General features: G+C 43.7%; 62 protein-coding genes (2 of these 62 cut by a window edge). 44 read left to right on the top strand and 18 right to left on the bottom strand.

Translation table 11 applies throughout. From position 1 onward, the window contains the following. The 8 genes from ilvD to A5878_RS11365 all read left to right on the top strand — a co-directional run. On the top strand, nt 1-1039 hold the 3' portion of the coding sequence (gene ilvD / locus A5878_RS11400; RefSeq protein ID WP_010749291.1) for a dihydroxy-acid dehydratase. The gene continues 650 nt to the left of window position 1, outside the view; only the last 1039 of its 1689 coding nucleotides appear in the window; its start codon lies beyond the left edge, outside the window; it ends in the stop codon at nt 1037-1039. A 2-nt stretch (nt 1040-1041) separates the two neighbouring features. Continuing rightward, complete coding sequence (gene ilvB, locus A5878_RS11395) at nt 1042-2742, top strand: biosynthetic-type acetolactate synthase large subunit (protein WP_010749292.1); 1701 nt, start codon at nt 1042-1044, stop codon at nt 2740-2742. A 4-nt stretch (nt 2743-2746) separates the two neighbouring features. Further along, nucleotides 2747-3223 carry an acetolactate synthase small subunit gene (gene ilvN / locus A5878_RS11390; RefSeq protein WP_005229349.1) on the top strand — a complete coding sequence of 159 codons (477 nt, stop codon included), beginning with the start codon at nt 2747-2749 and terminating at the stop codon, nt 3221-3223. Between the two features lie 50 nt (nt 3224-3273). After that, nucleotides 3274-4263: a ketol-acid reductoisomerase gene (gene ilvC, locus A5878_RS11385; protein WP_005229350.1), complete on the top strand. Its 990-nt coding sequence runs from the start codon at nt 3274-3276 to the stop codon at nt 4261-4263. A gap of 11 nt (nt 4264-4274) precedes the next feature. After that, entirely contained in the window at nt 4275-5528 is a 1254-nt protein-coding gene (ilvA, locus tag A5878_RS11380) for a threonine ammonia-lyase IlvA (RefSeq protein WP_034695989.1), read from the top strand. 163 nt (nt 5529-5691) lie between these two features. Next, a complete protein-coding gene (locus A5878_RS11375; protein ID WP_005229354.1) occupies nt 5692-6741 on the top strand; it encodes a hypothetical protein in 1050 nt (349 codons plus the stop codon). Beyond that, nucleotides 6742-8001 (top strand): lipopolysaccharide assembly protein LapB, encoded by a 1260-nt coding sequence (locus A5878_RS11370; protein ID WP_060792286.1) that lies wholly within the window; start codon nt 6742-6744, stop codon nt 7999-8001. A 9-nt stretch (nt 8002-8010) separates the two neighbouring features. After that, complete coding sequence (locus tag A5878_RS11365; protein WP_005229358.1) at nt 8011-8568, top strand: YpiB family protein; 558 nt, start codon at nt 8011-8013, stop codon at nt 8566-8568. Nucleotides 8569-8612: 44 nt separating this feature from the next. Here A5878_RS11365 and A5878_RS11360 read toward each other — a convergent pair whose 3' ends face one another. Continuing rightward, nucleotides 8613-9518 carry a YitT family protein gene (locus A5878_RS11360; protein WP_060792285.1) on the bottom strand — a complete coding sequence of 302 codons (906 nt, stop codon included), beginning with the start codon at nt 9516-9518 and terminating at the stop codon, nt 8613-8615. A 137-nt stretch (nt 9519-9655) separates the two neighbouring features. Between A5878_RS11360 and A5878_RS11355 the strand changes: the two genes are divergently transcribed. From A5878_RS11355 to A5878_RS11340, 4 genes are all read left to right on the top strand, one after another. Then, nucleotides 9656-10006 carry a nucleotide pyrophosphohydrolase gene (locus tag A5878_RS11355; protein WP_005231912.1) on the top strand — a complete coding sequence of 117 codons (351 nt, stop codon included), beginning with the start codon at nt 9656-9658 and terminating at the stop codon, nt 10004-10006. Then, nucleotides 9993-11207: a CCA tRNA nucleotidyltransferase gene (locus A5878_RS11350; protein WP_005229364.1), complete on the top strand. Its 1215-nt coding sequence runs from the start codon at nt 9993-9995 to the stop codon at nt 11205-11207. The genes A5878_RS11355 and A5878_RS11350 overlap by 14 nt, the downstream gene beginning before the upstream one ends. Nucleotides 11208-11214: 7 nt before the next feature. Continuing rightward, on the top strand, nt 11215-11583 hold the full coding sequence (locus A5878_RS11345; protein WP_005229366.1) for a thioesterase family protein: 369 nt from the start codon (nt 11215-11217) through the stop codon (nt 11581-11583). A 67-nt stretch (nt 11584-11650) separates the two neighbouring features. Continuing rightward, nucleotides 11651-12109 carry a hypothetical protein gene (locus tag A5878_RS11340; RefSeq protein ID WP_005229368.1) on the top strand — a complete coding sequence of 153 codons (459 nt, stop codon included), beginning with the start codon at nt 11651-11653 and terminating at the stop codon, nt 12107-12109. Between the two features lie 35 nt (nt 12110-12144). Here the strand turns inward: A5878_RS11340 and A5878_RS11335 are convergent, their stop codons facing one another. The 8 genes from A5878_RS11335 to A5878_RS11300 all read right to left on the bottom strand — a co-directional run bounded on the left by A5878_RS11335 (nt 12145) and on the right by A5878_RS11300 (nt 17438). Beyond that, complete coding sequence (locus tag A5878_RS11335) at nt 12145-12420, bottom strand: hypothetical protein (RefSeq protein ID WP_005229370.1); 276 nt, start codon at nt 12418-12420, stop codon at nt 12145-12147. A gap of 143 nt (nt 12421-12563) precedes the next feature. Next, a complete protein-coding gene (locus A5878_RS11330) occupies nt 12564-13958 on the bottom strand; it encodes a Y-family DNA polymerase (RefSeq protein ID WP_060792284.1) in 1395 nt (464 codons plus the stop codon). Between the two features lie 254 nt (nt 13959-14212). Continuing rightward, the gene (locus A5878_RS11325; RefSeq protein ID WP_060792283.1) at nt 14213-14599 is read right to left on the bottom strand and encodes a VOC family protein; all 387 of its coding nucleotides are present in this window, start codon (nt 14597-14599) and stop codon (nt 14213-14215) included. 64 nt (nt 14600-14663) lie between these two features. Beyond that, a complete protein-coding gene (gene fosX / locus A5878_RS11320) occupies nt 14664-15074 on the bottom strand; it encodes a FosX/FosE/FosI family fosfomycin resistance hydrolase (protein ID WP_060792282.1) in 411 nt (136 codons plus the stop codon). A gap of 70 nt (nt 15075-15144) precedes the next feature. Next, complete coding sequence (locus tag A5878_RS11315; protein ID WP_005229381.1) at nt 15145-15396, bottom strand: hypothetical protein; 252 nt, start codon at nt 15394-15396, stop codon at nt 15145-15147. Nucleotides 15397-15716: 320 nt separating this feature from the next. Next, complete coding sequence (locus tag A5878_RS11310; protein WP_060792281.1) at nt 15717-15920, bottom strand: hypothetical protein; 204 nt, start codon at nt 15918-15920, stop codon at nt 15717-15719. Between the two features lie 271 nt (nt 15921-16191). Further along, the gene (gene rpmG, locus A5878_RS11305) at nt 16192-16341 is read right to left on the bottom strand and encodes a 50S ribosomal protein L33 (protein WP_005229384.1); all 150 of its coding nucleotides are present in this window, start codon (nt 16339-16341) and stop codon (nt 16192-16194) included. A gap of 137 nt (nt 16342-16478) precedes the next feature. Then, nucleotides 16479-17438, bottom strand: coding sequence for an ABC transporter substrate-binding protein (locus A5878_RS11300; RefSeq protein ID WP_060792280.1), 960 nt, complete (start codon nt 17436-17438; stop codon nt 16479-16481). A gap of 202 nt (nt 17439-17640) precedes the next feature. Here A5878_RS11300 and A5878_RS11295 point away from each other — a divergent pair, with 202 nt between their 5' ends. The 9 genes from A5878_RS11295 (at nt 17641) to A5878_RS11255 (ending at nt 23898) form a co-directional block, all read left to right on the top strand. Next, nucleotides 17641-18432 carry an ABC transporter ATP-binding protein gene (locus tag A5878_RS11295; RefSeq protein WP_060792279.1) on the top strand — a complete coding sequence of 264 codons (792 nt, stop codon included), beginning with the start codon at nt 17641-17643 and terminating at the stop codon, nt 18430-18432. Continuing rightward, a complete protein-coding gene (locus tag A5878_RS11290; RefSeq protein WP_060792278.1) occupies nt 18429-19409 on the top strand; it encodes an iron ABC transporter permease in 981 nt (326 codons plus the stop codon). The genes A5878_RS11295 and A5878_RS11290 overlap by 4 nt, the downstream gene beginning before the upstream one ends. Continuing rightward, complete coding sequence (locus A5878_RS11285) at nt 19409-20386, top strand: iron ABC transporter permease (RefSeq protein WP_060792277.1); 978 nt, start codon at nt 19409-19411, stop codon at nt 20384-20386. The genes A5878_RS11290 and A5878_RS11285 overlap by 1 nt, the downstream gene beginning before the upstream one ends. A gap of 90 nt (nt 20387-20476) precedes the next feature. Continuing rightward, nucleotides 20477-21016, top strand: a complete 540-nt coding sequence (locus A5878_RS11280) for a 5-formyltetrahydrofolate cyclo-ligase (protein ID WP_010749307.1) — start codon at nt 20477-20479, stop codon at nt 21014-21016. A gap of 12 nt (nt 21017-21028) precedes the next feature. Further along, the gene (locus A5878_RS11275; protein ID WP_060792276.1) at nt 21029-21697 is read left to right on the top strand and encodes a rhomboid family intramembrane serine protease; all 669 of its coding nucleotides are present in this window, start codon (nt 21029-21031) and stop codon (nt 21695-21697) included. Between the two features lie 30 nt (nt 21698-21727). After that, a complete protein-coding gene (locus tag A5878_RS11270; RefSeq protein WP_005229394.1) occupies nt 21728-21937 on the top strand; it encodes a YqgQ family protein in 210 nt (69 codons plus the stop codon). Then, nucleotides 21937-22908, top strand: coding sequence for an ROK family glucokinase (locus A5878_RS11265; RefSeq protein WP_005229395.1), 972 nt, complete (start codon nt 21937-21939; stop codon nt 22906-22908). The genes A5878_RS11270 and A5878_RS11265 overlap by 1 nt, the downstream gene beginning before the upstream one ends. Before the next feature lie 83 nt (nt 22909-22991). Further along, on the top strand, nt 22992-23393 hold the full coding sequence (locus tag A5878_RS11260) for a rhodanese-like domain-containing protein (RefSeq protein WP_005229396.1): 402 nt from the start codon (nt 22992-22994) through the stop codon (nt 23391-23393). 148 nt (nt 23394-23541) lie between these two features. Beyond that, entirely contained in the window at nt 23542-23898 is a 357-nt protein-coding gene (locus A5878_RS11255) for a DUF488 domain-containing protein (protein WP_016610725.1), read from the top strand. 55 nt (nt 23899-23953) lie between these two features. On the opposite strand, the gene A5878_RS11250 is transcribed toward A5878_RS11255, so the two are convergent. Continuing rightward, on the bottom strand, nt 23954-24121 hold the full coding sequence (locus A5878_RS11250; RefSeq protein ID WP_017144401.1) for a DUF3042 family protein: 168 nt from the start codon (nt 24119-24121) through the stop codon (nt 23954-23956). A gap of 150 nt (nt 24122-24271) precedes the next feature. Here A5878_RS11250 and A5878_RS11245 point away from each other — a divergent pair, with 150 nt between their 5' ends. From A5878_RS11245 to argS, 10 genes are all read left to right on the top strand, one after another. Further along, on the top strand, nt 24272-25429 hold the full coding sequence (locus A5878_RS11245; RefSeq protein WP_010749309.1) for a galactokinase: 1158 nt from the start codon (nt 24272-24274) through the stop codon (nt 25427-25429). Nucleotides 25430-25470: 41 nt separating this feature from the next. Beyond that, the gene (galE, locus tag A5878_RS11240) at nt 25471-26469 is read left to right on the top strand and encodes a UDP-glucose 4-epimerase GalE (protein ID WP_005229400.1); all 999 of its coding nucleotides are present in this window, start codon (nt 25471-25473) and stop codon (nt 26467-26469) included. Nucleotides 26470-26472: 3 nt separating this feature from the next. Then, nucleotides 26473-27957 (top strand): UDP-glucose--hexose-1-phosphate uridylyltransferase, encoded by a 1485-nt coding sequence (gene galT / locus A5878_RS11235; protein WP_086295596.1) that lies wholly within the window; start codon nt 26473-26475, stop codon nt 27955-27957. A 32-nt stretch (nt 27958-27989) separates the two neighbouring features. After that, nucleotides 27990-28970, top strand: coding sequence for a LacI family DNA-binding transcriptional regulator (locus A5878_RS11230; protein ID WP_060792273.1), 981 nt, complete (start codon nt 27990-27992; stop codon nt 28968-28970). Nucleotides 28971-29233: 263 nt separating this feature from the next. Beyond that, the gene (gene tsaB / locus A5878_RS11225) at nt 29234-29959 is read left to right on the top strand and encodes a tRNA (adenosine(37)-N6)-threonylcarbamoyltransferase complex dimerization subunit type 1 TsaB (protein WP_060792272.1); all 726 of its coding nucleotides are present in this window, start codon (nt 29234-29236) and stop codon (nt 29957-29959) included. Continuing rightward, nucleotides 29943-30485, top strand: a complete 543-nt coding sequence (gene rimI / locus A5878_RS11220; RefSeq protein ID WP_005237007.1) for a ribosomal protein S18-alanine N-acetyltransferase — start codon at nt 29943-29945, stop codon at nt 30483-30485. The genes tsaB and rimI (A5878_RS11220) overlap by 17 nt, the downstream gene beginning before the upstream one ends. Then, nucleotides 30478-30951 carry a ribosomal protein S18-alanine N-acetyltransferase gene (rimI, locus tag A5878_RS11215; RefSeq protein ID WP_005229417.1) on the top strand — a complete coding sequence of 158 codons (474 nt, stop codon included), beginning with the start codon at nt 30478-30480 and terminating at the stop codon, nt 30949-30951. The genes rimI (A5878_RS11220) and rimI (A5878_RS11215) overlap by 8 nt, the downstream gene beginning before the upstream one ends. Next, complete coding sequence (tsaD, locus tag A5878_RS11210; RefSeq protein WP_015510054.1) at nt 30944-31963, top strand: tRNA (adenosine(37)-N6)-threonylcarbamoyltransferase complex transferase subunit TsaD; 1020 nt, start codon at nt 30944-30946, stop codon at nt 31961-31963. The genes rimI (A5878_RS11215) and tsaD overlap by 8 nt, the downstream gene beginning before the upstream one ends. 136 nt (nt 31964-32099) lie before the next feature. Next, on the top strand, nt 32100-33113 hold the full coding sequence (argF, locus tag A5878_RS11205; protein WP_086295595.1) for an ornithine carbamoyltransferase: 1014 nt from the start codon (nt 32100-32102) through the stop codon (nt 33111-33113). 401 nt (nt 33114-33514) lie between these two features. Beyond that, the gene (gene argS, locus A5878_RS11200; RefSeq protein WP_005229423.1) at nt 33515-35206 is read left to right on the top strand and encodes an arginine--tRNA ligase; all 1692 of its coding nucleotides are present in this window, start codon (nt 33515-33517) and stop codon (nt 35204-35206) included. Between the two features lie 78 nt (nt 35207-35284). Here argS and A5878_RS11195 read toward each other — a convergent pair whose 3' ends face one another. After that, nucleotides 35285-35755 carry an arginine repressor gene (locus A5878_RS11195; protein WP_060792268.1) on the bottom strand — a complete coding sequence of 157 codons (471 nt, stop codon included), beginning with the start codon at nt 35753-35755 and terminating at the stop codon, nt 35285-35287. Between the two features lie 302 nt (nt 35756-36057). Between A5878_RS11195 and rpsB the strand changes: the two genes are divergently transcribed. The 9 genes from rpsB (at nt 36058) to A5878_RS11150 (ending at nt 48727) form a co-directional block, all read left to right on the top strand. After that, nucleotides 36058-36846: a 30S ribosomal protein S2 gene (gene rpsB / locus A5878_RS11190; RefSeq protein ID WP_005229426.1), complete on the top strand. Its 789-nt coding sequence runs from the start codon at nt 36058-36060 to the stop codon at nt 36844-36846. 110 nt (nt 36847-36956) lie between these two features. Further along, nucleotides 36957-37838, top strand: coding sequence for a translation elongation factor Ts (tsf, locus tag A5878_RS11185; RefSeq protein WP_005229432.1), 882 nt, complete (start codon nt 36957-36959; stop codon nt 37836-37838). Nucleotides 37839-37985: 147 nt separating this feature from the next. Further along, nucleotides 37986-38708: a UMP kinase gene (pyrH, locus tag A5878_RS11180; protein ID WP_005229433.1), complete on the top strand. Its 723-nt coding sequence runs from the start codon at nt 37986-37988 to the stop codon at nt 38706-38708. A 1-nt stretch (nt 38709) separates the two neighbouring features. Beyond that, nucleotides 38710-39267 carry a ribosome recycling factor gene (gene frr, locus A5878_RS11175; RefSeq protein ID WP_005229434.1) on the top strand — a complete coding sequence of 186 codons (558 nt, stop codon included), beginning with the start codon at nt 38710-38712 and terminating at the stop codon, nt 39265-39267. Between the two features lie 191 nt (nt 39268-39458). Then, nucleotides 39459-40259, top strand: a complete 801-nt coding sequence (locus A5878_RS11170) for an isoprenyl transferase (protein WP_015510051.1) — start codon at nt 39459-39461, stop codon at nt 40257-40259. Further along, a complete protein-coding gene (locus tag A5878_RS11165) occupies nt 40256-41062 on the top strand; it encodes a phosphatidate cytidylyltransferase (RefSeq protein ID WP_010749318.1) in 807 nt (268 codons plus the stop codon). The genes A5878_RS11170 and A5878_RS11165 overlap by 4 nt, the downstream gene beginning before the upstream one ends. 149 nt (nt 41063-41211) lie before the next feature. Then, nucleotides 41212-42480 carry an RIP metalloprotease RseP gene (rseP, locus tag A5878_RS11160; RefSeq protein WP_060792267.1) on the top strand — a complete coding sequence of 423 codons (1269 nt, stop codon included), beginning with the start codon at nt 41212-41214 and terminating at the stop codon, nt 42478-42480. A 69-nt stretch (nt 42481-42549) separates the two neighbouring features. After that, on the top strand, nt 42550-44259 hold the full coding sequence (locus A5878_RS11155; RefSeq protein WP_005229438.1) for a proline--tRNA ligase: 1710 nt from the start codon (nt 42550-42552) through the stop codon (nt 44257-44259). A gap of 118 nt (nt 44260-44377) precedes the next feature. Beyond that, nucleotides 44378-48727, top strand: coding sequence for a PolC-type DNA polymerase III (locus A5878_RS11150; protein ID WP_086295594.1), 4350 nt, complete (start codon nt 44378-44380; stop codon nt 48725-48727). A gap of 286 nt (nt 48728-49013) precedes the next feature. Here A5878_RS11150 and A5878_RS11145 read toward each other — a convergent pair whose 3' ends face one another. From A5878_RS11145 to A5878_RS11135, 3 genes are all read right to left on the bottom strand, one after another. Next, the gene (locus A5878_RS11145; protein ID WP_086295593.1) at nt 49014-49955 is read right to left on the bottom strand and encodes an AEC family transporter; all 942 of its coding nucleotides are present in this window, start codon (nt 49953-49955) and stop codon (nt 49014-49016) included. Nucleotides 49956-50061: 106 nt separating this feature from the next. After that, the gene (yidC, locus tag A5878_RS11140) at nt 50062-50991 is read right to left on the bottom strand and encodes a membrane protein insertase YidC (RefSeq protein ID WP_010749323.1); all 930 of its coding nucleotides are present in this window, start codon (nt 50989-50991) and stop codon (nt 50062-50064) included. Nucleotides 50992-51115: 124 nt separating this feature from the next. Then, a complete protein-coding gene (locus A5878_RS11135; protein WP_010749324.1) occupies nt 51116-51394 on the bottom strand; it encodes an acylphosphatase in 279 nt (92 codons plus the stop codon). 95 nt (nt 51395-51489) lie between these two features. Between A5878_RS11135 and A5878_RS11130 the strand changes: the two genes are divergently transcribed. Both A5878_RS11130 and A5878_RS11125 read left to right on the top strand, forming a co-directional pair. Then, the gene (locus A5878_RS11130; protein WP_074933054.1) at nt 51490-52251 is read left to right on the top strand and encodes an RNA methyltransferase; all 762 of its coding nucleotides are present in this window, start codon (nt 51490-51492) and stop codon (nt 52249-52251) included. Nucleotides 52252-52374: 123 nt separating this feature from the next. Beyond that, entirely contained in the window at nt 52375-52884 is a 510-nt protein-coding gene (locus A5878_RS11125; RefSeq protein WP_005229452.1) for an HD domain-containing protein, read from the top strand. A 48-nt stretch (nt 52885-52932) separates the two neighbouring features. On the opposite strand, the gene A5878_RS11120 is transcribed toward A5878_RS11125, so the two are convergent. After that, entirely contained in the window at nt 52933-54132 is a 1200-nt protein-coding gene (locus A5878_RS11120; RefSeq protein WP_086295592.1) for a YdcF family protein, read from the bottom strand. 124 nt (nt 54133-54256) lie between these two features. On the opposite strand from A5878_RS11120, the gene A5878_RS11115 reads away from it, so the two are divergent. Next, nucleotides 54257-54769, top strand: a complete 513-nt coding sequence (locus A5878_RS11115; protein ID WP_086295591.1) for a GyrI-like domain-containing protein — start codon at nt 54257-54259, stop codon at nt 54767-54769. A 53-nt stretch (nt 54770-54822) separates the two neighbouring features. On the opposite strand, the gene A5878_RS11110 is transcribed toward A5878_RS11115, so the two are convergent. From A5878_RS11110 to A5878_RS11105, 3 genes are all read right to left on the bottom strand, one after another. Continuing rightward, nucleotides 54823-56157 (bottom strand): serine hydrolase, encoded by a 1335-nt coding sequence (locus A5878_RS11110; protein ID WP_086295589.1) that lies wholly within the window; start codon nt 56155-56157, stop codon nt 54823-54825. 244 nt (nt 56158-56401) lie between these two features. Then, on the bottom strand, nt 56402-56566 hold the full coding sequence (locus tag A5878_RS17520; protein WP_179190643.1) for a hypothetical protein: 165 nt from the start codon (nt 56564-56566) through the stop codon (nt 56402-56404). 214 nt (nt 56567-56780) lie between these two features. After that, nucleotides 56781-57125 carry a DUF4828 domain-containing protein gene (locus A5878_RS11105; protein ID WP_005229462.1) on the bottom strand — a complete coding sequence of 115 codons (345 nt, stop codon included), beginning with the start codon at nt 57123-57125 and terminating at the stop codon, nt 56781-56783. 183 nt (nt 57126-57308) lie between these two features. Between A5878_RS11105 and sfsA the strand changes: the two genes are divergently transcribed. Then, nucleotides 57309-57671, top strand: partial view of a DNA/RNA nuclease SfsA gene (gene sfsA / locus A5878_RS11100; protein ID WP_086295587.1) — the 5' portion only. The gene runs 363 nt beyond the window's last position; only the first 363 of its 726 coding nucleotides appear in the window; its start codon is at nt 57309-57311; the stop codon falls past the right edge of the window.

Raw genomic sequence — 57671 nt, 5'->3', positions numbered from 1 at the left:
TGGTACGATTCTTGCCGTGTCTGAAGAACGACGAGAACTAGTTAGACAAGCCGCCTTTAAGTTGATGGATCTTGTTGAAAAACAAGTGAAACCTCGAGACATCGTGACCAAAGAAGCTATTGATGATGCCTTCGCTTTAGACATGGCGATGGGGGGTTCCACCAACACAGTGCTGCATACCTTAGCGATCGCCAATGAAGCTGAGATCGATTATGACTTAAGACGGGTCAATGAAATCGCTAAAAGAGTGCCTTATCTCTCAAAAATCGCGCCATCATCAGCCTATTCGATGCACGATGTTCATGAAGCTGGCGGCGTTTCGGCAATCATAAGGGAGCTTTGTGATATCGAGGGAGCGATTCATCCTGATCGACCGACTGTCACAGGCAAGACGTTACGAGAAAATGTCGCTGAAGCGAAGATCCACAACGAAGAAGTTATTCATCCCAAAGAAAACCCGTATAGTCCTGTGGGTGGTCTATCGATCTTGTACGGTAATATCGCCCCAGAAGGCAGTGTCATCAAGGTCGGTGGGGTCGATCCAAGTGTCCAAGTGTTCAAAGGCAAAGCGATCTGTTTTGATTCACATGATGAAGCAGTTGCTGCCATCGACAATCATACCGTACAAAAAGGACATGTTGTAGTGATCCGCTATGAGGGACCAAAAGGAGGACCAGGTATGCCAGAAATGTTGGCGCCTACCTCAAGTATCGTTGGACGTGGGTTAGGCAAAGATGTCGCCTTGATCACCGATGGCCGCTTTTCAGGAGCGACCCGAGGAATCGCCGTGGGGCATATTTCGCCAGAAGCCGCTGCAGGGGGTCCATTAGGCCTTGTCAACGATGGCGATGAAATCATTATAGATTTACCAAATCGAACGCTGAATCTGCAAGTATCCGATGAAGAGCTTGCCGAGCGTGCGCAAGAACGACCGAAGTTTCGTTCAAAAGTGAAAAAAGGATGGCTTGCACGTTATACCGCTTTAGTGACTTCTGCCAATACGGGCGGGATTATGCGAGTACCTGATGAGGAGGAGTAGCAATGGAAAATATCGAGTATCAAGCATCGCATCTAAGGACTGGCGCACAAGTATTAGTGGACAGCTTACAAGAGCAAGGCGTCGAAATGATCTTTGGCTATCCGGGCGGCGCCGTCCTGCCGTTATATGATCAATTATATGATGCAGCGATTCCGAATATTTTGACGCGTCACGAGCAAGGCGCGATCCACGCCGCTGAAGGCTATGCCAAAGCTACTGGCAATGTTGGGGTCGTTTTAGTGACGAGCGGACCAGGTGCTACAAATGTCGTCACGGGCATTGCCGATGCTATGAGTGATTCCGTACCATTGGTAGTTATCACGGGACAAGTGGCGGTACCAGGAATTGGCAAAGATGCCTTCCAAGAGGCGGATATTCTGGGTATCACGTTGCCGATCACGAAGCACAACTACCAAGTCCGCTGTGTCGATGAGCTGCCAAAAGTGATCGCTGAAGCCTTTCATATCGCTTCCACAGGGCGAAAAGGACCGGTTGTCATCGACCTTCCGAAAGATATTACCTTACAAGAAACCGCTGAAACCTGCTCGTTGCCAATCACAAGGAAAAGCTATCAACCAACGGCAGAGCCTTCCCGTCTGCAAATCGAAAAACTGATGCAAGTCTTGGAAAAAGCTCAGCGACCAGTGGTATTGGCGGGTGCAGGCGTGATCGCTGCCGAAGCTGCGGCTGAACTAAATGCATTTATTGCCAAGTACAAGTTGCCGACAGTGACAACGTTGCTTGGCTTAGGCTTACTGCCAAGTGATCATCAATTTTTCTTAGGCATGGGCGGTATGCATGGCACCTATGCGGCGAACATGGCTTTATCAGAAGCCGATTTGATTATCAATATCGGCTCTCGCTTCGATGATCGCTTAGCAACGGCCGGCAGTCAGTTCGGCAAGCAGGCCATCGTTGCTCATATCGATATTGACCCAGTGGAGATCGGCAAGATCGTAGAAACAAAGATCCCAATCGTCGGCGATGCCAAGGCTGCTTTGCAGCAAATGCTGCGGTACCCACCAACAAGAGGAACCTGGACGACTTGGTTGGATCTATGCCAAAAACGGAAAAAGGAAAAACCTTATCGCTATGATCGCACTCAGACACAAGAAATCAAACCACAAAAAGTCATCGAAGAAGTAGGGCGTTTGACCAAAGGAGAGGCTTACGTCATCACCGATGTTGGTCAGCATCAAATGTGGGTCGCGCAGTATTATCCTTTTCGCTTTCCCAAACAATTGATCACCAGTGGCGGACTAGGGACGATGGGCTATGGCATCCCTGCAGGAATCGGCGTTCAATTTGCTCATCCAGAAAAAATGGTCGTGGTGTTCGTTGGCGATGGTGGATTTCAAATGACGAACCAAGAATTTGCGATTTTGAATGAGTATGGCTTGAATGTCAAATTTGTGTTATTGAACAACTGCTCTTTAGGAATGGTTCGCCAATGGCAAGAAACATTCCATGGCAAGCGGCGCTCTGCCTCCGTTTTTGCGCAGCAGCCTGATTTTGTCAAACTGGCACAGGCTTATGGCATTGAAGGCTGTCGGATCGATGCCCCAGAGCAACTGGCTGATCAATTGGCAGCAGCTTTTTCTCAAGCAGGGCCGCAGCTGATCGAAGTAATGGTCTCGCCATCTGAGCATGTGCTACCGATGATCCCACCGGGGAAAGCCAATCATGAAATGATGGGGGTCTAAGGGGATGAAACGGGTATTAGCAGCAATCGTCCATAATGAAGCAGGTGTTTTGAGCCGTATCACGAGTGTCTTAAACCGCCGGCAGGTCAATATCGAGAGTATCTCTGTCGGCACAACGGAACGGCCAGAATTTTCACGAATGACGATCATTGTCAACGTGAACGATTTGGCAGAAACAGAACAAGTGACTAAGCATTTGAACAAGCAGATCGATGTCTTGAAGGTTTCTGATATTACAGAAGTTCCTCATATCGAACGGGAGCTGGTGCTGATCAAAGTCAATGCGCCAACCACAAGCCGTTCGGAGATCCAAGCAGTGATCGATCCATTTCGAGCACACATTGTCGATGTGGCACTGAAAACGATCGTTGTGCAAGTTGCCGGCGATACGAAAAAGGTAGAAGCATGCATCGAAGTTTTACGTCCATACGGCATCAAACAATTGGCACGGACGGGTGTCACTGGCTTTACAAGAGGGTAAGTGCAATTTTGAATTGCTTAAAATAAAGAAAGAATTCGGAGGAAACAAGTATGGTAAAAGTATATTACAACGAGGAAGTTACAGATAATCTAGGAGACAAGAAGATTGCGATCGTCGGCTACGGCTCTCAAGGGCACGCTCATGCGCAAAATTTACGGGACACAGGTCATGAAGTCTTTATCGGCATTCGTGAAGGAAAATCAGCGGAAGCCGCAAGAAACGATGGATTTGAGGTTTTCCCAGTAGCCGAAGCCGTTCAAAAAGCGGATGTAGTCATGATCTTGGCACCCGATGAGATCCAAGGATCGTTGTATAAAAATGAGATCGAACCGAATCTTTCTGCGGGCAATGCATTAGCATTTGCTCATGGTTTCAATATTCATTTTGATGTGATCGCGCCACCAAAAGAGGTGGATGTTTTTCTAGTTGCGCCAAAAGGACCAGGTCATTTGGTGCGTCGAACCTTTACCGAAGGGTTTGCGGTACCAGCCTTGTTTGCAGTTTATCAAGATGCGACTGGTAACGCACAAGCAACGGCTTTATCCTATGCAAAAGGCATTGGTGCCACAAGGGTCGGCGTTTTGGAAACGACCTTTAAAGAAGAGACCGAAACCGATCTTTTCGGTGAGCAAGCCGTACTTTGTGGCGGTTTGACCAGTATGATCGAAGCGGGCTTTGAAACATTGGTAGAAGCGGGGTACCAACCGGAATTGGCTTATTTTGAAGTTTGTCATGAATTGAAACTGATCGTTGACTTGATTTATGAAGGAGGCTTCAAAAAAATGCGCCATTCGATCTCGAATACGGCTGAGTATGGTGACTACGTTTCTGGTGCTCGGGTGATCACTGCACAAGCCAAAGAAAACATGAAAGCCGTATTGACAGACATCCAAAACGGCCAATTTGCGAAAGGATTCATTGAAGACAATCAAAACGGCTTCCCTGAATTCCATAAAATGCGTGAGGAAAACGGCAATCATCAAATTGAAAAAGTCGGCAGCGAGTTACGGAAAATGATGCCGTTTGTTGCGAAAGATTAGGAGGGACGCGTTTGTTGGTGACAGTTTCTGCAATCGAACAAGCCTACGAGCGACTGCGGGGAGCAGTTAGTCATACGCCGCTGCAGTATGATCGCTTTTTATCTGAGAAGTATCAAGCGACGGTCTTGTTGAAGCGAGAGGACTTGCAAAAAGTCCGCTCCTTCAAATTACGCGGTGCCTACTATGCGATCACCCAGGCAGATCCTGAACTGACTCGTCGTGGCGTCGTCTGTGCCAGTGCCGGAAACCATGCGCAAGGTGTTGCTTATACCTGTCAAGAACAGCAGATCCGAGCGGTTATTTTCATGCCGACAACGACGCCACAGCAAAAAATCGCGCAAGTCCTCTTTTTCGGTGGAGATTATGTCAAAATCGAATTGGTGGGAGATACGTTTGATGCGGCAGCCCAAGCGGCTAAACACTTTGCAAAAGAACAGCAAATGGCCTTCATTGCTCCCTTTGACGATCCTAATATTATCGCAGGACAAGGAACCGTTGCTGTGGAGATGCTGGCGGATGCTGAAAAAAAACAAGTAACGATCGATCTGGTCGTGGCAGCGATTGGCGGGGGCGGCTTGATCAGCGGAACCGCAGCCTATTTGAAAGAAAAGCAACCGAAGATAAAAGTTGTTGGAGCAGAACCTGTAGGGGCCGCCTCGATGCAAGCCGCCTTTGATCATCAAGGACCAGTGGCGCTGGAGCATATTGAAACCTTTGTGGATGGTGCAGCGGTCAAACAAGTCGGAGCTCAAACCTATGCCCATGCCAAACGCTACGTGGATCAATTGGTAGCTGTGGAAGAAGGCGCAATCTGTCAAACGATTCTGGAATTGTACAGCAAGCAAGCGATCGTCGCTGAACCAGCTGGTGCCTTGAGTGTGGCAGCTTTGGATCTGATCAAAGAGCAAATCAAAGGCAAAACAGTCGTCTGTATTGTGAGTGGTGGTAACAATGATAGTTCCCGTATGGCAGAGATCGAAGAGAAATCACTGATCTATCAAGGATTGAAACATTATTTTATCGTCAATTTCCCACAACGTCCCGGTGCGTTGAAGGAATTTGTTAGCCATGTATTAGGTCCCGATGATGATATCACTAGGTTTGAATATACAAAAAAAATCAATCGTGGAACAGGACCAGTAATGCTGGGAATCTTGTTGAAACACAAAAAAGATCTCCCCGCATTACTGTCACGAATTGAACAGTTTGACCAAAACTATATCAACCTTCAGCAAAATCAATCACTCTACTCACTTTTGGTTTAAGAAAAAACATGATTTTCCTTTGGAAGAAGAGGAAATCATGTTTTTTGCTTTTTATCGGATCGTTGAACCAATCACAGGAAAATACTTCCTAATCATTAGCGATTTAGTAGGTGTTTAAGCGGCTTCTTGTTATAATAGAAAGTAGTAGCAAAGGAGTGAGCCGATGGAAGCTGTTTTTTTCCGAAATGAACAAGAAACCCAAATTTCTTATGGTGAAACACTAGCATCGGTCATGAGAGAACAGTCGATCGAGCCGCAGCAGGTGATCATTTTGACGAATCAGCGCTATTATGACCGCTTTTCAGAAAAATTGACCCGCCTGTTTTTGCCACGAGAGGTCAATTGGTATATTTGTACCAATCAAATGTATTGCAACAACTTTAGCGAGTTTAAAGCTGCAATGGATTTCTTCGGTCGCTTTTCAAAACAAGAGCCGCTGTTGATCGTCGGTTTTGGGAATGAAGGCGTGTTGGCATTGAGCAGTTTTATCCACGCGACGTCGGTTCTGACGACACAGCTTTGGCTGATTCCCGTTTCCTTGCGGGCCTTAGCTAAAAGTGTGAAAGAAACAGCGATCGTTGTGAAAAAGCCAGATATCCCGATGCTGGAAAATCCTAATACACCCGAATTTGTTATTTACGATCAGACGATCGCAGAAAAACAGATCGATGGGAAATTGGTCGATTTTTTGACTCTGATTCGTTGTGGCGTGCTTGCCGATAGTGAGTTTTTAAAAGAGCTTTATCGAACCTATCCCAGTCATCAGGCGTTGATGAGACATTCGTTGGCTGCGTATACCGATCGGTTGATCCAACTATACCAGCAATCAGGCAGCGAATTGGAAGAGTTTGGCCAACTCTTTGCCGATGCTGCTTATCGAACGGAAAATGGGCACTTGTTGTCTGATGCGATGAAATTATTCTTTGGCTTTTTGTTTCATTTTATGTGGACCGTCCAGCAGCAGCAATTGACTGTCGATCTGCCCGTGTTCTGCCAATGGCTTGCCCGATTGGGTTTTCCTATCGAATTGCCCGAGTCTTTTTCATTAAGCGAATATTTCAGTCATGTACTGGAATTGCAGCAAAAAGAAAAAAAACTGTTATTTTTGGCAAAAGTTGGTACAATAGGGGGCAGAACGAAAATCGAGGAAAAAGATCTCGTCCAGACGATGGAGACTTATCAGCGATTAATCAATGAGATTCGAGGGGTTTAAATGGAAACATATAGTGAAAAAATGTTAAAAGCATTAGCCGCGGAAGAACTGGCTGAAGCACAATTAAATTTTACCGAAGCTCTGCAAAAAGATGATGATGAGACATTAGGCGCTTTAGGTGATGAACTATTGCAGATCGGCTTTTTGGAAGAGGCGAAAACGTTGTTTGAAACCTTGCAGCAACGACATCCTGATAATGAAGCTTTGCTGCTTCCTTTAGCAGAAATTGCGATGGAAGAAGACCAGATCGAAACGGCTTTTGCCTATATTGATCAAATACCACCGACCAGTGAAGCGTATTTGCAAGCCTTGCTATTGAGTGCGGATCTTTACCAATTGATCGGTATCCCTGAAGTTAGTGAAGCCAAACTAAAAGAAGCGCAAAGCATTGTGCCAGATGAACCTTTGATACGGTTTGCCTTAGCTGAGTTAGCCTTTTCGACTGATCGCTATCAAGAAGCCGTTGACCTTTATCAAGGATTGCTGGAAGAAGAAATCACGGATATTTCGGGGATCTCGATCGTTGAACGGACTGGTACATCATTGAGTATGGCGGGCAAGTTTGAAGAGGCATTGGAATATTTTGAAGCAAGCCTAGAAGACGAACAGACCGATGAGCGTCTCTTTCAAACAGCTTTAGTCTATTTGCAGCTAAAAGAAAATGAACAAGCGATTCGCTACTTGCAGCAGTTGCGGGTCATGAATCCGCAATACCGTGCCTTGTATCTTTATCTTGCAGAAGCATTGCAAGAAGAAGAGCAGCTGGAAGAAGCGCAGCGTGTGATCGAAGAAGGGATTCATGAAGATCCATATCAAGTGGATTTCTATCATTTTGCTGCCGAGAATGCTTACCGACTTCATGACAGTGAAGCAGCAGAATCATTTTTACTGAAAGCACTGGAGACTGGTGACAAAGAAGATGATACGTTACTGACCTTAAGTAATTTATACTTGAATGAAGAGCGTTGGCAAGAAGCGATCTGGACCATCGAACGAATGGAAGACAATGAACAGCCGCATGCCCTTTGGAATTTGGCGCAAGCGTATAATGCGCTGGAAGATTTTGACAAAGCAGCAAACTATTACGAAGAAGCCAATGCTGATTTGCACCATGAGCCAGCATTTATGAAAGAATATGGCATTTTCTTACGTGAAGAAGGGCGTTTGCCTGAAGCACTTCATTTGCTGCAGCATTATTTGGCGCATGAGCCAGGTGATTTAGAAGTACAGTCGATCGTGGAGGACTTATTAGAAAGATAGGTGAGAGAAATGAACATCAATGTACAAGAAAAGAAAAAGTTTCTTAATTGGTTAGTTTCGACCGTTTCCTTCAGCCGCCGAGAAGTCTCTTGGGTGTTAAACTATCTGGCGAACCATGAAGCGATCTTGACCAATGTTCATTTTGTAGAAGGGGCAGCCGCAGCCAAACGGGGCTTGAGTGTCCGCAGTACAGAAATTGGGGGCGAACCGTTTGTCTTGAGCATCGAAGGGCAGACCTTTTATGACATTGATCAGATTTTTCATGAGATTCGCATGAATTGGAAACAACCTTTGTATCTTGAATGTCTCTTCCCAGATTCTTGGTCGCAATCCTTTTATTTAGCAGTTTTAGAAGACAATCCTTATGAACGTTGGAACGACCACTTGGATCAAGAAATGACCCAACATGTTACCCAGTATCTTGAAAAAGAAGAAACAAAAACCAAAATCGATACCTTGTATCGGCAAATCGATCTAGCCTTGGAAAATGGGGATCGTGATGCCTTCTTAGAACTTTCGGATGAAGTAAATAGACACTTGCTCCAGCAAAAGGAAGAAAGCCGTTAACAAGCAAAAAGCAGCCCTTTAACCGGGGCTGCTTTTTTCAGTCTCTATTTTGTTTTAGAAACAGCGGTTTTGCGCTGTAAGAACCGCGACTTAGGTCTTAAGTAGGTAAAGCCTTCACCTTCGACTTCATGGACATTAATGACAGAAACAAACGCTTGCGGATCAAAGTCATGAACGATGCGCTTGACTTCAGAAATCTCCCGCCCGCTGACCACCATATAAATGATTTGTTTCGACACTCTTGAGTAAGCCCCTTCGCCCTGTAAAAACGTGACGCCTCGTTCTAATTCATCCATTAAAACAGGAGCCATCTCTTCGCTGTGATTGCTGATCACTAAGATCCCTTTGGCTGAATAGCCGCCATCTAGGATCGAATCGATCACGCGCGTGAAGACATAAGAAAAAATCAAGGTATACATCATGCGGTTCAAATCTATATAAGTCAAAGAAAGCAACAGGACGAACACATCAAAGATCAAAAGGGAACGACCGATTGTCACCCCAAAGTTTTTCTCTAAAATACGTGCCAATACATCGACTCCACCAGTCGTTCCCCCGACTTTGTAGACGATCCCACTACCGATCCCTGCAATCAAACCAGCCAAGAGCGCAACGATCAGCAGATCGTGCTGCAGATCGATCAACAGGGGAACACTCTGCCAAAATGCCAACCAAAAAGACAAACCAAAAGTTCCTAAAATCGTATACACTAATGAGCGTCGACCAAGAATTTTGCCACCGATCAAAATGATCGGAATATTTAAGATCAGTGTACTGATGGCAGGATTGATTCCCCATAAGGCTCGCATGATCAAGGTGATCCCCGTCACACCGCCTTCTGCTAAGTCATTTGGGATATTTAGATAGACTAGACCGAAGCCATAGATACTTGTACCAAAAATAATCAAAACAATATCGCGAATCGTTCGCCATGAAAAAAATGCCCGCATCCTGTTTCCTCCGTTATTCAACTTCCACAAGTATCAATGTAGCACGAAATCATTGAATGCACAACAAATCCTGAAGGGGGATCTATCTAGGCAGGCAGCCATTCTTTTGGTAAGATAAACGAGAAAGGGTGGAGAAAATGACAGAAAAACGTTCTTTGGCATCGATGCAAGAAGAAGTCGATGCGTATATTCAGCAATTCAAAACTGGCTATTTCAGCCCCCTCGCCCAAATGGCTCGTTTGACCGAAGAAGTCGGCGAATTGGCGCGAGAAGTGAATCACTATTACGGGGAAAAAAATAAAAAAAGCGATGAAGTTGAAAAAACAGTGGCAGAAGAGCTCGGTGATGTACTCTTTGTGACGATGATCATGGCCAATTCACTAGACATCGACCTGACTGAAGTGTTTGAGGAAAATATGGCAAAATTCAATCAGCGGGATGCGTATCGTTTTGAAAGAAAAGATGGGAAAGTAAATGAAACTGACTAAACTACCAAAAGAATTTGCAGAAGCTGCACCGCTTTTAAAAAAAATCGAAGCCGCAGGCTATGAAGCATACTTTGTCGGCGGCAGCGTGCGAGACACGATCTTAGGCCAGCCGATTCATGATGTCGATATTGCTACCAGTGCATTTCCAGCCGAAATCAAGGCGCTTTTTCCTCGAACCATTGACATTGGCATCGAGCATGGAACGGTGTTGGTTTTGTGGGAGCAGGCGCAGTATGAGATCACTACGTTTCGAACGGAAGCAGCCTATCAAGATTACCGCAGACCCGACAAAGTGGATTTTGTCCGTTCCCTGAAAGAAGATCTAAAACGGCGGGACTTTACCATCAATGCGTTGGCACTTCAAGAAGATGGTGTCATCATTGATCTTTTCGATGGTCTGGCAGATATCGATAATCAAATCTTACGAGCAGTGGGTCACCCCCAGGAACGTTTCCATGAGGACGCCCTACGAATGATGCGGGGGCTGCGTTTTGTCAGTCAATTGGGCTTTGTTTTAGAAACAGAAACATTGGCTGCTATCCATGCGAATCATGCCTTGTTGGGAAAAATCTCTGTTGAACGGATCATGATTGAATTCGTGAAATTGCTGTTAGGCAATCATCGGAACCAAGCACTACGGGCGCTAGTAGAAACCGAATGCTATATCTATTGCCCAGGCTTGCGGGAATACGGTGAGGCGTTACTGCGGATGGCAGACCTGCCAGCGATCCCATTAGAAAACGAAACGGCGGCCTGGGTTTTGCTCATTGACCAAATGGGTTTAGCGCCAGAGGCAGTCCGCAGCTTTTTAAAAGCTTGGAAATGTTCCAATGACTGCATCCGCCAAGTACACACGGCTTATCAAGCACTGCTCGCGCGTCGAAATGGCGAATGGAATGACCTAGTGTTGTATCAGTTCGGTCTAGAAGCAACCTGTTTAGCCGAAGGATTATTGCGTTATGACAATCAGCCCAACGATCCAGCAAAAATCAGTCAGCGCTATCAGCAGCTGCCGATCCATTCACTGAAGGAGTTGGCGATCAATGGACGTGATTTACTACAAACGATCGATCGTTCTTCTGGTCCGTGGCTCAAAGAAGTCTTGACCGCTGCCGAAGCTGCAGTCATCACACGAAAAATCCCTAATGAAAAAGAAGCACTATTAGCGTTTGTCCAAGCGTATTTAGCAAAGGAGGGATAACTGAAAAATGGAAAGCAAAAAAGAATTTATCGTGGGACAGCAAGACACTGCGGCTGTTTTGGGTTCTGGGGGATTAGACGTTTTAGCAACCCCACGATTGGTAGCAATGGTGGAAAACACCTGTTGGGAAGCCCTTGAGCCTACTTTAGATAAAGGGTTTACTACCGTCGGTACAAAGTTTTCGATCAATCATTTGAAGCCTTCACCAGTTGGAGCGACAATCACAGTTCTTGTGCAGTGGGAAAAAGAACAGGGGCTCCAATTTCATTATCAGGTAATAGACGCGAAACAACAGATCATTGCCAATGGGACGCATCAACGAGCAGCAGTGGAAATCTCTCGGTTCATGAAAAAAGTCAACGAAAAACAAAGTTAATTTGTGTCCCGATGGCGACTATGTGTTAGAATTAAAGTGTATTACTAATAAAAAGGAGCGTTTTGTCATGGCTAGAGAAATGAAAGCTTTAAAATTTTATTTCCGTAATGGAGAAACATGGACGATTGAGCGCCGTTACATCGGTGACTTGTGGATCAAACAAATCACGACCAGTTTTGGCCGCATCCACGGAAGCGAATTTGTTGAGATTCATCCATGTGCTGGGTTCAAAATTGAAATCTTCCAAGAAGGCGATCATGTGGCAACGCATGACATCAACTTAGGTGGGCTTGAATTAGGGATGTTTGCCCGTGCGTTGAAATATGAAGATATCGAACGGATGGAAATTCTTTACCGTAACGGTACACCGGATCTTGTGTATTTCCCATATAAGGACAAAGATACGGAAGGATTGGATAACGTATACCAATCAACAAAAATCAGTGAGAAAACGAAGAGCCTTTATATCGTGATCGACCCGAACCAGACAGTCGATGATGTTTATAAAGAACATTTCGAAGAATAAGAAAAACGCAGAACCAGTTGGTTCTGCGTTTTTTTTTAGAATGATTCTTGGAACATATCCGTATACTTTTTTAATAAAAGATAATCTTCGGCATATTCATCTTTTAAAACGATCGTATCGCCAAAGAAACTCTTACGCGCATGTTGGATGATACGATGCTGAATATCTTTTTCTAAAAGGTAATCGATCTCAGACTGTTTCAGGTTTTGTGCAGCAGTCGCCCGATTCTTTTCTAAATATTGCAGCAAATCGTACTCAAGGTGTCCCGCACCGTTGATGACTCGTTTGTATTCGATTTTGTCAATTTTCATCTGCTCACACTCCTTGCTATTAAAGTACCTTAGAAAAGAACAAAGGGGGAGGTGGGCGAATCGAAATTACATAAATCTTTAAAAAATGGACCGTTTGTTAATGTTATCTTAAGATTTGTCAGCAAAAAGGAAAGAAAAACGAATCAAGTGCCAGTATTTTTCGAACCATCAGCAAACGGTTCTTTTTCCTTTTGCTGATGGACGGGTCCTATATTAGCGATCCCATCTAGACCACCGGCATGTCCGCCGACTAATTTGCTGCGAGCAATGGCGCGAGCGCCTTCCATTCGGCTTGTGGCATGAACGATCGAAGTGAAGCCATATTTCTCACGAATCTTATCGATGATCAAATCTAATTTACGCTGGCGCAACTGCGTTTCTGCTTGCTCAAAAAGATCCAACTGGACATTTTCTGTATAGAACAATTTTGAATAGGTAATACCAATGTGGCGAACGACTTGCCCCGTATAAAATTTTCGAAAGAGAAACAGGCAATGAGCCACAAGTTTGCGGGTATTGTCAGTTGGCGGGATCTTCATTTGTCGGGAAAAACCAGAGGCAGTTTCACCAAAGGCTACGCCGATGTAAACATTGATACAAGCGGTCTGACAATGATGACGGCGAATCCGAGCGGCAACTTGCTCCGCCATTTCCTTGATGACGATCTCGATTTCTTCTTGTAAATAATAATTGCGATGTAGGACTTGGCTATTGCCGTAGCTTTTTTCCATCACTTGTGGTGTCGGTTCAGATAAAATCGTGCGATCAATGCCATGGGCGTGATGATAGAGCTGCTCGCCAATGATCCCCATGCGACTGCGTAAAAGATCAGGACTGGCGTGAGCCAATTGCTCGATCGTTTCAATCCCCATCAAGTGAAGTCGTTTTTCTGTGCGCCGACCGATCCCCCAAAACTCTGTCATAGGGGCGATCTGCCAAACTTTTGTCGGTACATCGTCATAGGTCCATTCAGCGATCAAGGAACGATTGTGTTTGGATTCGTTATCTAAAGCTAGTTTTGCTAACAATGGATTGTCGCCAATGCCGATGGTGACATACAATTTCGTTGTTTCGTAAATGTCTTTTTGAATTTGCTGGGCAATCAACCAACGTTTTTCTTCGCGAGAGATCGTTTTATCGGGAATGAAAAGATCCAATGTACGGGTCAGATCCATCATCGTTTCGTCGATCGAATAGAGCAGCAAGTCGTCTTGTCCAACATATTTGCGAAAGACATTATTGACTTTGGTGTTTTCTTTGATATAAAAACTCATACGCGGCGATGCTTTGTACAAATCGGGATGTGTCGGCAGGTTGTCATTGCGAGTCACATTTGAAATCCCCAATACCGATTTTGCCTTTGGGGAAGCTGCTAAGACTAAGCCGTTACCAGTATTGTCAGAATGTGACATGACGACCAGCATCGCTTGGATAGGATCTAATCCACGAGAGATGCATTCGACAGAAGCATAAAAACTTTTGACATCAATAAATAAGATATCGCGTTTTGGCTCGAGCGCATAATTAAAACCACCCATTTTTATCACTCCTTACCGAAATTATACGAACGTTTGTTCTTTTTTGTCAAGCGAACAGGAGCGGATGAGGGGGATTTGTTTTTTTATAGAGAAGTTATTTTTGTTTTATAATGATGGGAAACGTTGGTTTATAAGGAATACATTCATTTCAGATTATCAGAATTCGATTGGACATAAATACGGGGTTTTGTCTTTTTACCCGAAAAACGGATAAAAAAACAGCCGCTCCATTGGACCGACTGTCGTAGCTTAAATCAATTTTCGGCAGGTAGGGTTGCAAACAAACTTAAGAGATTGCCGTCTATGTCTTTGACAATGGCATAGCGTTGCCCCCAAAAGGCAGACCAAGGTTCTTTGAAAGACTGATACCCAGCAGCAACGACTTTTGCATGAAGGGCATCAACTTCTTCAGGAGAATCATATAAAAAGGCTAATTCAATCGTATCACCCACAGTCATTGGTGCATGTCCGTAGATCCCAGCAACCATCTGGCGGCTATTCAAGGAGATACGAACCCCGTCGTTTGCTAATTCCATATAATCTTCTGAGTGCTGACCTAATGGCGTGAAGCCAAGTACTTGATAAAAAGCCAGTGCCTGTTCCATGTTTTTTGTGATAATACCGACCATATCTAGTTTCATTGTTTACTTCCTTTCATGTGGGCGTTCTTTACATAACAGTCAATGCAGCTGCTCGCAATGAAGATCACCTCGTTTCTGTCAGACGGTAATGGTGCAACCGTTCAGCCAACGTACCAGTATGCAATTCAAATAAATGGTTGTCATCGTCATAAAAATAAATAGAAGCACCTTCGCCTTTGATGCGGGAACGATCTTTTTCGATCTTCAATCCTAGTCCTTGGATGCGCGTAATCAAGGAATCGATTTGAGCTTGATCGATTTTAAAGGCAATATGGTTATACGTTTTCGGCAGCTTCTGGGAGGCATCCTCCATGACAGCAAGCCATAAGCCATCGATCAAAAAGAATTTTTCTGGGAAGTAAGAATGGGCCTGGTCTTGACTATCATAAACTTCCTCTGCATCAAACAATGTTTCCAGCATCGTTGTTGTCTTTGCTAAATTCTGTACGATCAACGTGATATGGGAAATCTCCATCGCATCAACACTCCTTTGTTATGACGAAATAGGGGAAAGAGAAACAATCAGTATCAAAAGAAGCATTATGTTAGTGATTGTGAAATACCAATAGGAAGAGCAGAACATAAAACAGTGCATCTGTTGCGCAAGGAATAAGTTTCTTCGTGTATTTTGTCCAAAAGAAGACATTTATTAAGAAGAGGACAATCACCGTCGGTAGGCTAAAGGTCCAAGCAGGGTGTTTGATGAAAATGAAAAGCATATTTCCAATAAGTGCAAAAAGAAAAGCGCCATAAAACAGACGATAGTTACTAGGTAGATACGCAAAATTGCCAAGCATGGGTTCACCTCCTATAGGCAGTATAGCATGAAAGGGTCGATCGGAGATCAAAGTATACAGAAAAGGTGGCAACGGGAGAGAGCGGCTTCATATTATGGTTATTGCCAAAATCATCTCGCGCATAATCGCGGGAGAGATACTGCAAAAAATTTCGGAAAATAAAGCTGCCGCTTAATCGCCCCTGAAATCTTTGTTGCTGCTCATGCGTTCTCCTGATGCTTATTCAAAAAAGCAGCAATACATTCACTAAGTGAATTTGGCTACTGCCTGCTCTTTTTTATGATGGACAAAGAGAGACAATAAAACGATGAAAAGAATAGTTACTCGAGGTGTTCCAGGAGAAGCTTTTCTGAGCAATTTAGGCAAAGGATCGGCGCGTTTATCAGTGCTAATTCTTTTCTGGGTTTTAGTTGGTAAGCAGAAGCTTTCGGCGGAAACGGCCATTTTGTCCAAACGACTTCCCCTGTGTCGATCACTTTTTTGCAATGGTTGCAACGAAACTCATTTCCTTCTTTGTTAAACATTTAATTTCTCCTTTTTTCTATACATTATACATTAAAATTTATTTTTGTGACTTTACAAAGAATTGGCTTAAAAGTCCAAAGAAGAGAAGTCAAGAAGCAGCTAAAACAAAGAGTAATCAAGGAGACGATGCAATTACTATCTAAGTTTGAAAGAACAAGGGCTAATAGAAGGGGAGTTCCATTCAAAACCATCACCTCAAAGCTAGTTTTTACAAAAAAAGAAGTTCGCAAACGCCTTGGTTATCAGCGTTTGCGAACTTCTTAAATAGCATTATTTTGTTTCGCGGTGTAAAGTAACTTTTCTTTCGCGTGGGCAATATTTTTTCTTTTCCAAACGATCAGGATTGTTACGTTTGTTTTTGTTTGATAAGTAGTTGCGTTCTTTACAAGAAGTGCACTCTAATGTGATGTTTACGCGCATGATTTTCCCCCCTAACGATACAAGAATCCTCTAAGAAATCTCTCAGACTAAAATATAATAGCATGTTTCGTGAGGGAATGCTAGCTTTTTCCTGAAATTTGTTAAGTAGTTTTACTTGACGAATTTCTTGAAACGCATTAGTCCAATTTGCTCTGGATATCTTCGATCATTTTGGTGTAGGCGATCGGACCGTTGTAGAGCCAGCTTGATTCAGGGCCGAATTCCCATAAATGATTGTTTTTGACTGCATCAAGATTTTGCCAGACTTGTTCACTGAAAAAATCAGCGCCTTTATCACTATTCACTAAAATCAGGTAATCGGCATCCAATTCTGCTAATTTTTCCAGAGAAACGGCAGACCAATCAGCAGTGGCACTTTCACTGATTTCCGAAACCAGTGCGGGAACTTCAAACCCGAGTTCGTGATACAGCAGCTGACCGCTTGATTTTGTTTCTGAAACCATGAAGACAGAGTTATTGACCACCCATAAAGCAGCGATCGACTTGCCTTGGATTTGATCAGCGTACGTTTCCTTGGTAGCAGCGACTAAGTCATCATAATCAGCTTCTACTTGGGCAGCTTGCTCTTCTTTGTGTAACACCTTTGCAATATCTGTCAGACGTTCCCGCCAGGTCACGTCTTCGCCATTTGTGACCACATAGGTCGGCGCGATTTTACTGTATTGATCATATTTGTCACCTTCCACCATGGAATTGCTATCCATCAGTAGCAGGTCTGGCTCAAAGCTCAAGACATCTTCAAAGGGCAGATCGTAGTTGATCCTTGGAACCTCCGCCAGTTTGTCTTGCAAGTATGCTTGATCACTGTCATTGCCGACGGTCCATTGAGCAACCGGTGTTACCTCTAAAGCGACCAAATAATCTTCCAAATAACTACCAATCACCCGCTGTGGGTTTTCGGGAACAGTGACTTCATTTCCCATCGCATCGGTAAAGGTTGTTGCTATTTCTGAAGAAGTAGTGGCTGATCCACTGCTATCCGTTGAGTCATTATTCGTGCTGCAAGCACCCAGTAGGGTAAGGGAGCAGGCAGCTAGCAGGGTAAGCCAAGTACTTCTTTTTGACCATTGTTTCATAAAAACACTTCCTCCTTTGTTACATGTTGAGCACTTATTGTTTTAATTGAGAATAGTTCTCATTTGCTGATAGCTATTATCACGAAGAAACGCTTCTTTGTCAATCTTATTTTTTTATTTCCTTTTTTTAGAACTATTGACGAATAGTAGGATTACATTCATAATTGATAAGCATTATCAATCATTTATTTTGGGGACGAATATGGCGAAATTACGAACAGTTGACTTGAGTGTCGGCTATCAAAAACAAAAAATTGTGCAAAATCTAACAATTGAGATGCCAGAAGGGAAAATCATCGGCTTGATTGGTCCGAACGGCAGTGGGAAATCGACGTTTTTAAAGGCACTTGCCCGAATTTTACAGCCATTGTCTGGTGAGGTCCTCTTAGATGCACAAAACCTGCAAAACATCAAAACCAAAGAAGTGGCGAAAAAGATTGCGCTGCTCTCACAAGTTAGCGATTCATCGATTGGCTTGACGATTCGCGAAATTGTTTCTTATGGTCGTTTTCCCTATCAAAAAGGACTAAATAGTTTATCGGAACAAGATCTTGCGGCGATCGAATGGTCTTTGCAGGCAACGGGTTTGACGGCACTAGCAGATGAAACGATCAGCACGCTGTCAGGGGGACAAAAACAGCGCGTTTGGATCGCCATGGCACTTGCGCAAGATACGGATATCGTGATTTTAGATGAACCAACGACCTTTTTAGATCCAGCGCATCAATTAGAAATTTTGCTCTTATTACAGCAAATCAATAAAACCTACGGAAAAACGATCATTATGTCGATTCATGACCTGAATCATGCCTCTCGTTTTTCTGATTATATTTATGCATTAAAAGGTGGAGAACTGTTGGTCTCTGGTACACCAGAAACAGTGCTGACCAAAGAGTGGCTACAGCGTTTGTTTGAGATCGACGCCATGTTAGGAACCTTTCCTAATAGCACAAAGCCATTGGTCTTGACCTATGAGTTAGGAGCCCAAGCATGAAAAAGTTTTCTTGGTTGCTGCTGCTTTTTAGCGGCTGCTTTATTATCTGTTTCTTTTTGGCGATCACCCAAGGCGCTGCAGACCTTTCCTTTGAAACGATCTGGAATGCTATCTTTGCTTTTGATTATGAGAATCAGCTGCATCAAGTCTTGCGCAATATTCGATTGCCCCGTGTGTTGGCTGCTTTTCTAGTAGGAAGTTGTTTTGCTGTTACGGGAGCTATCATGCAGGGAATTACGAAAAACGCTCTGGCAGATGGCGGTCTTTTAGGTGTCAACAGTGGGGCTGCGATGGGATTAGCGATCGCATTTATCCTATTTCCTAGTATTCAACCGAGTCAAGCGGCGCTATTTTCGTTTTTTGGTGCCTTTGCGGCAACTGCGCTGCTTTTTTTATTGACTCGCTATGCCAAATTGGGTATGTCACCTACAGGTTTGATTTTGGCTGGTGTGGCACTAAGTTCTTTTTTCTCAGCCATCAGTCAGACCCTGTCACTGCAATTTGATTTAAATCAAGAGTTAGCCTTTTGGTTTATCGGTGGTGCCGCAAATGTGACTTGGCAGCAACTGCGTTTTGTGGGCCCCATCTATCTGATTGCCATCGTTTTTGTGCTACGTCTAGGAAAAGCGTTGAATCTGTTAGCGCTAGGAGATGACACCGTCATTTCATTAGGCAAGCACCCGCATCTGATTCGGGCATCTGCCTTACTGTTAGTCGTAGTTTTGGCGGGAATGGCAGTTTCGCTTGTTGGACCGGTCAGTTTTGTCGGCTTAATGGTTCCTCATGTCGTGCGGGGAATGGTGGGCAAAAACTATCAACTGATTTTGCCTTTGACGATCCTTGGAGGGGGAACACTGGTGATGGCCGCTGATCTGGCTGGCCGCCTGATCAATCCGCCCTTTGAGACACCCTTTGGGATACTGATGGCATTGATTGGTGTGCCTTTTCTATTGATCAAGATACGGAGGGAAGGCTGATGAAAAAAACACTCTCTGTTTTTTTCCTACTGCTGATGGTCGCTTTTTTAGGAAGTGTCATGGTGGGAAAAACAATTTTATCCTTTCAGACATTAGGGGCAATCTTTCAAGGAACGGCATCTTCGAGTCAAGTACTGACTTTTACTGAGTTTCGACTACCACGGGCTTGTCTAGCGCTGATCGCTGGTGGTGCCTTTGGTTTTTCTGGGTTTGTCTTGCAAGGAGTAACGAGAAATGAGTTGGCTGATGCAAGTATCGTAGGAATCAACAATGGGGCAGGGCTCTTTGTGTTGATCTACTTAGGTTTTTATACCCAAGGATCGCAGCTTTTGCCTGTCGTTGGGATCATCGGTGGTTTATTAGCTGCTGTACTGGTCTATTTGATTGCCTATAAGCACCGCCAATTGTTATCGATGGAGCGAGTACTGCTGGCGGGAATCGCCGTCAATGCAGGGCTGGCGGCGGCTACCTTACTCTTTACGGTGGAATTATCAAAAGACCGCTATCGCTTTGTAACAGCGTGGCTTTCTGGTTCGATTTGGGGAACTTCTTGGCAGCAAATCACCAGTCTGCTTCCTTGGGTCATCGTATTGTCTGCCGCAGCTTTCTGGACCGTACCAAGGTTTAACTTACTTGGCTTTGGCGAGGAGCAGGCAATTAGCTTAGGGGTTTCTTTGACCCGTTTGCGGACGTGGTTTTTAGTGATCGCGGTTGGTTTGGCTGCCAGTACGGTTGGCTATACTGGTAATTTAGCCTTTGTGGGCTTATTGGCGCCTCATATCGCTAAGGGACTCATCGGCAGAGAATCTCGCAGTGCCTTTTTCTTAGCGGGAATGATCGGCAGTCTGCTAGTCTTAGTCAGTGATACGATCGGTCGTTTGCTATTGACAAGCGGCGAGATCCCAGCTGGTATCATCATTTCTATCGTGGGGGCACCGTACTTTGTCTTTTTGCTGATCCGACGTAAAGAAGAATGAGCAACTAGTCATGATCTTGCCAAGAAATCTGCGATTCTAGTTTGCTATTTGGACACAGTTTTTGGTACTATTTCTGAGAGGAGTGATCCAATGGAAAAACCAGTCATTAGAGAGCACATGATCCAAACATTAAAACAAATGCCAATCAAACAAAAGCAGCAGAAAGAAACGCTGATTTTGCAGTTGCTGTTTTCTTCTCAGATTTGGCAAACAGCTGAGTCAGTAGGTGTGATCCGTTCGTTGCCATTTGAATTTGATACAGCGGCTATTTTTGCTAAAGGATTTGAACAAAACAAACGAATCGCAGTGCCGAAAGCACAACAGAAAAAATTGCAGTTTTATCATGTGGAGCCGACAACGCGTTATGAAGCGTCGGCATTTGGAGTTGAAGAGCCGATCAGTGAGCAAGAAGCCCATCACTTGGATTTGCTGATTGTTCCCGGTTTGGCGTTTTCTAAAAACGGCTATCGCATCGGCTTTGGCGGTGGCTATTATGATCGTTTCTTGTCAGCTTTCGATGGCAAGACCGTTTCTTTGGTCTTCGGAGAGCAATTCAACGATCAATGGACACCAGATGTATTCGACATTCCAATCGATAAAATCTATACGGATTCGCTTATTCGCACGTAAAGGAGCACGTCAATGAATTCTCAAATGAAAAGATGGCTGAATCAGCCGGTCTTCACGTATCTGTTTTTAGCTATCCAAACAATTGTGTTTATCTTAGGTTATTTTAGTCCCTCTATTCAATCAGGCGGGGTGATGTTTGGTCCGTTTGTCGTTTATTTAAATGAATATTGGCGTTTCGTTACCCCGATCTTTCTACATTTCGGTTTGGCTCATTTTGCGATCAATTCTGTGATTCTGTATTATATGGGGCAGCAAGTAGAAGCCATCTATGGTCATAGCCGTTTTTTTGCCTTGTATTTGCTAAGCGGCATCATGGGCAATACCATGAGTTTTGCCTTCAACCAAATAGGGGTTCAATCAGCAGGCGCTAGTACTTCTTTATTCGGACTTTTCGGGGCATTTTTGATTTTAGGTTGGCATTTTAGAAATGATTACCGCATCCAAGCAATGGTACGGCAATTTTCCCTATTCGTTGGATTGAACCTGGTTTTTGGGGTGTTTGATCAAACGATCGATATGTGGGGACACATTGGCGGGATCCTCGGTGGTTTATTGCTAGGGAATCTTTTGGCATTGCCAAAGAACTATGGAAAATATTCGATCCACACCAGAATCCTCTCTGGCGTACTCTTTGTTTTCTTATTGGCTATTTTTGTGATATATGGTTTTAAAAAATATTAATTACTTGTATAATAAGCAGGAAGTGGTTAAATGGAAACGTTATATGACGTACAACAATTACTGAAACAATTTGGTGTTTACGTATATGTCGGCAAGCGGATCTACGATATAGAACTGATGCAAATCGAGCTGAAAAACTTTTATGACAGTCGCTTGATAGATCGGGATGTATATCTGACTGCCCGGCGAATTCTTACGCGGGAGCATCGAATTGAAGAAAGCCGGGAGGAAAACAAGTGATGGACAAAAAAATCATCGGAATTGATTTAGGCGGAACAACGGTGAAATTCGCTATTTTAACGAGCGAAGGCGAGATTCAGCAAAAATGGAGTATTGACACCAATATTCTTGATGAAGGCTCACATATTGTGCCAGAAATCGTGGCATCGATCAATCATCGCCTAGAATTATATGGCTTACAGCCAGAAGCATTTATCGGTATTGGTATGGGGACACCAGGAAGTGTCGATCGTGACAAAGGAACCGTCATCGGTGCCTACAATCTGAACTGGAAAACACTTCAGCCAGTCAAAGAACTGATTGAAAAAGGCACAAAAATCCCCTTTGCCATCGATAACGATGCCAATGTAGCAGCTTTAGGTGAGCGCTGGAAAGGGGCAGGGGATAACAATCCTGATGTCATCTTTATCACACTAGGTACAGGTGTTGGCGGCGGTATCATCATGGAAGGGCAATTGCTTCATGGGGTTGCTGGTTGTGCTGGAGAAATCGGTCATATCACTGTTGATCCTGAAGGGTTTGAATGTACTTGCGGCAAACGTGGTTGTTTAGAAACGGTTTCTAGTGCGACGGGTGTTGTGCGAGTTGCTCGACAGTTGGCAGAAGAATATGCTGGCGATTCGGCATTGAAACAGCAGCTGGACAATGGGGAAGATGTTTCAAGTAAAGATATTTTTGAAGCGGCTCAAGCAAACGATCCATTTGGCTTGATGGTCGTTGATAAAGTGTGCTTCTACCTTGGGTTGGCATGCGGAAATTTAGGAAACACATTAAATCCATCAAGTATCGTTTTAGGTGGAGGCGTATCAGCAGCCGGTGAATTTTTACGTGAACGGGTTGCTGCCTACTTTGCTCAGTTTACCTTCCCACAGGTAACGGAAAGTACCGAAATCAAATTGGCAGAACTTGGGAATGATGCCGGTGTGATCGGGGCAGCATCATTAGCTTTGCAATTTGCAGCAAAAGCTTAGATGCCAAGCTGCTAGGCAATGATACATTCAAGCAGCATAAATCAAAAAAAGAATGATTGTTACAATAGAGAGGAATAGAAGAAATGACACCAATTATGTGGCTAAACTTGGTTTTGGGATTAATCATCTTAGCAATCGCTTTGAACTGGGCGTATTTTCAAATCATGGGACGCCGTTCAGCAACGATCATCTCAGAAGATGAATTCAAAGCAGGAATGAAGAAAGCCCAAGTGATCGATGTTCGGGAAAAAAATGAGTTTGACAGTGGACATATTTTAGGGGCGCGTAATATTCCTTTTACTGTTTTAACCAATTCCTTCAGCGCATTTCGTAAAGATCAACCGATCTACTTATATGACACGCGTAAATCGTTGAGTATTCGCGCAGCGAATAAATTACGTAAAGAAGGCTTTACCAATGTCTATATCCTAAAAGAAGGATATGAAGGCTGGAGCGGCAAGACGAAAAAGAAAAATAGTTTATAAAACAGAGAACTCAAGGCAAAAGAACACAAGCAAATTTGAATGAGTGACGAAACACCAAACGGAGTGTTTCAAGTAAGTCATTGTTCAATTTACATTGTGGGCTTTTGCCTTTATTTGAACTTAGGTCTATCAATAAGGAGAGTGTGCGTTGATCAAGCGAAAAAGAATTTATGAAGCGGCGGAAACGACAGATGGCTATCGGGTATTGGTGGATCGCATCTGGCCTAGAGGGATGAAAAAGGAAACAGCTCAGATCGATCTATGGCTCAAAGCAGTCGCACCAAGTACTGAATTGCGCAAATGGTTTGGGCATGATCCTGAACGTTTTGATGCGTTTAAAGACCGCTATCTACAAGAATTAGAGAAAGCGCCCGCAAAAGTTGCCTTGGCACAGTTAAACGCGTTGGTTGCTGAACAAGAGACCGTGACCTTACTATACGGAGCGAAAAATGAAGAACAAAATCAAGCCGTGATTTTGCAGGACTTACTGGAGAAGGAAGAATGATACCTAAAAGAGCCGCCAGCCTATTGAAGGCTGACGGCTCTTTTGTAGCAAATGATTAACGGGCAACGCTTTTACGCATCGCACGTTTCCGTTTTTCATCATGATCCGCTTGTTGTTCATCAATTGGATCAATCACTTGTTTCTTGACCGTCATAACAACACTTGCAGCTGCAGCAACCGTTGCGACTGTTCCTACTAAAAATCCTGAAAGAAATCGTTTCATCATTAAACACCTCGCCTTTAGTTATAGGTTCATTATGAATGAAAACGGAAAAAATATCAAAAAAAATCACTTTTGGGATTGAAAACGCTTGAAATTATTTAGTAAATATTTTACAATAAGTTTACTAAAAAGAAAGTGGGAGTGAGAGAAATGGAGCAATTGCAACAGATATTTATTGATAAATTTGGAACAGAAGGCACAGGCATGTATTTTGCACCAGGGAGAATCAACTTGATCGGTGAACACACGGATTACAATGGCGGTTATGTTTTCCCGGCGGCGATCACATTAGGGACGTATGCAGTAGCACGAAAACGTGAAGACCAGTTGATCCAACTCTATTCAGAGAACTTTCCAGAAAAAGGCGTGATCTCCTTTTCGTTAGATGAGCTGGATTACCGAAAAGAAGATGATTGGACAAACTATCCGAAAGGAGTCGTTCGTTTCCTAAAAGAAGCGGGGCAAGTGATCGATCGAGGCTTTGACATCGCTTTTTATGGCAACATTCCGAATGGCGCAGGTCTTTCTTCTTCGGCATCGATTGAATTGCTGACGGGGGTTTGTCTAAAAGATCTCTTTGATTTAACCCTGACGACCTTGGACTTAGTTAAAATCGGCAAGAAAGTCGAAAATGAGTTTATTGGCGTTAACTCAGGGATCATGGATCAATTTGCGATCGGAATGGGTCAAAAAGACCATGCATTGCTTTTAGATACGAACACGTTAAATTATGAAGTCGTACCAGCGGCATTTGGCGATTATGTCGTAGCGATCATGAATACCAATAAGCGCCGCGAATTGGCTGATTCTAAGTACAATGAACGACGTGCAGAATGTGAAGAAGCATTGGCTCGTTTGCAAAAATCATTAGCCATTGATTCATTGGGCGCATTAGACGAAGCAACCTTTTTTGCAAATACAGCATTGATCGATGATCCACGCTTGATCAAACGGGCGAAACATGCGGTGACGGAAAACCAACGGACATTGAAAGCAAAAGCTGCTTTGACTGCTGGTGATCTTGAAGAATTCGGCCAGTTATTAAATGCCTCCCATGCTTCATTGCGAGATGATTATGAAGTGACAGGGCATGAACTAGATACACTAGTCGCAGCCGCTCAAGCGCACCCTGCTGTTCTAGGTGCGCGGATGACTGGTGCGGGCTTTGGCGGTTGCGGGATCGCATTGGTCAAAGCAAGTGAATGGGCTGATTTCGAAGCGTCAGTCAAAGCAGCCTATTTAGCAGAAATCGGCTACGCAACCGACATTTATCAAGCAAGTATTGATGATGGTGCACGAAAACTGTAGAATAAGAAACGATGAAGGAATGAAGAAAGAAGGCTGAAAATATGGCGATTTTAGTATTAGGAGGAGCCGGCTATATCGGTTCTCATGCAGTCGATCAATTGATCGAACAAGGAAAACAAGTCGTTGTCGTTGACAATTTGCTGACAGGACATCGCCAAGCGATCCATCCAGCAGCAACCTTTTATGAAGGAGATATTCGCGACAAAGCATTTTTACAATCGGTATTTGAAAAAGAAACGATCGATGGCGTGATTCACTTTGCTGCCAGCTCTTTGGTGGGAGAATCTGTGGAAAAACCATTGAAGTATTTCAACAATAATGTGTATGGGATGCAGGTCCTCTTAGAAGTGATGAAGGAACATCAAGTGAAACATATCGTCTTTTCCTCTACAGCAGCAACTTATGGGGAACCTGACCATAGTCCAATCACAGAAGAAACCCCAACAAATCCTAAAAATCCATATGGCGAAAGCAAGTTGATCATGGAAAAAATGATGCGTTGGTGCGATGAAGCTTATGGAATGAAGTATGTCGCATTGCGTTATTTCAATGTGGCTGGCGCGAAGTCGGATGCTTCGATCGGTGAAGACCATGATCCAGAAACACACTTAGTACCGATCATCTTGCAAGCTGCTTTAGGACAACGTAAAGAGGTAGCGATTTTTGGGGAGGATTACGATACTCCAGATGGTACTTGTGTTCGCGATTATGTCCATGTCGAAGATCTGATCGCTGCTCACCTGTTGGCATTAGAATATTTACAAAAAGGCAATGAGAGCAATGTCTTCAATCTAGGCAGCAATCATGGGTACTCTGTGAAAGAAATGGTGGAAGCTGCTCGCAATGTAACGAAAAAAGAGATCCCAGCCAGAGTGGCGCCTCGCCGTGCCGGTGATCCAAGTACCTTAGTGGCATCGAGTGAAAAAGCACGAAAGGTTTTAGGCTGGAAACCAGTCTATACCGACGTCGAAGCAATCATCGAGACTGCTTGGAATTGGCATGTCAGCCATCCAAATGGGTATCAAGGGCAGGAGGAATAACCAATGACGATCAGCCAAACAATCAGCGATTTCGTCACTTTAGCAATCAAGGCTGGCGGCTGGATGGAAATGGATCGTATTTATTTGCAAAACCGAGTACTAGCCATGATCGGGGAAGCTGTTTTTGAGCCCAGCGAAATTCGTTCTGTCGATCGGTCCTCCATTGATTTGATGGACGAGCTGGTGGCATGCGCTTTAAGCAATCAGCAAATTGGCGATTCTCACGCAGAAAGAGAAATCTTTGAAGCACAGATGATGGACTTTTTGACGCCACCGCCTTCAGTAGTCAATGCTTTTTTTGCGCAGCATTATGCCAATGATCCTAAAGAAGCGACGGATTATTTCTTTGAGCTGTGCCGTCAAAATGATTACATCAAGACTCGGGCCATCGCAAAGAATATCGTGTTCCCAGTTGATACCGAATATGGGGAGATCGAGATCACGATCAATTTATCAAAACCTGAAAAAGATCCCAAGCAAATAGCGAAAGAAGGAGCTGCTGCTTCTGTAGATTATCCGAAATGTCTGTTGTGTTTGGAAAATGAAGGCTACCAAGGACGAGTCAATTATCCAGCGCGGACCAACCATCGGATCATCCGTATGAATTTGGATAATGAAGCATGGGGCTTTCAATATTCGCCCTATGCCTACTACAATGAGCATTCGATTTTTCTCTCTTTAGACCATCGTCCTATGAAAATCAATTTGCAAACCTTCGCTCGCTTGTTGCAGATCATTGAAGTGATGCCGCATTATTTTGTCGGGTCCAATGCCGATCTGCCGATCGTTGGGGGTTCGATCTTGTCTCATGACCATTATCAAGGGGGACGGCACACGTTTGCCATGGCAAAAGCGCCGATCGAGCAACGCTTTTCTTTAACTGGTTTTCCTGATGTCGCTGCGGGGATCGTGAAGTGGCCAATGTCGGTGATACGACTACAAGCGAAAAACAAACAAAAATTAGCCGCCGCTTGCCAATATGTGTTCGCCCAATGGCAACAGTACTCAGATCCAAGTGTTTCGATCAATGCCTTTTCAGAAGATGGAACGCCTCATCATACGGTGACACCGATCGCACGCAAGCAAGGAGAGCTGTTTGAAATGGACTTAGTCTTGCGGGATAATAATGTTTCCAAAGAACATCCTGACGGCATTTTTCATCCGCATCAAGAAGTGCAGCATATCAAAAAAGAAAATATCGGATTGATTGAAGTCATGGGCTTGGCAGTTCTCCCGCCGCGTTTAGCTCCGGAACTAGAAGAAGTGACTGCTTATCTATTGAATCAGCCCAATCAGATCGCGGCATACCATATTCCTTGGGCAGATGCGATCAAAGCCCAGCACCCAGAATGCAATGCCGAAAACGTGTCGCAGATTTTACGTAATGCATTAGGGGAAGTCTTTACACAAGTATTGACGCATGCAGGCGTCTTCAAGCGAGACCAGACAGGGCAAGCGGCCTTTGCTCGCTTTATAGCTACTTTATAAAAAAGTTCCCCGCAAAAAAAGGAGGCTGGAAGATGGCAACGATTAAAGATATTGCACAACAGGCTGGCGTCTCGCCAGCCACTGTATCACGGGTGCTGAATTACGATTCAGAATTATCGGTCAGTTCTGAAACCAAAGAGAAAATTTTTAAAGCCGCAGAAGCACTCAATTACACAAAACATAAAAAAAAGAGTCAGCCAGAAACCAGTAGTATGCGCTTGATCCAATGGTTTGATACCGAGGAAGAATTAGCGGATCTTTACTATTTAGCGATCCGTATCGGGATTGAAAACAAAACCGAAGAATTAGGGATTCGTTTGCTGAAAGAACCCTACGAAGGATTGACTGATACCGCAGTCGATGGAACGATTGCACTAGGGAAATTTGATGATCACCAGATTCGACAATTGAAAAAAAGCCAATCCAATTTGTTGATGGTCGATTTTGACGCATTGGCTCAGGGCGTCAATTCTCTGGTGGTGGACTTTCAACAAGCGGTGGATTTAGTGATCGATGACTTTATTGCAAAAGGCCACCAAAGGATCGGCCTGTTATCAGGCGTTGAGTTTACCAAGGATCATCACCAAGAAATCGAAGACCCTCGGCGCCGAATTTTTGAGGAACGGCTCCGTCGGTTGAAGCTGCACCACCCACAATATCATCTCAGCGCACCGTTTACAGTAGAGGGCGGTTATGAGGCGATGAAAGAGTATTTGCAGCAAAACAAAGAGTTGCCAAGTGCTTTATTTGCTTCCAGTGATGCCTTAGCGATTGGCGCTATGCGTGCTTTGCAAGAAAAAAACATCAAGATTCCTGAGGAGATCGCAATTATCGGCTTCAACGATGTCAGTGTTGCAAAGTACGTCTTTCCGACGCTGTCAACCATCAAAGTTCATACGGAATGGTTGGGGGAGCTGGCAGTGACGACCTTGCTGGATATCATTACGAATGCAGCACCCGTTCCTCGCAAAGTTACGATCGCAACGGAACTGATTACGCGCCAATCCTCTTAGCAACCAGTTGAATCACCGAAGGATGTCGTTACACACGTCAACTGAGTTTTAATGGAATAACAAAAAAATGACTATCGTCTTACCCGAACCTTTAAACAGCCTCGTCGGTTTGCAGCTGCAGCCGTGCTTGCTTTTTTCAAAGGTTCGGGTATTGTTGTCCTATTGTTTTTTTCTAAACGCAGGCATCTTTTTGGAGACTTGGTTGGGCATTTGATTAGAATATGGTAGAATATGAGAGAGTTTTTTGAATGGGGAGAAGATAGATGAAAACATTAGCGATTGATACCTCAAACCAGACACTGGCGGTTGCGGTGGTCGATGGTCAAGAAGTGTTGGGACAAAGCCAGACGATGGCGATCAAAAACCACAGCACAGCATTGATGCCTGCCATTGATGGATTGATGCAAGCGGTGGGGATGGCACCTAAAGAGCTGGAGCAAATCGTTGTTGCGAAAGGTCCTGGTTCGTATACAGGTTTGCGAATCGGCGTCACAACAGCAAAAACGCTGGCGCAAACATTGAACATCCCGCTGATTGGTGTTTCTAGTTTGAAAGCAGTCGCTGCCAATTGTGTGGGCGTATCGCAAGTGGTCGTGCCGTTGTTTGACGCTCGCCGTCAAAATGTCTACGCAGGTGCCTACCAATGGCATAATGGGACCTTAGAAACAAGGATCAAAGATCAGCATATCTCACTGTCTGAGTTATTGGCCCAGCTAAAAGCAGTCGATGGTCAAGAAGTGCTATTTGTCGGCGCCGATACCGTCAAATTTAAAGACATGATCGAGGCGGAACTGCCGACAGCCCGTATCAATCAAGTGTCGTTATGGAATTACCCCAATGGCGTTGTTTTAGCTGCTATTGCGAAAGAAGAAGCGCCGGTCGCTTCGATCCATGATTTTGTACCAGACTATTTAAAATTAGTTGAAGCCGAAGAAAAATGGTTAGCCTCGCATGAACCGGGAGTGGATGCCTATGTTGAAAAAATTTAAAACGATGACGGGAAAGCTGGCTCTTTTCCGTCAGATTCAATACCCAGAGCGTAAAAAAGAGATACGAGGGGAAACGTACGTTGTTCGTGAATTAGTCGGTGATGACATTAAAGAGCTGCTGCAGGTGGAGCGTCTCGTGTATGCGGGGGAACTGCCTTGGACCAAGAGCGCCTTTTTGTCAGAGCTTTATTCACGGGTCAAACATCTTTATTTGGGCATCTTGCATAATGAGCGGATGATCGGGTTTATCGGGGTGCGGATTTTAGGCGCTGATGCCCATATCACCAATATCGCGATCATTCCTGATTATCAAGGAAAAGGGATCGGTTCTTTCTTGCTAGGAGAAATCGAACGTTATGCACGGAAAAACAAATGCGACCGTTTGACATTAGAAGTTCGCCTGGGCAATCGTGATGCGCAACGTTTGTATCGGACCCTCGGGTTTGTTTCACAGGCGATCAAAACGGCGTACTACACCGAAGGCAATGAAGACGCATTGGATATGGTGAAATTTTTAAATGACTAACGAACAAGCAGATCAAACGATCCCGACACCGCAAATGCTCTGGTCATTGGCAGATCAGAGCTATCCCTTTGGCTCGCCTTGGAATGTGCAGCAATTTCAACAAGATTTGCAAAACAGCAACAGTCGCTATTTGTTCCGTTATGGAAAAACCAATCAAGAGCTGATTGGGTTTCTCTGTTTTCAGCAAGTGCTGGATGAAGCAGAGCTGTTTAATGTAGCGGTTTTACCAGCGTATCAAGGTCGTGGTTTGGCGAAAGAATTGTTGAAACAAATGGAATCGCTCGTGGAACAAACCGATGGTCGGCGGATCTATCTTGAAGTGCGTGTATCGAATTTGCAAGCACAAGCTCTTTATTTACGTATGGGCTATACAGTCATCGGTCGTAGAAAAAAATATTACAGTCATCCAGAAGAGGATGCGTTGATTATGGAAAAGAAAGTAGGCGGACAAAAATCAAATGAATGAATTGATTTTAGCCATTGAAAGCAGTTGTGATGAAACCAGTGTGGCAGTGATTAAAAACGGCGACACCATTTTAAGTAACATTGTTGCTTCGCAGATCAAGAGCCACCAGCGCTTCGGCGGTGTCGTACCAGAAGTCGCTAGTCGTCACCATGTCGAACAGATTACTTTATGCATCGAGGAAGCATTGACACAGGCCGACACCCAACCTGAAGAGTTGTCAGCTGTTGCTGTTACCTATGGTCCAGGGTTGGTTGGGGCACTGTTGATTGGGCTTTCTGCAGCAAAAGCCTTTGCCTGGGCCCACAGCTTACCGCTGATTCCGGTCAATCACATGGCAGGACATATTTATGCAGCTCGCCTAGTGAAGCCATTGGTTTTTCCTTTAATGGCATTATTGGTCAGCGGTGGCCACACCGAATTGGTGTATATGGCAGAAGATGGCTCTTTTGAGATCATCGGTGAAACGAGAGATGATGCCGCTGGTGAAGCCTATGACAAAGTCGGTCGTGTTCTGGGGTTGCCTTATCCTAGTGGGAAAGAAATTGATCGCCTTGCGCATCTAGGCAGTGATACGTATCACTTTCCTCGAGCAATGATACAAGAAGATAATTTTGATTTTAGTTTCAGCGGCTTAAAGAGTTCCTTTATCAATTTTGTGCATAATGCACAGCAAAGAGAGGAAGCTTTGTCAGTAGAAAATCTAGCAGCTAGTTTCCAAGCCAGCGTTGTCGAAGTATTGGTTCACAAAACGTTGCGGGCATGCCAAGCTTATCCTGTAAACCAGCTGATCGTTGCTGGGGGAGTCGCGGCGAATCAAGGCTTGCGTGACGCTTTACAAAAAGCGATGCAGGAATTGCCGGAAGTGGAATTGTTGATTCCACCGTTGCGTCTTTGCGGAGATAATGCGGCCATGATTGGAGCTTATGCCCATGTTGCGTTGAAAAAGCAGCGCTTAGCAGATCTTTCATTGAATGCTGATCCAAGTGTCAGCTTTGCCCATACGATTTCTTAAGATGATTGCACCTAAGATCCGTTCTTAGGTGTTTTTTTTGGTTTCTTTATGAGCAAATAGAAGATCTTGTTGTATTTTATTTCATAATTTGATATTATCGTGTATAATTATTAGTTAATTGAAGGGCGGGTATGCAATGACATCGGTTTTTAAAGGACGCAGTTTTTTAGCAGAAAAGGATTTTACAAAAGAAGAACTACAATATTTGATTGATTTTTCCCAGCACTTGAAAGAGATGAAGGCCAACAATCAACCACATCGCTACTTAGAAGGAAAAAATATTGCACTTTTGTTTGAAAAGAATTCGACACGGACGCGAGCAGCCTTTACGGTTGCAGCGGTGGATCTGGGGGCACATCCGGAATTTTTAGGGGCCAATGATATTCAGTTGGGGTCTAAAGAATCCGTTGAAGATACCGCCAAAGTATTCGGCCGTATGTTTGACGGGATCGAGTTTCGCGGCTTTAGCCAACAGGTTGTCGAAGATCTGGCCAACTATTCAGGCGTACCTGTTTGGAATGGTTTAACGGATGAATGGCATCCAACGCAAATGATCGCTGACTTTTTAACCATTCAAGAAAACTTCGGTGAGCTGACTGGCTTGACCATCGCATACTGTGGGGATGGGCGCAACAATGTCGCTAATTCTTTATTAGTGACCAGTGCGATTTTAGGGGTCAATATTCATGTCGTCACTCCGAAAGTCTTGCAGCCAGAAGCAACCATCATCGCACAGGCACAAGCCTATGCCAAGCAATCGGGCGCAAAGATTTTGGTGACTGATGATGTGGATCAAGGTGTTCTAGGCGCTGATGTCGTGTATACCGATGTTTGGGTATCAATGGGTGAAGAAGAAAAATTCCAAGAGCGGATTGAACAGCTGCTGCCGTATCAAGTCAACCAATCGTTGATGAAAAAAACACAAAACGATCAAGTGATTTTTATGCATTGTTTGCCAGCATTTCATGATGATCAGACCACGTATGGCAAAAAAGCAGCGCAGGCGTATGGAATTTCTGAGATGGAAGTCACTGGTGAGGTCTTTCGTAGCAAGTATGCCCGTCAATTTGATCAAGCCGAAAATCGTTTGCACTCAATCAAAGCGATCATGGCAGTGACTGCTGGAGATCTATTTATTCCTAAAGTATAAAATAATTTTTTTTTGAAAATGCCAAAATCTCGCTAGCCAAACAAACATTTCTTTGCTATACTTTCTGGGAAGTAAATAGCCTTGATTTGATGAAACAAGAGAAGTAGCGATTCGAGTATCAGTTAGCGAGTTCGGGGTGGTGGAAGCCGAATTGATCAGATTGTGAAACGCACTTGTGAGAATTTGCCAAGCAAACGGAATTCTGCCGTTATCAGAAAAAAGTAGGTCCGAAAAGGACAATCAGAGTGGTACCGCGGGAAATCTCGTCTCTAGTGCATGTTATGCGCTAGAGGCTTTTTTGTTTTTATCAATCATTTCTTGCATGAAAAACATACAACTGTTTGCTTGCTTCAAACAACGTTTCATCAAAAAATGGGTTCAGTCATTATAGGAGGGATACTATGAATAACAAAGAAATCGTCGCACAAGCGATCCATCAAGTAGTAAAAGAAGATCTATCGATCGAACAAGTTCAGCAATTACTGGAAAATCCAAAGTCAGCCGACCATGGGGATGTGGCATTCCCAGCCTTCTCGCTAGCAAAAGTCTATCGGAAAGCGCCGCAGCAAATTGCCGCAGACTTAGCAGAAAAAATCGATCAAGCGTCTTTTGAAAAAATTGAAGTGGTGGGTCCATATTTAAACTTCTTTATGGATAAAAAAGCAATCTCTGCCCACGTCTTAGAGATGGTTCTCAAAGAAAAAAATCATTTTGGCGATCAAACCATCGGCAATCAGCAAGCAGTACCCATCGATATGTCTTCACCCAATATTGCCAAACCCATCTCAATGGGGCATTTGCGTTCCACTGTGATCGGTAACTCGATCGGCTTTATTTTAGAAAAAATCGGTTACCAGCCAATTCGCATCAACCATTTAGGCGACTGGGGCACACAATTTGGGAAATTGATCGTGGCCTATAAAAAATGGGGGTCAGAAGAAGCGGTCAAAGCGGAACCAATCAACGAACTGTTGCGTTTGTATGTTGATTTTCATGAAGCTGCCGAGACAGATAAACAATTAGAAGATGATGCGAGAGCTTGGTTCAAGAAACTAGAAGATGGTGACCAAGAAGCAATGGATTTATGGCAATGGTTCCGTGATGAATCATTAAAAGAATTCAATAAAATCTATGATATGTTGGAAGTTTCCTTTGATTCATTGAATGGCGAAGCTTTCTATAATGATAAAATGACAGAAGTCGTGGAATTATTAGAGGAAAAACACTTGCTGAAAGAAGACCAAGGGGCAGAAATCGTTGATTTGGCTGCGTATGACTTAAATCCAGCCTTGATCCGCAAATCCGATGGTGCGACCCTTTACATCACCCGGGACATGGCTGCTGCATTGTACCGCAAACGGACCTACAATTTTGCTAAATCATTGTACGTGGTAGGAAATGAGCAAAGTTATCACTTCAAGCAATTAAAAGCTGTTTTGAAGGAAATGGGCTTTGAGTGGGCAGATGATATGACCCACGTACCATTTGGATTGATCACCAAAGATGGGAAAAAATTATCTACGAGAAAAGGGAAGATCGTTCTTTTAGAAGAAGTATTGAATGAAGCGATCGATTCAGCGAAAGAACAAATCACTGAAAAGAACCCAACGCTTGAAAACAAAGAAGAAGTTGCAAAACAAGTCGGTGTCGGGGCAGTCGTTTTCCACGACTTGAAAAATGACCGTTTGAATAATTTCGACTTTACGCTAGAAGAAGTTGTCCGTTTTGAAGGAGAGACCGGACCCTATGTGCAATATTCTCATGCCCGTGCCATGAGCATTCTTGAAAAAGCCGACTTTGATCCTGCTGCTGTCAGCAGTTTGTCATTGGCAGATACTGAGAGCTGGGAAGTCATCAAATTGATTCAGCGCTACCCAGAAACCGTGCTGCAAGCAGCAGAAAAATATGAACCATCCGTCATTGCTAAACATGCCATCAAATTGGCACAGGCCTTTAATAAGTATTACGCCAATGTGAAAATCTTGGCTGAAGATGCGGAAAAAGACGCACGTCTGGCTCTAGTTTATGCAGTAACGACCTTATTAAAAGAAGATTTACGGTTGCTTGGTTTACATGCACCCGACAAAATGTAACAAAAAAAGCTGTGTCCTTGTTTCGACAAGGACACAGCTTTTTTGTAGTAAAAATACAGATAGGTCATGTTCGGTGTCTTATAAGACCGCGTGGTTTCTGATAAATTGATAAAAAATTTCGGCATCTTCGTCGCTGCGGGAAATCACCGCTACTGTATCAAAGCCCGCCAACGAGCAAACTTTTTCTGGCATAGTCACTTCATCGATCGCAGCCGAAAGCAAAGGCGCATTGTCCGCAACGGTATGGATCAACGTCATGAATTGCACACGATCTACTTTAGTGACAACGTCTTCGATCATCTGTATCAAACGCTGCTCTTCTTCTTTTTCATCTTCTGACGATTGCATTCCTTGAAAAATGACAAACTTCGTCTGACCTGTTTCATCGGGCACTTTCACGATTTTCAAATCACGAATATCGCGAGAGATGGTCGCTTGCGTGGCGGAGACGCCTTGGGCTTCCAATTGCTGCAATAATTCTTCTTGCGTGCGTACAGTATGTTCAGTAATGATTTGTCTAATAAGTAAATGGCGATCAGCTTTTCGCATAGGTAAACTCCTTTAAGCATGATTGATTAAGTCAGCCTTATCATAGCAGATAAAGCCGAAAAAACCTAGATATAATAAGAAAAGAATTAGAACGTTAAAAAAAAGCTGGACCACGAATCGTAGTTTTTCATTTGAATCAGTTGCATTTCTTTTTTAGCTACTGTATACTGTTTAAGGCGTGAGTTTTTCACGTCAATCCCACATCTTGTTCCATCTGCGAAGCGGTGCTGATCGATTCAGTTCTTCAAGGAGTAAAAGAGCAAGAGAGGAAAACAAAAAAACCAAATTGGAGGAAACACAACATGGCAGTAATCTCAATGAAACAATTATTAGAAGCCGGCGTACACTTTGGTCACCAAACTCGTCGCTGGAACCCAAAAATGAAGAAATATATCTTCACAGAAAGAAACGGCATCTACATCATTGATTTGCAAAAAACAGTGAAATTAGTAGACGCAGCTTACGACTACATGAAAAATGTTGCTGAAGAAGGCGGCGTTGCATTGTTCGTAGGTACTAAAAAACAAGCACAAGAAGCAATCAAAGAAGAAGCAATCCGTTCAGGTCAATACTATGTTAACCATCGTTGGTTAGGTGGAACTTTGACAAACTGGGAAACAATCCAAAAACGTGTTGCTCGTTTGAAACAAATCAACAAAATGGAAGAAGATGGCACATTTGCTGTTCTTCCTAAAAAAGAAGTCGTTGGCTTGAACAAAGAGCGCGAACGTCTTGAAAAATTCTTAGGCGGTATCGCTGATATGCCAAGAATTCCAGATGTAATGTACGTTGTTGACCCACGTAAAGAACGTATCGCGATCCAAGAAGCACGCAAATTAAATATCCCGATCGTAGCGATGGTCGATACAAACTGTGATCCAGACGAAATCGATGTTGTTATCCCATCAAATGATGACGCTATTCGTGCCGTTAAATTGATCACTGCGAAAATGGCAGATGCTTTCATCGAAGGTAACCAAGGCGAAGACCAAGTAGCAGAAGAAGATTTTGCTGCTGAATCAACAGAAAACGCAACTTCAATCGAAGAAATCGTTGATGTTGTCGAAGGCGACAACGCATCAGCTGAATAATAAATGATGGAGCTGTTTCAAAGGCTAGGCGCCAAGCCTCACTCTCCTTTGAAACAGCTTTTTTTAAAGACAAGCAATCTTGTTTAAAAACATTTAGGAGGAAACAAAAAATGGCAGAAGTAACAGCTAAATTAGTAAAAGAATTACGCGATATGACTGGTGTAGGAATGATGGACGCAAAACGTGCATTAGTTGAAGTAGAAGGCGACATCGAAAAAGCCGTAGACTTATTACGTGAAAAAGGTATGGCAAAAGCTGCGAAGAAAAACGACCGTATTGCTGCTGAAGGTTTAGCATCTGTAGCGATCAACGGCAACACAGCAGCAATCGTTGAAGTGAACTCAGAAACTGACTTCGTTTCTAAAAACGAAATGTTCCAAGACTTAGTAAAAGAAATCGCTGAAGTAATCGCAGCAAACAAACCAGCTGATATGGATGCTGCTTTAAAATTAGAAACTTCTAAAGGCACAATGGATGCTGCGTTGATCGAAGCAACACAAGTAATCGGAGAAAAAATCAGCTTCCGTCGTTTTGAAGTTGTTGAAAAAGATGACAATGCTGCTTTCGGCGGTTACCTACACATGGGCGGACGTATTGCTGTATTGACTGTTCTTGAAGGAACAACTGACGAATCAGTTGCGAAAGATGTTGCAATGCACGTTGCAGCGATCAACCCTCGCTACGTGAACGAAGCACAAATCTCTCAAGAAGAATTGGATCATGAAAAACAAGTCTTGACAGAACAAGCATTGAACGAAGGCAAACCAGCGAACATCGTTGAAAAAATGGTTGAAGGACGCTTGAAGAAATTTAAAGCAGAAATCGCTTTGGTTGACCAACCATTCGTTAAAGACCCAGATATGACGGTTGAAAAATATGTTGCATCAAAAGGCGCAACTGTGAAATCTTTTGTCCGCTTTGAAGTCGGCGAAGGTATCGAAAAACGCGAAGACAACTTCGTTGAAGAAGTAATGAGCCAAGTGAAAAAATAATTCTGTTCCTCGAACAGATGGGAACGCATGGAAGTGCGCTCCCTTTTTTTAAGCAAAAACGGTTTTTAAAGAAATAGTGTAGATAATTTTCAACGAAAGAGCACCAATATGCTACAATAGTATTGGAGAATGTACGGAGGAATCATGATGGGCAAACCAAAATATCAACGTGTTGTATTAAAATTAAGTGGTGAAGCATTAGCGGGTGACGAAGGCTTTGGGATCAAACCACCGACGATCCAAGAGATCGTTAAAGAGATCAAGGAAGTCCACGAATTAGGCGTACAGATGGCGATCGTGGTCGGCGGCGGAAACATTTGGCGTGGACAAATCGGCGCGCAAATGGGGATGGAAAGAGCACAAGCTGATTACATGGGCATGTTAGCGACTGTGATGAATGCTTTAGCATTACAAGACACGCTAGAAAATGCTGGTGTACCAACGCGTGTCCAAACTTCGATCGAAATGCGTCAAATCGCAGAGCCTTATATTCGTCGCAGAGCAGAACGTCACTTAGAAAAAGGGCGGGTCGTCATTTTTGCAGGCGGAACCGGAAACCCTTATTTCTCAACTGATACGACCGCAGCCTTACGGGCAGCTGAAATCAACGCTGATGTCATTTTGATGGCGAAAAACAATGTTGATGGCGTCTACTCAGCAGATCCTAAAACGGACCAAAGTGCTGTGAAATTTGAAGAATTGACCCATTTAGAAGTCATTTCTAAAGGATTGCAAGTAATGGATTCAACCGCAAGTTCATTAAGTATGGACAACGATATTCCATTAGTCGTATTCAACTTGAATGAGCATGGAAACATTCGCCGCGCCATTTTAGGTGAACATATTGGAACGACAGTAAGGGGGAAATAACATGGCTGACAAAATTTTAACAGAAGCAAAAGACAAAATGAAAAAAGCAGCAGAAAACTTGCAGCGGGAATTAGGACAAATCCGTGCTGGCCGCGCGAACGCGAGCATCTTAGACCGCGTAATGGTTACTTACTATGGTGTACCAACACCCTTGAACCAAATGGCTTCAATTACGATTCCAGAAGCAAGAATTTTGATGATCACACCTTTTGACAAAACAATGATCCAAGAAGTAGAAAAAGCTATCATGCAAAGTGATATTGGTATCACGCCTGCCAATGACGGAACCGTCATTCGTTTGGTGATTCCTCAATTAACGGAAGAACGTCGTAAAGAATTAGCCAAAGACGTGAAAAAAGAAGCTGAAAATGCGAAAATCGCGGTCCGTAACATTCGCCGTGATGCGATGGAAGCTTACAAGAAACAAGAAAAAGCTGGCGATATTACAGAAGATGATTTGCGTGAATCTGAAAAAGAAGTGCAAACTGCTACAGATAACAGCATCAAAGAAATCGATGCGATCGCAGCTGAAAAAGAGCAAGAGCTACTTGAGGTTTAAAAGGAATGACGAAGAGTCGCTTCAGCGGCTCTTTTTTTATGGTCGAAAGTGCCGTATGTACTTGAATATCACGACTGTTTTTTTGTTTTTTCTTAATATGGAAATCTTTTCTTGGTTTTCATAGGCAAGAAATCTGATTATTGTTATAATGTAAAAGATGAATTTCAAGAATTGGAAGAGGAGCGAATACGATGCTGCGTTTTTTTCCACAAAAAGACAAATATATCAAAGAAGCGGCTGAACATGAATTTGATCCATCACTGCCGATTCCCCAACACATCGCGATCATTATGGATGGCAATGGCAGATGGGCGCAAAACCGGCGCTTGCCAAGAGTAGCTGGTCACAAAGAAGGCATGGAGACGGTAAAAAAGATCACGAAACATGCTTCACACCTTGGTGTGAAAGTATTGACTCTTTATGCGTTTTCAACAGAGAATTGGAAACGGCCAAACGAAGAAGTGGACTTTTTGATGCAACTGCCCGTCGACTTTTTCGACACGTTTGTTCCTGAGCTGATCAAAGAAAATGTTCAAGTCAAAGTGATGGGGTTCACGGAATCTTTACCCGAACACACACAAGAAGCGGTCAAGCGAGCGATTGACCAAACCAAAGATAATACTGGGATGATCTTGAATTTTGCTTTAAATTACGGCAGCCGCGCAGAAATTTTGACTGCGGTCCAAGCCCTTTATGAAGAGCTTGCAGCTTCGGAGGAAGCCCTGCCCAAGCTCACGGAAGACATGCTGGCGACACATTTGATGACTGGTTTTTTGCCAAACGCGTTACGTGATCCTGAATTGGTGATTCGCACGAGTGGCGAAGAACGTATCAGCAACTTCTTGTTATGGCAGATTGCTTACAGCGAATTATTCTTTACGAAAGCGCTCTGGCCTGATTTCGATGCTGCTTTACTAGAAGATGCGATCGGGAGCTTTCAACAACGAAACCGGCGTTTTGGCGGTTTGAAAACGAAGGAGGAAGAAGAGTGAGACAACGTGTAATCACTGCGGTCGTCGCATTAGCCTTTTTCCTGCCAATTATTTACGTTGGCGGCATTGCCGTCGAATTGCTGGCAGCAGCGATGGCAGGGATTGGTGTTTATGAATTATTTCGGATGAAAGGACTAGCTGTTTTCAGTTTTGAAGGAATTCTTTCAATCATCGGTGCGGTGATTTTAGTTTTACCTCAAGAACGCTGGTTTTTCTTTTTGCCAGAGGGCACAGATAAAAGTGCCTTGTATTATGTAATCGTCCTTTTATTACTAGGGATCGCGGTTATTTCTAAAAATACGTATACTATCGATGAAGCTGGTTTTCCAGTGATCGTCAGCTTATATACGGGTGTCGGGTTTGAACGTTTCTTGACGGCACGTTCAGCAACAGATGGCTTAGTCGTTTTAGTTTTCGGTCTGTTTATCGTGTGGGCAACAGATATTGGGGCTTACATGGTGGGACGGCGTTACGGTCAACGAAAATTATGGCCAGAGATTTCCCCTAATAAAACGATCGAAGGTGCGCTAGGTGGGATTGCTGCTGCGGTGGTCGTAGCCGGTCTGTATCTGCTAGCATTTCCAGGGAAAGATTATTTTGGACATGGTAGTGCCATCATGATCTTATTGACGGTCCTCTTTTCGATCGCTGGTCAATTCGGGGATTTAGTGGAATCGGCAATCAAACGTCATTATGGCGTGAAGGATTCAGGCAATCTTTTGCCAGGACATGGCGGGATCTTGGATCGCTTCGATAGCATGCTGTTTGTGTTTCCAATCATGTATTTATTCGGTGTTTTTTAGAAATTATTTAGAAGTGCAGGCTTGGCTTGCGCTTCTTTTTTTAAATTCTTGTTACAACGGGAATGTGAGTTCCTCAACGGGAATCGGTGTGATAAAATAAGGAAAGGCTGCCCTGAATGAGAGGGATGCTGTGAAAGAGAGGAACGAGCATGAAAACGATACTTGTATTTATCATTATCTTTTCCGTAGTGGTAGTGATTCACGAGTTTGGACACTACTTCTTTGCAAAACGGGCAGGTATTTTAGTAAGAGAGTTTGCCATCGGTATGGGGCCTAAATTGTTCGCGCATCAAGCGAAAGATGGGACGACCTACACGATTCGGATGCTTCCATTAGGCGGGTATGTCCAAATGGCGGGCTGGGGTGAAGATGAAACAGAATTAACACCAGGTATGCCAGTCTCCTTGGTTCAAGATGCAACTGGCAAAGTTATCAAAATCAATACGAGCAAAAAGATCCAATTGCCGCAAGCGATCCCTATGGAAGTGACCGACTTTGACTTGGAGGAGAAGTTGACGATCACAGGGTTCATCAATGGCAATGAACAAGAAGCGATGACGTACGCTGTGGATCATGATGCAACGATCATCCATGAAGATGGCGTTGAAGTTCGGATCGCACCTAAAGACGTTCAATTCCAGTCCGCAAAGCTTTGGCAGCGAATGCTGACGAATTTTGCTGGACCGATGAACAACTTTATTTTATCCTTGGTCTTATTCACTGGGTTGGTGTTTGCACAAGGTGGTGTTGCGAATCAAGATGCAACCATCGTGACAGGAATCGAAGCAGGAACACCGGCAGCTGAAGCAGGGCTGCAAAATGGCGATGAAATCTTAGCTGTCGAAGGTGTCGATGTTTCTAACTGGTCAGAATTAACGACTGAGATCCAAAAGTACCCGGATACTCAGATTGCTCTAGCAGTCAAACGAGGATCAGAAACACTTGATTTGACGGCAACTCCTGCGAGTCAAGAATCAGGGGAGACCACGATTGGTTTCTTAGGGATCACCGCTTCCTTAAAAACTGGGATCGGAGATATCTTACTGGGCGGCTTGCAAACGACCATTGACAATTCACTGGTGATTTTTAGAGCAGTCGGCAACTTGATTGCCCAACCAGATATCAATAAATTGGGTGGACCGGTAGCGATTTTCCAACTGTCTTCTCAAGCTGCATCGCAAGGGGTAACAACGGTGATCGCGATGATGGCGATGATTTCTATCAACTTGGGGATCTTTAATTTATTACCGATTCCTGGATTGGATGGCGGTAAGCTGGTTTTAAATATTTTAGAAGGTTTGCGAGGCAAGCCAATCAGCCAAGAAAAAGAAGGCATCATTACTCTGATTGGGTTTGGGTTTTTGATGCTGCTGATGGTTCTCGTTACCTGGAATGATATCCAACGTTTCTTCTTTTAAAAATAAGACGCACAAGCAAATCAATTGTTGATCGGGTGAACATGATTTTTTGTAGCAAAGGAGAAAAAAATGAAACAGTCAAAATGTTTGATTCCGACATTGCGGGAAACCCCCAGCGATGCGGAGACGTTAAGTCATCAACTGTTAGTTAGGGCAGGGTATATTCGACAAGTGGCGGCAGGCATTTATGTTTACTTGCCGCTAGCACAAAGGGTGTTAGAAAAGATCAAGCGGGTCATCCGTGAAGAATTGGCACAAATCGATGCCGTAGAGATGGCGATGCCTTCTTTGCTTCCGTATGAGCCATGGAAGGAGTCAGGACGTGCCTCATTGTATGGTGAATCCTTGTATCGATTAACAGATCGAAACGAACGAGAGATCGTTTTAGGACCTACTCATGAAGAGCCGTTTACGACATTGATCAAAAACGAGATCACGTCTTATAAACGGCTGCCATTGAGCTTGTATCAGATCCAAACGAAATATCGGGACGAACAGCGGCCGCGCTTTGGATTGATCCGCAGCCGCGAATTTATCATGCAAGATGGCTATTCCTTTCATGCCGATGAAGCCAGCTTAGATCAAACCTATAATCGTTACGAAATGGCTTATCATGCAATATTGAAACGCTGTGGTATCGAGTATCGGGCAGTGGTCGGGGACAATGGCTTGATGGGTGGCAGAGATTCGAAAGAATTTTTGGCATTGTCGGGGATCGGCGAAGAGCTGATCTGCTACTCGACCGAAAGCGATTATGTCGCCAATTGGAAATTAGCAACCAGTCAATACATCGCCAAAAAATCTCACGAGACCTATTTAGAATTACAAAAAGTCGTTCAGGATGAGCCTTTAACGTTAGAGGAGCTGGCGCAGGCATACGAAACAGACTTGCAAAAAATCGTTCAAGTATCTTTATTACTCGTTGACGAGCAAGTCATTATGGTGTTATTACGAGGCGATCACAGCCTCAATGAAACAAAGGTCAAGCATTACTTAGCCGCTGATCAAGTGAAGGTGCTGACTGTTGAGGAAGCGGAGTCTTATCTGACGAGTGAGACGCAGCTGCGCAGTCCCATTGCGCTTGCTGATTCGATCCAGTTGTACGCCGATCAGCATGTCCAAGATATGGCGAATCTGATCGTTCCAGCGGCAGAAAAACAAAGCTATTATCTCAATGCGAATGTGGGGCGTGATTTTCAACCATTAGCCTTTGCCGATTTTCGCTTGGTTCAAGAAGGTGATCCTTCCCCAGATGGAAAAGGAACCTTAACCTTTACGCGAGGAATCGAAGTTGGCCATATCTTCAAGTTAGGAACCAAGTACAGTGAGGCGCAAGAAGCGACGGTTGTCGATGAAAACGGCGATGAGCAACCAATCATCATGGGCTGTTATGGGCTGGGGGTTTCTCGGCTGCTTTCAACGATCGTCGAACAATACGGCAATGAATTTGGGATCGATTGGCCCCAAGAAATTGCCCCATTTGATGTGCATATCATTCAAACGTCGATTGAAGATAGCTATCAAAATGCCTTAAGTGAAGAAGTAGAAGAAATGATGAACCAAGTCGGCTATCAAGTGCTGGTAGATGACCGCAATGAACGTGCAGGGGTCAAATTTGCAGATGCCGATTTGATTGGCTGTCCGATTCGCTTGACTATCGGTAAAAAAGCCGTAGAAGGCATCGTAGAGATCAAAATCAAGCATACTGGTGCGACCGTTGAAGTGAGAAAAGAAGAAGTCGCTTCGACCCTGACGATTTTGTTAGCCAATCAGGAATAAACAGGAACGAACAAGAATGAATAGCAGATCGAGAGAGGAAATCCTTTCTCGATTTTTTAATGAAAATGAGGGCAAAAAGAGGTATACTAGTGAGTACTGAGAAAAGGAGGATCTTCAATTGTCAAAAGAAAGAGAGACCTTTGAGATATTATTAGACCAAATTGCAGCTGCCCCAAATCTTCGGCAGCATCCGTTGATGCAGACTGCCCAAATCAAACAAGTGACCGTGCATCGACAATCAAAAGCGTGGACGTTTTATTTCCAATTTGAACGTTTATTACCGGTGATGGTGTATCAGTCCTTTAAACAACATATTGAATTGGCGTTTAAAGAGATTGCGGAAGTTCGTATCATCATTGAAGCTCAAGATGGTTCCTTTGATGAGCAATTCATTCAAGAATATTGGCCATTAGCGTTAGCCAATCAAAATTGTGATCGACCATTGGTTCATCAAGTGATCAAAAACCAAATGCCTGTGCTGCAAGAGAACAAAGTGATTTTGCCAGTCAACAATGATGCGGTCATCACGATTTTGCAGCAGCAGTACTTGCCGATCATTGAGGAAAATTATAGTACCTTCGGCTTTCAAAAATTTCGGATCTTGCCGCAGCTAGACCAAGAGCAAGCGGAGGCGGCCTTAAAAGAACTTGAAGCACGCAAGGAAGAGCAAACAGCAGCGTTCCAACAACAAGCTGCTGAGAACTTAATGGCGCACGAGCAACGCAAAAAAGAAGTCAAAACAGTCGAATTTGACGGACCAATCGCCTTGGGACGTAATATTCCTGCCGATGAACCTGTGACACCGATGATCAATATCATCGAGGAAGAACGCCGAGTTACGATCCAAGGGTATGTCTTTGATAAAGAAGTCCGCGAATTGCGTTCAAAACGGAAGATTTTGATCTTGAAAATCACCGACTATACGTCATCGTTTAGTGTGAAAAAATTCTCCAACAATGAAAAAGATGAACAAGTTTTTGATGCCATCGCCAAAGGTAGTTGGGTCAAAGTACGCGGTAGCGTCCAAGAAGATACCTTCATGCGAGATCTCGTTATGAATGCGCAAGATTTGCTGGAAGTCAAACACGAAGCCCGCAAAGACTATGCACCTGAAGGCGAGAAACGGGTCGAACTCCACCTGCATTCCAATATGAGTACGATGGATGCCACCAACAACGTGGCGGATTTTGTCGCTCAAGCAGGCAAATGGGGCCATAAGGCGATTGCGATCACCGATCATGGTGGAGCGCAAGGGTTCCCTGATGCCCATCATGCAGGAGAAAAGGCTGGTGTTAAAATTCTTTACGGTGTGGAAGCCAATATCGTGGATGACGGCGTAGCGGTTGCCTACAATCCTCAGCCTGTTCCACTGACCGATGCTACTTATATCGTGTTTGACGTGGAGACCACTGGGTTGTCTGCAGTATACGACACCATCATTGAGTTGGCTGCTGTGCGGATGCATAAAGGCAACGTGGAGGCATCCTTTGATGAATTTATCGATCCAGGTCATCCCTTATCGCGAACGACCGTAGAACTGACGGGAATCACCGATGAAATGGTTCGCGGGTCAAAATCAGAAGAAGAAGTCTTACGTTTGTTCCGTGAGTTTTCTGAAGGAGCCATTTTAGTTGCCCACAATGCGTCATTTGATATGGGCTTCTTAAATACTAGTTATCGAAAATACGGTATTCCAGAAGCGGAAAATCCCGTCATTGATACATTGGAACTCGCTCGTTATTTGTATCCAGAGTTTAAGCGATTCGGTTTAGGTGTCCTTTCCAAAAAATTCGGTGTCAGCTTAGAACAACATCACCGAGCGATCTACGATGCGGAGGCAACCGGTCATTTAGCATGGATCTTTGTCAAAGAAGCAATGGAAAAACATGAGATGTTGCTGCACGAAGAGTTGAACCGACACGTGGGGGGCGAGAACTCCTACAAAGCAGCTCGACCTTTCCATGCCACGATCTTGGCTCGAACACAGGCAGGATTGAAGAATTTATTCAAGCTGATCTCGATGTCGAATGTGAAGTACTTCCATGATAAAGTCCCACGAATCCCACGTTCAGAATTGGTGAAATTGCGGGAAGGATTGTTAGTCGGAACCGCCTGTGATAAAGGAGAAGTCTTTGTCGCAATGATGCAAAAAGGGGTCGATGCAGCACGAGAACTTGCCAAGTTTTATGACTACATCGAAGTCATGCCCAAAGCAGTTTATGCCCATCTTTTGGAAACGGAACTCGTGAAAAGTGAAAAAGACCTAGAAGACATCATTCGGAATCTGGTAAAAATGGGGGAAGAGTTAGGGAAAATCGTTGTGGCTACTGGGAATGCCCATTACCTAAACGAAGAAGACGCCATTTATCGCAAGGTCTTGATCAATTCAATGGGAGGCGCCAATCCGTTGAATCGTCATAGCCTACCAGACGTGCACTTCCGTACTACGGATGAGATGCTGACTGCTTTTCAATTTTTAGGTCCGGAAGCGGCGAAAGAAATCGTGGTGACGAACCCGAATAAAATCGCCGATCTTTGTGAAAAAGTCATTCCGGTAAAAGATGATCTGTATACACCAAAGATTCCCGGATCAGAACAAGAGATCACCGACTTAAGTTACAACCGTGCCAAAGAGTTATACGGCGATCCATTACCAGAGATCGTGGAAAAACGTTTGAAAAAAGAGCTTGATTCGATCATTGGGAACGGCTTTTCCGTGATCTATTTGATCTCACAAAAACTCGTTCATAAAAGCAATGAAGACGGCTATCTAGTAGGGTCACGGGGATCAGTCGGTTCTAGTTTCGTGGCAACCATGACGGGGATCACTGAGGTCAATCCATTAGCTCCTCATTATTATTGTCCCGATTGCCAGTATTCGGAGTTTTACGAAGACGGTTCGTATGGTTCTGGTTATGATATGCCAGAGAAAAAATGTCCAAAATGCGGCACCCGTCTGAACAAAGATGGCCACGATATTCCCTTTGAAACGTTCCTTGGTTTCCACGGCGATAAAGTACCCGATATCGATTTGAACTTCTCAGGGGAATATCAGCCAGAAGCCCATAACTATACGAAAGTACTCTTCGGTGAAGAATACGTCTATCGTGCAGGAACGATCGGTACCGTAGCCGATAAAACAGCCTTTGGTTTCGTAAAAGGCTTTGAGCGCGATCATAATCTTCATTATCGAGCAGCCGAAGTCGATCGCCTGGCAAAAGGTGCCACAGGCGTCAAACGGACGACTGGTCAGCACCCGGGGGGGATTATCGTTATTCCCGACTATATGGATGTTTATGATTTCACCCCGATCCAATACCCAGCGGATGATCAAAATGCGGAGTGGAAAACGACCCACTTTGATTTCCATTCGATTCATGACAATATCTTGAAACTGGATATCCTCGGACACGATGATCCGACAGTCATTCGGATGCTGCAGGATCTATCAGGCATCGATCCAAAAACGATCCCCACCGATGATCCAGAAGTGATGCGTATTTTTGGCGGCACGGATGTGTTAGGTGTGACCGAAGAGCAGATCTATTCGAAAACCGGTACATTAGGCATCCCGGAATTTGGTACCCGATTTGTGCGAGGGATGCTGGATCAAACCCATCCATCGACCTTTGCTGAACTCTTGCAGATCTCTGGTCTTTCCCATGGTACCGATGTATGGTTGGGCAATGCGGAAGAATTGATCCGTCGCGGAGATGCCAGCCTAGCGGAAGTAATCGGCTGTCGGGATGATATCATGGTGTATTTGATCCACGCCGGTTTAGATGACGGGATGGCCTTTAAAATCATGGAGACGGTCCGTAAAGGACAATGGAACAAGATCCCTGACGACTTGCGAGATACTTACTTGCAAGCGATGCGGGAGAACAATGTCCCAGAATGGTATATCGATTCTTGTTCGAAGATCAAGTACATGTTCCCGAAAGCCCATGCGGCGGCGTATGTCTTGATGGCGTTGCGGGTGGCTTACTTTAAAGTGTACTTCCCAATTCTCTATTACTGTGCTTATTTCTCTGTCCGAGCAGACGACTTTGATTTGATTGCCATGTCAAAAGGAAAAGACGCCGTAAAAGAACGGATGCAAGAAATCAATGACAAAGGAATGGATGCATCAACGAAAGAAAAAAATCTGTTGACGGTTCTCGAATTAGCCAATGAAATGCTGGAGCGCGGCTATGAATTCGGGATGATCGATCTGTATAAATCCGATGCAGAAAATTTCGTGATCGATGGGAAAAAATTGATCGCACCGTTCCGAGCAGTACCGAGTTTAGGGCTGAACGTAGCGAAACAAATCGTGGAAGCACGAAAAGATGGTCCCTTCTTATCGAAAGAAGACCTCGCCAATCGCGGGAAAGTTTCTAAGACATTGATTGAATACATGACGGACAACGGTGTTCTAAAAGATCTACCAGATGAAAATCAGTTGTCGTTGTTCGATATGTTGTAAGCCAACGGCTGTTCACTTAAAAAAATAAGCCCATCATCGCAGCATCTAGTATAGCTAGTTTCTGCATGATGGGCTTTTTTGTCTTGTTTATGAAGGTAACCTAAGCAGTCACAATCTGGCGAAAATCAGAAAAATCGTGATCTATAGTGACAAATCATAAGGGGAGTTGCCGTTCGGACAGCGAATCAAAAAAAACATTACCATACAAAGAGAAGAAAAATACTCGTTACCGAAAGAAGCGAATGCCTTTGGTAACGAGTATTTTTCGACAAAGTTCGTTAACTAGCTAAAAAAAGAAAAAAAGCAAAACAGGCAGATACACCATGTACAGTAAGACGGAATAGCCTAGACATGAAGTTGCAAATTCTTCATCCCCTTGGTAGTTTCGTACAAGGATCGGGACAGAGTTTTGGACGGGCATAGAGGCTTGAATAATAAACACAGAAAGCATCAATTCAGGAACAGGGATGATTCTGCTTAATAGCCATACAACGAGAGGCGAAAGAACGAAGCGACCAAACAGGACACCAGCAATGTCTTTGGTCATTCGCAAGTTCTTGAGCCCGCCAAAGTACACGATGATCCCGATAATAAACATTGATAGAGGCGTCGTTAAATCTGCTAGGTAGCTTCCAAGCCCATCAACAAAGGATGGCAGTGGGAATGTGAACAGCATCCAGATCAAGCCGATAATGAAACCAATCAAGGCTGGCGAAAAAATCTTTTTTAGCATGACCAATGGATGAAAGGAAATGCGGGCTTCGCCGAAATCGGGGTTATCTTTTGCTAACTCAAAAATACCGATGGTCCAAAATAATGTCGTATTTACGATGTAGTACAACAATACATAGGGAACGGCTTTTTCACCAAAAATGGCTAAATTGATCGGTAAGCCGATGAAAATCGTATTGGAAAAGGTAAACATGGCGGAAAATGCCCCTTGGTGTTTGGTTTCAACTTGCGCGAAACGGCGCCATAAATAACCGGCGAAGTAAGTGATCATCATGGAAAGAAAAGGGATGATCATCCCGGAAACTAATGAGAGAAACTCGTCTTTCGTAAAGTTTTTAATGATCGTCAAAAACATATTGGCGGGTAATGAGACATTTAACACCAGTTTTGAAAACGTGTCGGCGGTTCGATTAGAAAACCATTGTTTGTAAGACAACCAATAACCGATAAACATGAGACTGAAAATGACAAAAATATTGATATATGCTTGAAACATGCGCTCACCTCTCATTTACTATAGCGAAAGGCAATAGAAGAAGCAACTGATTCCCATTTGAAAACAACAAAAAACCAAACCGCCCAATGAGCGATTTGGTCAAGAATTACTTCCGTTGCTGCTTGCCAGCGTTACGGCCTTTTCCGTTAGGCTTTGTCGTGTTCAACGCTTTTTTGACAGCTTCTGTTTTTTCAGGCGTTACGTCTTTACGAGGCGTAACTACCGTTTTAGGCGGATTTGCTTTCATTTCCGCTTCGACTTGGGCACGAATTTTTGGTTTCATGATGACATTCGTGATAAACGTTTGGATACAACTGAAGACCCCACCAACTACCCAGTAAAGTGTCACACCAGCTGGTGCACTCATGGACATGAAAACGATCATCAATGGAGAAACGATCAACATGGTTTTCATCGTTTTTTTCTGTTCCTCAGGAATCCCGATGGTTGAGATATATCCTTGTGCCAAGTAGGAAAGACCAGCAATCGCCACAAAGAGGATGCTGGGGTCGCCTAATGATACGCCAAAGAATTCAGAGTTTTGGATTCCTTGTGTGTAACGAGCGGTGAAATAAAGAGCAGAGAAGATCGGCATCTGAATCAGCAAAGGGAGACATCCGATACCGCCAAACATACTGACGTTGTTTTCAGAGTAAATTTTTTGCATCTCCGCTTGCGCTTGCATTTGTTCTTCCCGAGTGGTTGCTTTTTTCAAGTTGGCTTGCGCAATATCCACTTGAGGTTTCAGAAACTGCATTTTTTCACTTTGAACCATCGTTTTGCGAGACTGATGGATCCCTAACGGTAAGATAATGACACGGACAACGATCGTTACCGCGATGATCGCCCAGCCGTAAGACCAGTTGAAGTTTTCAACGAGCATCGTGATCATATCCCCTAATGGTTTCACCAAAAAGCGATAAATCATTCCTGTTTCTTTCGGCGTACCATCAGCATTGGTACTGACACAGCCTGATAATGCTAATAACAGGCCAAATAATCCTGATGAAAGCAGCCATTTATTCATTTTAGACATTCTATTCTTCCTCTTCACAATAAATTTAGACAAAAATAACTATACTAAAAAAGACCGACTATTTCAATGTACAAAGAGAAATTCATTGAAAAATCAATCTTTCGACTTAGAAAACATTCAATTGTTAATAGTACACTACATCAAAACTCCTACGCTCTTTGATAGCATCGTCTGGTTGGATGTCGATCTGATTTACTTTCCCAGCGGGTGAAGGAGAATCCTTAACCCCAGCAACAAAGGCATCGATGGCTTTGTCATCGCCAATTGCCTCAATCGAAACAGAGCCATCCGCCTCGTTTTTTACAGATCCTGTGACGCCCAACTGATCAGCAAGCATTTTTGTGGTATAACGAAAGCCGACGCCTTGGACACGTCCTTGCACATGGATTCGTAGTTTCTTCATGGACAATCCCTCCTCTGCTTTATATGATAGCGTTTTTTCAGTAAAAGAACAAGTTAGATCGATGGACTCATGCTATAATGAATCGAGGTGACAAGATGAAAGAAATTCAATCGAAAAAAAATACCTTTATCAAGGAAATCAAAAAACTAACACAAAAAAAACATCGGACACAAACCAATACCTATTTGATCGATGGCTGGCATTTGGTGCAAGAAGCATTGCATGCACAAGTACCCATCAAAGCATTGTTGGTGACCCCGCGAGGATTAAGTGAAGCCAACGGGCAACTCGATGATTATCAGGAAGAAAGCTATTTGATCACAGAGGAGATTGCAGCGATGCTTTCTGATTTGCCAACACCACAAGGGATTTTTGCCGTGGTGGAAAAGCAAGAACAAGACTTACAGACACTGACGGGCAATTGGCTGATTTTAGATAATGTGCAAGATCCTGGGAACGTTGGCACCATGATTCGAACAGCGGATGCTGCTGGGTTCAGCGGGGTTTTTCTCGGCGAAGGAACAGCCGATCTTTACAGCACCAAAGTCTTGCGCAGTATGCAAGGTAGCAACTATCATCTGCCGATCGTAGAAGGAGCGATCCCGCCATTTCTAAAGCAGCTGCAGGCAGCTGGTGTGGCGATTTATGGTACCGAGTTAAACAAAGAAGCAGTCCCTTATACCGAGCTTCCTAAAGAACAAGCGGCTGCCTTCATTTTAGGCAACGAGGGGCAAGGGGTCAATCAGGAACTGTTGGCATTGACCGATAAAAATCTATATATTCCTATCTATGGTCAGGCGGAATCATTGAACGTCGCCATTGCGGCAGGTATTTTGATGTATTTTGCTGTCAGCTAGATTTTTAAGGAACTGTTAAACTATTTGAATCTATTGCACCTCACCTAGAAACTTGCAGGAATAGGTGCTATACTTTGTCTTGTAACAATCAAGCAGATCAAAAAAGGTGGCAGACAAAAATTTATGACAGAAAAATGGCAAGAAGATAGCGAATATATGTCTTACGTGGCTGACCTGTTAGAAACAGAAGCTGTAAAAAAATTAGCCAATTTTGTGCAGCATATGAACTCCACACGTTTGGAACATTCGATCAGCGTCTCTTATTATAGTTACAAATTGGCCAAGAAATGGGGCGGCGATGCTCGTGCAACAGCTCGTGCAGGACTCCTTCATGATTTATTTTATTACGATTGGCGTACTACAAAGTTTGACGAAGGTACCCATGCGTACATGCATCCACGAATCGCAGTAAAAAATGCCGAAAAAATCACTGAACTTAGTGATCTTGAAAAAGATATCATCTTGAAACATATGTGGGGAGCAACGATTGCACCGCCACGCTATAAAGAAAGCTATATCGTCACGATGGTGGACAAATATTGTGCGATCAAAGAAGCATCAGAACCGCTTACAGACAGCATGAAAGAAAAATGGCAACAACGCTTCTGGAAGAAACATCGTACGATTCAATAAGAAAAAAAGTTCTTCGAACCAACTGGTTCAAAGAACTTTTTTGTTTGTTTAGCCAAAAATAAGTTGGAGGATCGCTGCACCTGCATAGAGAATCAGTAAGGTGATCAATACCGTTAAATGTCGTCTTTTGTGCATAAAAAGGATTGCCACGAATTCTCTTAAAAAGGCATTCGGTAAATAGTAAAAGGCAGTAGGTGCTCCGATACCGTCCGCTTTAAGTTGGGCTTGATCTGCATAGAGACCAGCACGAAAAATATGGTAATTGTTTGAGGCAAAGATTGCTTTGTAGCCCTTTGGCTTAAGCGAATCCATGATTTCTTTCGAAAATTTCATGTTTTCATAAGTAGTCGTGGAATTTGTTTCCACTAAAATCTCACCTTCTGGTACGCCTTGGGCAATCGCATATTCTTTCATAGCAACAGCTTCCGGCAGCTGCTCATCGCTTCCTTGTCCGCCTGACATCAGTAATCGAGGAGCGGTTTTTTTTGCTTTAAATTGCGCTTCGTAGAACGAGATCGCTGTATTGATGCGTTTTGCCAATAAAGGGGAGACCGTGGTGCCATTCAAAAGACCTGCTCCTAAGACGATGATAAAGTCCTGATTATAGCGAGGATGGTTGAACTGATAAATGACTGAAATCGATAAAAAGTTCAAAAAGACTACAAACAGATACAAAAGACTTAGGGGAACAATGCCGAATAAGGTTCGGATCCAATCTGGGAAAAAGTGCAAAAGGGTATCTGAAAATAGTAATACGGTCAAAACCACCGCTAAGATCAGGGTCAATAGATTGGCGATCGATCGCGATTCTCTTCGTAGAACAATAATGGAATTCCAGTAAAGAAAGACCACGAGCGTTGCCAAACCGAATAATAGTACAGCAAAGAAAATCGCTAGTAAAACAGCCAATAGGCCACCTACAAGAATATCTTGGGTTCGGTATAAATTAATGACTAAATAGCCGCCAAAAGCCAACACGAACAAATTAAAGAGTAAGCCATTTACGAGTTGATGCTTGTTGCGCCGATAAGAAAATAAAAAAAGGCCGGCGAAGGCGACGGGTATCAGAATAAAGAAACTACCTGTCCGTAATTCTGAGACAGCTAAATAAATCAGCAGGCCTAAGATCGTCCAACAACATTCAAAAAAGAAAATATCCGGATCATCTTTTTTCTTGCGCCATTTTTGAACGACGATCACGCCCGACACATAGCTGATGGCAAAAATCAGCAATTGCGTAAAATCCATGTTTTTCACTCCTTTAACGATACACTTAGTATACCGAAAAATGACAGAAATTGCTTGTTGCTAAGGTCAAAGTTGCTGAATTTCTTGCAATTCGCTAAAATGAAGGAAAGAAGGAGGAAGGAACATGCAATTAGGTGAAGTGATTCGCGTCGAACGACCCGCTTTTTATGTGATTGGAAAAGAGGGCAAGGGGTTAGCAGAAGAAGGTGCTTCTTGGGTACCAGCGCTCTGGGAACTTGCAACAAAGGATTTTGAAGAGATCGAATTTCTCGTAAGTGATCAAAAGGCAGAAGAACTGGAATTTTGGGGCTTGATGAGTGATGGCACCAATTGGTTAGAGCCTTGGCAAGAAACCGGTCGCTACTTGGCAGGCGTTCAAGTCCAGACAGAAAATTATCCTCCTGTCGGTTGGGTCCGGTGGGAAATGCCCGCAATGACCTATCTCGTTGTAAAAACGGATGAAAAAAACTTAACGATGATGACTGAAAAAATGCTGATGGAAGTTTTACCAGAAAACAACGTCCAATTGTCTGCAGCCATCCAAGAAAGGTATCTTCCTCATTTTAAGGAAGGGGAAGTTGAATTGTTTTTCCCTGTGGAGCCATTGGCAACAGCAACGGTGGAAACGATAGAATAAAAAAAATCTGTCCGAGAAGCAGTCTTTGCTTCGGACAGATTTTTTCGTTTAGGTTAAAAAAGATTACTGAAAAAGTTGGACACGCCGCGCCAAGCACGAACAAAAATGTTGGCTTTTTCCACCGTTTGTGTTGTGATCAATCCTGCAGTCTCGTCATGATCGGAATCATCAATATAACCAAGCGTATCAGCTGGAATCGAAGCACTTACGGTACCGACTTCTGTGCCCTCAGCCAATGGCGCTTGCAGGGCAGAATCACGATAATGCTCATTAAAGTCAATAGTTGTTTCAAAGGCTGTGGCATCCATGTCTTCACGTACCCATAAGGTCAAGCCTTGATTTAAGGCAACGGGCACACTCAATTCTTTCCCATCTTTGACTGCAACCGTCTGGGTATCTTCTAATTGCGCATTTTCTGGTAAAATCTCTACTTGTTCCCAAGCATCAAACGAGTAATCCATCAAACGGCCTGTTTCAATAAAACGAACACTTGGATTTTCTGCATGACCATTGACGTTTAGCACCACGGTGATGATTCGTTGGCCATCTTTGACGGCAGTTCCGACAAAACAGGCACCTGCCATATCTGTCGTACCAGTCTTCAGACCGTCAACACCATCTTTCGTATTCGTAAAACCTGGAAGCATCCAGTTCCAATTGACCATCTCGACAGGCGAATAGGAACCTTCACCAAATTGTTTGGTGGAAAGGCTGGTTACTTCTAAAACGTCTGGAAAGTCTTGCAGCAAATGACGGGCAATCAATGCCACATCTTTTGCGGATAGTTCGTTTTCATCAGTGGAAGTTGATCCTGGGTAAATATTTTCCCCTAGATAAGCATTGTTTAAGCCAGAAGCATTGACGATTTTTGCATCGGTAATGCCCCATGATTGCACTTTTTCTTGCATTTGATCAACAAAGGCACTTTCAGACCCAGCAATCAGCTCCGCCAGCGCGACGATTGCTGCATTTGCAGATTGGATATAACTGGCATCATACAAATCTTTTACTGTATAGGTAACGTCTTGATGCAAAGGGACATTCGATAAGTTTGGCGACACGCTGAGATTTGCGGCATAATCGGAAATCGGCACAGGATCATCCCAAGCGATCGTTCCTTGTTCTACTTGCTCAGCGACAAGGTAGAGGCTGATGATCTTGGTGATGGAGGCAATACCCATGGCTGTCTCGCCGTCTTGATCATACAACACTTTCCCTGTGTCAAAATCAATGGAGTAGGCGGCTTTGGCGTCAATCGAAAAATCTTGGATCTCTTCGATGCTCATTGCTGTATCATCAGCATATGAAACGAGGGGGATGCCGACAGCAGCAAAGAGGATTGCCAAAGCAGCAACGAAGGAATACCCGAACTTGGTTATTTTCTGCATATATGTAGTAGCTCCTTTAAAGTTGTATCTAAGCAAAAATTTTAACAAAGAGTATCCACCGTTGCAATACTCTAAGAGAAAACTTAGCATTTAATTGCGAGAAGACCGCTCAAAGGGGGAATGGGCGGTGTTAAACCATTTCAAACTAAAAGGCGTATGGGCAACAGACCGCAAAAAAACTTGCCTTCCTATTTAATAAAGAAGACAAGTTTTTCAGAATTGACATCGGGTCAAACGATTTCACTTAGCGACGATTGGAATGGATTCTCGGGTTTTGGTTTTGGGCACTGACGGGAACTTTCACTGCTCTCGTTTCTTGTTGCATGGCCAATTTTGCTAAAAAGAATGTCCCAGCTAGTAACGCAGCTAAAGCAAAGATGGAAAAGAGTGAAATAAAGGTCGTTAACATAAAAATCCCTTCTTTCTGTTTAAAATAAATGTGGAAGGTAGGAATCGAACCTACACCTTAATCTATGAACGATCAAACATCACTCAACGGAACACCTTGTTCAACCACTTGTTAAGTTAATGATAGCATGGATTGCCAGGAAATGCTGATAAAAAGTCTGAGAATTGACCGAAGAAAATGTGAAGAAAACATGAACCCGATCTTCTCACGTCCCTTACGTGATTTTTGTCAAAGAATAGTGGCAATCTTCTGCTTCATCATATAAAGTAATAACGGAGCCTTTTTGTTCCAGAACTAAATGATAGCCAAATGTGTCCAGTAACACTAATCGCGTCGGAGTCAGTTCAACAATGGAAACAGGCAACGGTTTGCCTTCGATGGTCAATGAATAATCATTGGCAATTTCTAAAATGATATCTTCTTTTGTCTTTGAAGTAAAACGCCAATTTCCAATGAAATTTTGGCGGTTTTCATTTTTTTGTTTTTCCTTTCGCAACAGTAAGGAGCTGACCACGCCCGTTGCTAGAGATAAACCAATCAATAGAGACCTTTTCTTCATTTATACACGTCCTATCACTTACGATTCATCTAGTTGTACCTTGTGAACAAGATGCCCGCTTCTGCACACTAGAAAATAATTGCCATAAGTATACCATGAGAAGGTAAAAAAGCATGGTACTTTAGTTTGAAGTTTAGAAGTTTTTATCAAAATATGCTATGATTCAAAAGAGCAGGTGAGAAAATGAATTATCCGAATACCCTCTTAGCCACGTTTCTCGTTCGCGACAACCGATTCATTGCCCGATGTCTAGTCGATGGGCAAGAAGTGATCGTCCATGTGAAAAATACTGGACGAGGAAAAGAACTATTGCACAAAGGGGCACTCGTGACCCTCCAATATTGGGACAATCCGAAACGTAAAACCAATTACGATTTGATCTCAGTCAAGAAAGAAGACCAATGGATCAATATTGATAGTCAAGTACCCAATCGGTTAGGCTACGAAGGCCTTTTGGATGGCACGATCCAGTTGCCAAATATCAAAGGGAAAATTGCCCTCTTACGGCGTGAAGTCGTCTATGGGATGTCTAAGTTTGATCTTTAT

This window comes from Enterococcus sp. 3G6_DIV0642 (assembly GCF_002140635.1).
GTDB classification, from domain to species: Bacteria; Bacillota; Bacilli; order Lactobacillales; family Enterococcaceae; genus Enterococcus_D; species Enterococcus_D casseliflavus.
Note: the sequence above shows the minus strand (reverse complement) of the source record. Positions and strands in the feature narration are given on the sequence as shown.

Coding starts and splice junctions, on each gene's coding strand:
- ilvB (WP_010749292.1), top strand. CDS start 1,042: ATGGAAAATATCGAGTATCAAGCATCGCATCTAAGGACTGGCGCACAA.
- ilvN (WP_005229349.1), top strand. CDS start 2,747: ATGAAACGGGTATTAGCAGCAATCGTCCATAATGAAGCAGGTGTTTTG.
- ilvC (WP_005229350.1), top strand. CDS start 3,274: ATGGTAAAAGTATATTACAACGAGGAAGTTACAGATAATCTAGGAGAC.
- A5878_RS11375 (WP_005229354.1), top strand. CDS start 5,692: ATGGAAGCTGTTTTTTTCCGAAATGAACAAGAAACCCAAATTTCTTAT.
- A5878_RS11370 (WP_060792286.1), top strand. CDS start 6,742: ATGGAAACATATAGTGAAAAAATGTTAAAAGCATTAGCCGCGGAAGAA.
- A5878_RS11365 (WP_005229358.1), top strand. CDS start 8,011: ATGAACATCAATGTACAAGAAAAGAAAAAGTTTCTTAATTGGTTAGTT.
- A5878_RS11360 (WP_060792285.1), bottom strand. CDS start 9,518: ATGCGGGCATTTTTTTCATGGCGAACGATTCGCGATATTGTTTTGATT.
- A5878_RS11355 (WP_005231912.1), top strand. CDS start 9,656: ATGACAGAAAAACGTTCTTTGGCATCGATGCAAGAAGAAGTCGATGCG.
- A5878_RS11350 (WP_005229364.1), top strand. CDS start 9,993: ATGAAACTGACTAAACTACCAAAAGAATTTGCAGAAGCTGCACCGCTT.
- A5878_RS11345 (WP_005229366.1), top strand. CDS start 11,215: ATGGAAAGCAAAAAAGAATTTATCGTGGGACAGCAAGACACTGCGGCT.
- A5878_RS11340 (WP_005229368.1), top strand. CDS start 11,651: ATGGCTAGAGAAATGAAAGCTTTAAAATTTTATTTCCGTAATGGAGAA.
- A5878_RS11335 (WP_005229370.1), bottom strand. CDS start 12,420: ATGAAAATTGACAAAATCGAATACAAACGAGTCATCAACGGTGCGGGA.
- A5878_RS11330 (WP_060792284.1), bottom strand. CDS start 13,958: ATGGGTGGTTTTAATTATGCGCTCGAGCCAAAACGCGATATCTTATTT.
- A5878_RS11325 (WP_060792283.1), bottom strand. CDS start 14,599: ATGAAACTAGATATGGTCGGTATTATCACAAAAAACATGGAACAGGCA.
- fosX (WP_060792282.1), bottom strand. CDS start 15,074: ATGGAGATTTCCCATATCACGTTGATCGTACAGAATTTAGCAAAGACA.
- A5878_RS11315 (WP_005229381.1), bottom strand. CDS start 15,396: ATGCTTGGCAATTTTGCGTATCTACCTAGTAACTATCGTCTGTTTTAT.
- A5878_RS11310 (WP_060792281.1), bottom strand. CDS start 15,920: ATGTTTAACAAAGAAGGAAATGAGTTTCGTTGCAACCATTGCAAAAAA.
- rpmG (WP_005229384.1), bottom strand. CDS start 16,341: ATGCGCGTAAACATCACATTAGAGTGCACTTCTTGTAAAGAACGCAAC.
- A5878_RS11300 (WP_060792280.1), bottom strand. CDS start 17,438: ATGAAACAATGGTCAAAAAGAAGTACTTGGCTTACCCTGCTAGCTGCC.
- A5878_RS11295 (WP_060792279.1), top strand. CDS start 17,641: ATGGCGAAATTACGAACAGTTGACTTGAGTGTCGGCTATCAAAAACAA.
- A5878_RS11290 (WP_060792278.1), top strand. CDS start 18,429: ATGAAAAAGTTTTCTTGGTTGCTGCTGCTTTTTAGCGGCTGCTTTATT.
- A5878_RS11285 (WP_060792277.1), top strand. CDS start 19,409: ATGAAAAAAACACTCTCTGTTTTTTTCCTACTGCTGATGGTCGCTTTT.
- A5878_RS11280 (WP_010749307.1), top strand. CDS start 20,477: ATGGAAAAACCAGTCATTAGAGAGCACATGATCCAAACATTAAAACAA.
- A5878_RS11275 (WP_060792276.1), top strand. CDS start 21,029: ATGAATTCTCAAATGAAAAGATGGCTGAATCAGCCGGTCTTCACGTAT.
- A5878_RS11270 (WP_005229394.1), top strand. CDS start 21,728: ATGGAAACGTTATATGACGTACAACAATTACTGAAACAATTTGGTGTT.
- A5878_RS11265 (WP_005229395.1), top strand. CDS start 21,937: ATGGACAAAAAAATCATCGGAATTGATTTAGGCGGAACAACGGTGAAA.
- A5878_RS11260 (WP_005229396.1), top strand. CDS start 22,992: ATGACACCAATTATGTGGCTAAACTTGGTTTTGGGATTAATCATCTTA.
- A5878_RS11250 (WP_017144401.1), bottom strand. CDS start 24,121: ATGAAACGATTTCTTTCAGGATTTTTAGTAGGAACAGTCGCAACGGTT.
- A5878_RS11245 (WP_010749309.1), top strand. CDS start 24,272: ATGGAGCAATTGCAACAGATATTTATTGATAAATTTGGAACAGAAGGC.
- galE (WP_005229400.1), top strand. CDS start 25,471: ATGGCGATTTTAGTATTAGGAGGAGCCGGCTATATCGGTTCTCATGCA.
- galT (WP_086295596.1), top strand. CDS start 26,473: ATGACGATCAGCCAAACAATCAGCGATTTCGTCACTTTAGCAATCAAG.
- A5878_RS11230 (WP_060792273.1), top strand. CDS start 27,990: ATGGCAACGATTAAAGATATTGCACAACAGGCTGGCGTCTCGCCAGCC.
- tsaB (WP_060792272.1), top strand. CDS start 29,234: ATGAAAACATTAGCGATTGATACCTCAAACCAGACACTGGCGGTTGCG.
- rimI (WP_005237007.1), top strand. CDS start 29,943: ATGTTGAAAAAATTTAAAACGATGACGGGAAAGCTGGCTCTTTTCCGT.
- rimI (WP_005229417.1), top strand. CDS start 30,478: ATGACTAACGAACAAGCAGATCAAACGATCCCGACACCGCAAATGCTC.
- tsaD (WP_015510054.1), top strand. CDS start 30,944: ATGAATGAATTGATTTTAGCCATTGAAAGCAGTTGTGATGAAACCAGT.
- argF (WP_086295595.1), top strand. CDS start 32,100: ATGACATCGGTTTTTAAAGGACGCAGTTTTTTAGCAGAAAAGGATTTT.
- argS (WP_005229423.1), top strand. CDS start 33,515: ATGAATAACAAAGAAATCGTCGCACAAGCGATCCATCAAGTAGTAAAA.
- A5878_RS11195 (WP_060792268.1), bottom strand. CDS start 35,755: ATGCGAAAAGCTGATCGCCATTTACTTATTAGACAAATCATTACTGAA.
- rpsB (WP_005229426.1), top strand. CDS start 36,058: ATGGCAGTAATCTCAATGAAACAATTATTAGAAGCCGGCGTACACTTT.
- tsf (WP_005229432.1), top strand. CDS start 36,957: ATGGCAGAAGTAACAGCTAAATTAGTAAAAGAATTACGCGATATGACT.
- pyrH (WP_005229433.1), top strand. CDS start 37,986: ATGGGCAAACCAAAATATCAACGTGTTGTATTAAAATTAAGTGGTGAA.
- frr (WP_005229434.1), top strand. CDS start 38,710: ATGGCTGACAAAATTTTAACAGAAGCAAAAGACAAAATGAAAAAAGCA.
- A5878_RS11170 (WP_015510051.1), top strand. CDS start 39,459: ATGCTGCGTTTTTTTCCACAAAAAGACAAATATATCAAAGAAGCGGCT.
- rseP (WP_060792267.1), top strand. CDS start 41,212: ATGAAAACGATACTTGTATTTATCATTATCTTTTCCGTAGTGGTAGTG.
- A5878_RS11155 (WP_005229438.1), top strand. CDS start 42,550: ATGAAACAGTCAAAATGTTTGATTCCGACATTGCGGGAAACCCCCAGC.
- A5878_RS11145 (WP_086295593.1), bottom strand. CDS start 49,955: ATGTTTCAAGCATATATCAATATTTTTGTCATTTTCAGTCTCATGTTT.
- yidC (WP_010749323.1), bottom strand. CDS start 50,991: ATGTCTAAAATGAATAAATGGCTGCTTTCATCAGGATTATTTGGCCTG.
- A5878_RS11135 (WP_010749324.1), bottom strand. CDS start 51,394: ATGAAGAAACTACGAATCCATGTGCAAGGACGTGTCCAAGGCGTCGGC.
- A5878_RS11130 (WP_074933054.1), top strand. CDS start 51,490: ATGAAAGAAATTCAATCGAAAAAAAATACCTTTATCAAGGAAATCAAA.
- A5878_RS11125 (WP_005229452.1), top strand. CDS start 52,375: ATGACAGAAAAATGGCAAGAAGATAGCGAATATATGTCTTACGTGGCT.
- A5878_RS11120 (WP_086295592.1), bottom strand. CDS start 54,132: ATGGATTTTACGCAATTGCTGATTTTTGCCATCAGCTATGTGTCGGGC.
- A5878_RS11115 (WP_086295591.1), top strand. CDS start 54,257: ATGCAATTAGGTGAAGTGATTCGCGTCGAACGACCCGCTTTTTATGTG.
- A5878_RS11110 (WP_086295589.1), bottom strand. CDS start 56,157: ATGCAGAAAATAACCAAGTTCGGGTATTCCTTCGTTGCTGCTTTGGCA.
- A5878_RS17520 (WP_179190643.1), bottom strand. CDS start 56,566: ATGTTAACGACCTTTATTTCACTCTTTTCCATCTTTGCTTTAGCTGCG.
- A5878_RS11105 (WP_005229462.1), bottom strand. CDS start 57,125: ATGAAGAAAAGGTCTCTATTGATTGGTTTATCTCTAGCAACGGGCGTG.